We start from the raw sequence: 55,785 nt of genomic DNA on the forward strand, positions 1-55,785 counted from the left end.
CGCCGACCTCTACTTCCAGACCACGCGCAGCGAGGGCTGGAGCCTGGAGGAGGGCATCGTCAAGACCGGCAGCTTCAGCATCGACCAAGGGGTCGGCGTGCGCGCCGTCAGCGGCGAGAAGACCGCTTTCGCCTATTCCGACGACCTGTCCTGGGACTCGCTGCTGGACGCGGCGCACACGGTCCGCTCGATTTCCGGCCAGGGTCAGAGCCGCAAGGTCCGTGTGCCAGCCGCCAAGACTTCGAAGTCGCGTTCGCTTTATCCAGGGCTGGACCCGATCGGAACGCTCGACAGCGCGGCCAAGATCGCCCTGCTGGAGAAGGTGGAGAAGCTGGCCAAGGCGCGCGACCCGCGCGTGGTGCAGGTGATGGCCGGGCTGGCCGCCGAGCACGACGTGGTGCTGATCGCGCGCGCCGACGGCACGGTGGCGGCCGATGTGCGTCCGCTGGTGCGGCTGTCGGTGACGGTGATCGCGGAACAGAAGGGGCGCCGCGAGATGGGCAGCTCGGGCGGCGGTGGCCGCTTCGGTCTGGCCTACTTCGACGACGCTGTGGTGAGCGGCTACGTGGACGAGGCGGTGCAGTCGGCGCTGACCAACCTGGATGCCCGCCCGGCGCCGGCCGGCGAGATGACGGTGGTGCTCGGCCCGGGCTGGCCCGGTGTGCTGCTGCACGAGGCCGTGGGTCACGGGTTGGAGGGCGACTTCAACCGCAAGGGCTCCAGCGCGTTCAGCGGCCGCATCGGCCAGCGCGTGGCAGCCAAGGGCGTGACGGTGCTGGACGACGGCACCATTGCCGACCGCCGCGGCTCGCTCAACGTCGACGATGAGGGCCACACCACACAGAAGAACGTGCTGATTGAGGACGGCATCCTCAAGGGTTACATCCAGGATGCGATGAACGCGCGCCTGATGGGCGTCAAGCCCACCGGCAACGGCCGCCGCGAAAGCTACGCCCATGTGCCCATGCCGCGCATGACCAACACCTACATGCTGGGTGGCGACAAGAGCCCGGACGAGATCGTGGCGTCGATCAAGAAGGGCCTGTACGCCACCAACTTCGGGGGCGGCCAGGTGGACATCACCAGCGGCAAGTTCGTCTTTTCCGCCAGCCAGGCGTACTGGGTCGAGAACGGAAAGATCCAGTACCCGGTCAAGGGGGCGACCCTGGTCGGCAGTGGCCCCGAGTCGCTCAAGAAGATCAGCATGATTGGCAACGACATGCGTCTGGACAGTGGCGTCGGCACCTGCGGCAAGGAAGGCCAGAGCGTGCCGGTGGGGGTTGGCCAACCCACGCTGCGCATCGATGGTCTGACCGTCGGCGGGACCGTCTGACCCGGTTTGTAAGACGCTTGTCAAAACCGCTGTGATACAGTCGTCAGCCATGCAAACCCGCGCCGCCATCTTTTTTGGCTTTTACTTTTGGTTCTCTGTCCCCGGCGGACGAGAGGCAAGGGTGTAAGCGCGCCAAGAAACCCAGAACCTCCGAAACCGCCGGGCCTCCAGCCCGGCGGTTTTTTTTCACCTGTTCACTTTCCAACCCTGCGAGGAGCTTTCGATGAACGCCAAGAACACGACCACCAGCGATGCCTGGTATGCGCGGCCTGCCGACAAGACCAGCCAGACCGACGACCAGCGCATCAAGGACATCACCGTGCTCCCGCCGCCCGAACACCTCATCCGCTTCTTCCCCATCGCCGGCACGCCGGTTGAAACCCTCATCAAGCAGACCCGCAGCCGCATCCACGACATCCTGCACGGCAAGGACGACCGCCTGCTGGTCATCATCGGTCCCTGCTCGATCCACGACCCGGCCGCCGCGCTCGACTACGCCCGCCGCCTCAAGCCGCTGCGCGAGAAGTACGCCGACACGCTGGAAATAGTGATGCGCGTCTACTTCGAGAAGCCGCGCACGACGGTGGGCTGGAAGGGGCTGATCAACGATCCCTACCTCGACGAGAGCTACCGCATCGACGAAGGCCTGCGCATCGCGCGCCAACTGCTCATCGAGATCAACCGCCAGGGCCTACCGGCCGGCAGCGAGTTCCTGGACGTGATCAGCCCGCAGTACATCGGTGACCTGATCGCCTGGGGTGCCATCGGTGCGCGCACCACCGAAAGCCAGGTGCACCGCGAGCTGGCCTCGGGCCTGTCGGCACCGATCGGCTTCAAGAACGGCACCGACGGCAACATCAAGATCGCGACAGATGCCATCCAGGCCGCGGCGCGCGGCCACCACTTCCTTTCGGTGCACAAGAACGGCCAGGTCGCCATCGTGCAGACCAACGGCAACAAGGACTGCCACGTCATTCTGCGCGGAGGCAAGACGCCGAACTACGACGCCGCCAGTGTCGCTGCAGCGGTCAAGGAGCTGGAGGCCGCCAAGCTGACGCCGCGCCTGATGGTCGACTGCAGCCATGCCAACAGCAGCAAGCAGCACGAGAAGCAACTGGAGGTGGCGCGCGACATCGGTCAGCAGATGGCCGCTGGCAGCAAGAGCGTGTTCGGCGTCATGATCGAAAGCCACATCGAGGCCGGTGCCCAGAAGTTCACACCGGGCAAGGACGACGTGAACAAACTGGCCTACGGCCAGAGCATCACCGACGCCTGCCTCGGCTGGGGCGACTCGGTGCAGGCACTGGAAATCCTCTCCCAGGCGGTGGTCCGCCGGCGGACCGTGCGCTGACCGGCCGTTCGTCGCGTAGCTCGCAGATCCTTGTCGCGAACGGGTGCGCCCACCCCTGGGGACAATGGTCTAATGCGAGCAGTTGGTGATGCGCATCGTGGGTGCCGCAGGGGGTGTGTTTGGAGCAGCCGGTTCTGGGTCTGGGATTGTTGGGTTTTTCCGATGCAGCGGGACTGCGCCTGCAGGCTTGGGCGGCCCACACGCCCGCCGGCTGGCCTGAGTGGCGCACCTGCGATCCGCATCTGGCCGACGCCTGGATGATCGCTGGCGATGCCGTCAATGTGCTCGGTCGCGACGAACTGGTGATCCGTCATCCCTACGGCAGCGGTGAGCGCCTGACCCTCAACCGTGCCGAAGTCGACCGACCGCTGGCGTTCGCCATTCCCTTGCCCGAGGGTTTTGCGTCGGCAGAGTTCTTCGAGGCCGACAGTGAAGGCAGCGTGCGCCAGCGCCTGCAGCGTTTCGAGGCCTGGCTGCGTCCCCTGCGCACGCAGTTCGCCCTAGGCGCACGCATATACGACCACATGGACCAGATGCGTTCCGGTGGTGTGGTCCACCTCTCGGCGGGTGACCGGCTGCTGGCGGTCATCGACATTCAACGCTGGCAGGCGTCCCTGCTGATTCCGGCCCGGCCGATCGATCTGGCGATGGCCGAATGGACCTTCGGCGCCAAGCTGTCGCTGGAGGTGCCGCCATCGTTCATCCGCCTTCCGCTGCACCGCGTGATGTGGAACTACGCGGTGCGAACCCGGCGCGATGTGTTGCCCCACCGGTACCGCGAGCAGAGTCTGTACCTGCGCCGGGTGCCGCGCCTGCCGGCGCACTGGTTCGGCGAGTTTCACCTGGTGCTGATGCGCGAACTGATGGACCGGCCGGCCACGTTCGCCCAGCTGCGCGAGCGAACCTCGTCGTCGGATCCGGACCTGGCGCGCCATCTGGCAGCGCTGTACCACGGCGGTGCGCTGACGACCGATGTGGACAGCGCCCGCCGGGCCGAAAGAGACAACCGGCGCTCAATGGTGGCACTGCGGTTTGACCATCTCGACGCTGACCTTTCCTCGCGTCAGCACAATCCAGAGTCGGTGGTGCCGTCCAGCCTCTTGCGGCAGGCGGTTCATTCGCCACTGCGTGTGTCGACGGGCGCACAATGACAATGTAAGAGAGGGGTCCGGTTTGCGGACCGCCGTGTTCATCCCTAGCCGTCAGGAGTATTCCCATGCGCAGCCAAGTCACCGTGACCTGGGGCGAACCCGCCACCTACCGCTTCGACCTTGAAGAGGTGCAACCCATGCCGCACGACCAGGCGCGCGCCTGGCTGGACCAGCAGTTCACGGCGTTCGACTGCGAGCCCATCCGCCTGACCGGCAAGGTGCTGACAGCCGACAAGGTGCTCGGCGTGGCGCAGGCGGCTGGCCAGGAGCGCTTCCGCGATGCGGCGCACCGGGACTGGGCGATGGAGTTTGCGCGCGCCAGCAGCGCTGCCCTGGCCAAGCCGACCGTGACGGTCGACCTGGCCACCATGTCGGTCGGTTACTGAGTCGTCGGACCCAGGGCGGTGAGCAGGCGGGTGTGAACACCGCCAAAGCCGCCGTTGCTCATGCAGACGATGTGGTCGCCGACCCTGGTGGCCGAGACCACCTGCCGCACCAGTTCGTCGACGGTCTCGGCGACCGAGGCGCGTATGCCCATTGGCGCCAGTGCCTCGCGCGCATCCCAGTCCAGCCCGCCCGAGTGGCAGAACGCGAGGTCGGCCTGCTCCAGGCTCCAGGGCAGTTGCGACTTCATCGTGCCCAGCTTCATGGTGTTGCTGCGCGGCTCGAACACCGCCAGGATGCGCCCGCCCGACGGGCCGAGATGCCGGCGCAGTCCGTCCAGCGTGGTGCGGATGGCGGTGGGGTGGTGGGCGAAGTCGTCGTAGACGGTGATGGCGCCGCCTTCACGGGCCACCGTACCGCGGACCTCCATGCGCCGGCGCACGTTCTGGAAGTGGCCCAAGGCCTTCGCCGCATCGGCGGGCGACACCCCCACGTGCTGGGCAGCAGCAATGGCTGCGAGCGCGTTCAGCTGGTTATGTTCGCCAGTGAGTGCCCACTCTACGCGAGCCACTGTCTGGCCACGTTCAAGCACGTCGAACGCGTGGGGTTCGCCTGCCGCACTGAAGTCGCTGACGGCGGCGCCGAAGCTGCGCACCTCGCTCCAGTGCCCCATGTGGAGCACCCGGTCCAGGCTTTCTTCAAGGCCGTTGACCACCAGCCGACCGCTGCCGGGCACCGTGCGCACCAGGTGGTGGAACTGCCGCTCGATCGCGGCCAGGTTGTCGAAGATGTCGGCGTGGTCGAACTCGAGGTTGTTGAGCACGGCGGTGCGCGGGCGGTAGTGGACGAATTTGCTGCGTTTGTCGAAGAAGGCGGTGTCGTATTCGTCTGCCTCAATCACGAAGGTCTTGCCTGCGCCCAGGCGTGCGGACACGCCAAAGTTCATAGGCACGCCTCCCACCAGGAAACCGGGTTGCAGGCCGCTGGCTTCCAGCACCCAGGCCAGCATCGAGGTGGTGGTGGTCTTGCCGTGGGTGCCGGCGACCGCCAGCACATGGCGCCCTTGCAGCACGTGCTCTGCCAGCCACTGGGGGCCGCTGGTGTAGGGGGCTCCCGCTTCCAGGATGGCTTCCATCAGTGGGAATTTCGGGCTGCCGTCGGCCAGTCGGGCGCGGCTGACCACGTTGCCGACCACGTACATGTCCGGGGCCAGGTCCATCTGGTCGGCAGAGAACCCCTCGATCAGGTCGATGCCCAGCGCGCGCAGCTGGTCGCTCATCGGAGGATAGACCCCGGCGTCGCAGCCGGTGACGCGGTGGCCGGCTTCGCGTGCGAGTGCGGCCAGGCCGCCCATGAATGTGCCGCAAATGCCCAGGATATGAATGTGCATCCAGCGATTCTAGGGGGCACCCATGCACAATCCCCGTCCATGGACAGCTTCCGCACCGACACGTCCGCCGAGATCGCCTCGGTGGCAGCGCGCCTGGTGGTCGACGAGGGCCTGGAATACGCGGCAGCCAAGCGGCGTGCGGCCAGGCAGCTCGGCCTTCCACCCTCGCGCACCCCCTGGCCCGACAACCAAGCCGTGGAGGAAGCGGTGCGCGAACACATCGCGATCTTCTGCTCCGACACACAGCCTGTGGAACTGCGGGCGCTGCGGGAGCTGGCACTGGCGTGGATGGAGCGGCTGGCCGCGTTCAGACCCCATCTGTGCGGTGCGGTCTGGCACGGGACCGCCACCCGCCACAGCGACATCTATGTGCAGCTGTACTGCGACGATCAGAAATCTGCCGAGTGGGCGCTGCTGGACCAGCGGGTCGAGTACCACCCGGGGACGGCGGCCAGCGATGCGCAAGGGGATCCGGTCGAGGCCCTCACGCTGAGGCTGCGCTGCGAGGCACTGGGGCAGTGGGTGCTCCTGCACCTGCTGGTGCTGGACCACGACGCCTTGCGCGGCGCGCTCAGGCCGGACGCGCAGGGGCGGCGCCCCAGGGGCGATGCACAGGAGGTGCGCGCCTTGCTGGCCGCCGACGCCGGTTCCCAGAGGGCGCCAGCATGAACCGGCGGACCTTGTTGATGGGGGGGGTGGGCGCGGCGGCTGCGGCGGCCGGTGCGGGCGTGGCCTGGTGGCGGCTGCGCCCGGGGCCGGTGCTCGGTGAGGCAGAAAGCCAGTTCTGGGCGAGCGCGTTTCCTGATGTGTTGGGCGCTCCGGTGTCCATGGCGGGCTTCAGGGGGCGCCCCTTGCTCGTGAATTTCTGGGCCACCTGGTGTCCGCCCTGTGTGGAGGAACTGCCGCTCATCAACACCTTCTACCGGGAGCACTCGGGCCGCGGCTGGCAGGTGCTGGGGCTGGCTGTGGATCAGGCCGCTCCGGTGTCGCGGTTTCTGGCGCGGTTGCCGCTGGACTTTCCCGTGGCGCTGGCTGGCTTCGCCGGTTCCGACATGGCCCGAAGCCTGGGCAACCCCAGCGGGGCCTTGCCTTTCAGCGTGGTGTTTGGCGTGGACGGGGCTGTGCTGCATCGCAAGCTGGGCAAAGTCAGTGCCGAAGAGTTGGCACAGTGGGCTCTTCTGGTCTGAGTCCGCTACCGGACGGGCGGTGCCCGTCACACGTTGCGAACAGAATTAAAAAGCGGTTAAAGTCCCGCCAACTTTGACCAGTTTGCGGGCCTGTCGCGGCCCGCCACCCGCTTCTTCGGGTGTGACGAGCGGCAGCTCCGGTGTGTTCCGCCTCGTGTACACTGCGCACCCCGGCAAGGCGGCAGTGCTTCGTTTGATCGAAAATAAGCGAAGTTTGACCAACTTGACTGCAATTCGTTGGAGAAATCATGGATCTTAGAAAACTGAAGACACTGATCGACCTGGTGTCCGAGTCGAACGTGTCCGAGCTGGAAATTACCGAAGCCGAAGGCAAGGTCAGGATCGTCAAGAGTGCTCCAGCGGCCGCAGTGGCCCAGGTTGTCGCCGCAGCGCCTGTGGCGGCGGTCGCAGCCCCCGTAGTGCAGGCCGTGGCCGATGCCGCGTCTGCAGCTGCCGCTGCGCCGGCTCCGGCCGGGCACACGGTCAAATCGCCCATGGTGGGCACCTTCTACCGAGCGTCCAGCCCGGGTGCCAAGCCGTTTGCCGAGATCGGGCAGGCCATCAAGGAAGGCGAGACCATCTGCATCGTCGAGGCCATGAAGATCCTCAACGAGATCGAGGCCGACAAGAGCGGCACCATCACGCAGATCCTGGTCGAGAACGGCCAGGCGGTGGAATACGGCCAGCCGCTGTTCATCATCGAGTAAGGGGATCCTCGCCCCATGTTCAAGAAAATCCTCATCGCCAACCGCGGCGAAATCGCCCTGCGTGTGCAGCGTGCCTGCCGCGAGATGGGCATCAAGGCCGTGATGGTGTATTCCGAGGCCGATCGAGACGCCAAGTACGTCCGGCTGGCCGACGAGGCGGTCTGCATCGGCCCGGCGCCATCGGGTCAGAGCTACCTCAGCATGCCGGCCATCATCTCGGCCGCCGAGGTCACGGACGCAGAAGCGATCCACCCCGGCTACGGCTTCCTGTCGGAGAACGCCGATTTCGCCGAGCGCGTTGAGCGCAGCGGCTTCACCTTCATCGGCCCGACCCCCGAGTCCATCCGCATCATGGGCGACAAGGTCTCGGCCAAGCAGGCCATGATCCGCGCTGGCGTACCCTGCGTGCCGGGGTCCGAAGGCGCGCTGCCTGACGACCCGGCCGTGATCAAGAAGACCGCCAAGGCGGTGGGCTACCCGGTGATCATCAAGGCCGCGGGCGGCGGTGGTGGTCGCGGCATGCGCGTGGTGCACACCGAGGCGGCGCTGCTGCACGCAGTGCAGACCACCAAGGCGGAAGCCGCGGCGGCCTTCGGCAACCCCGAGGTGTACATGGAGAAGTTCCTCCAGAACCCCCGGCATATCGAGATCCAGGTGCTGGCCGACACGCACCGCAACGCGGTCTACCTGGGCGAGCGCGACTGCTCTATGCAGCGCCGCCACCAGAAAGTGATTGAGGAAGCGCCGGCGCCGGGTATTCCACGCCGCCTGATCGAAAAGATCGGCGACCGCTGCGCGGCGGCCTGCAAGAAGATCGGCTACCGCGGTGCGGGCACCTTCGAGTTCCTGTACGAAAACGGAGAGTTTTATTTCATTGAGATGAACACCCGTGTGCAGGTGGAGCACCCGGTGACCGAGTGGATTTCGGGTGTGGACATCGTGCGCACCCAGATCGCGGTCGCAGCCGGCGAGAAGCTGCCGTTCACGCAGCGCCAGATCCAGCTCAAAGGCCACGCCATCGAGTGCCGCGTCAACGCGGAAGACCCCTACAAGTTCACCCCGTCGCCCGGGCGCATCACCACCTGGCACATGCCTGGCGGGCCGGGTGTGCGCGTGGACTCGCATGCGTACACCAACTACTTCGTGCCGCCCAACTACGACTCGATGATCGGCAAGATCATCGTGCACGGCGATACGCGCGAACAGGCGCTGGCGCGCATGCGCACCGCCTTGTCCGAGTGTGTGGTCGAAGGCATCAAGACCAACATCCCGCTGCACCGCGAGCTGATGGTCGACGCCAGCTTCGTGGCCGGCGGCACCAACATCCACTACCTCGAAGAGTGGCTGTCGCAGCGTGAGCGCTGATCTGTCCGGTGGCTCGCTGCACGAGCTGGTGCTGCTGGTGCCCGAGGCAGGCGTCGAGCCGGTCGGCGATGCGCTGGTGGCGCTGGATGCGCTGAGCGTCTCGGTCGAGGACGCCGATGCGCTGACCCCGGCCGAGCAGGCGCTGTTCGGTGAACCCGGCATGCCGCCACCCAAAGAAGGCTGGAACCGCTCGCGCGTGGTCGCGCTGTTTCCGGACGAGGCGGCGGCGCGCGAGGCGGCGGAGTTGCTGCTGCCGCAAGACTTCTTCGAGGGCTCGCAGGTGATGGGCGTGCGCGCCGTGGTGGAGCAGGACTGGGTGCGCCTGACCCAGTCGCAGTTCGATCCGGTCGAGATCACACCGACCTTCTGGATCGTGCCGACCTGGCACGAACCGCCTGCAGCGGCACAGGAAGTGATCCGGCTCGACCCTGGCCTGGCCTTCGGCACGGGCACCCACCCGACCACCCGCATGTGCCTGCGCTGGATCGCTGCCCATGCGCCGCGGGGTCAGCGCGTGCTCGACTACGGTTGCGGCTCAGGCATCCTGGCCATCGGCGCGGCCAAGTTCGGCGCCGAACCCATCGTGGCGGTGGACATCGATCCGGCCGCCGTCGAGTCCACACGGCTCAACGCCGATGCCAACGGCGTGGTTCTGCGCACCGGCTTGCCCGATGCGGTCGACGGGCACTTCGATGTCGTGCTGGCCAACATCCTGGCCACACCGCTCAAGGTGCTTGCACCCCTGCTGTGCGAACGCGTGAAGGCGGGTGGTCATCTGGTGCTGGCCGGCATTCTGGCCCGGCAGGAGGACGAGTTGCGGGAGGCCTATGCGCCCTGGGTGCAGCTGCGCGTGAGCGACGAGGAAGACGGCTGGATTCTCATGACCGCCCGCAAGGCGTGAAGCGTTCCTGCCGCCGGGCGTGATGCGGGTGCCTGCAATAATTGCCGCATGAGTTTCACCACCCGCTGTCCGGCTTGCGGAACGACCTTCCGGATCGTTCCCGACCAGCTCAAGATATCCGACGGCTGGGTGCGTTGCGGGCATTGTTCCGATGTGTTCGATGCCACGCTGTTCCTGGAGGGAGACCCGGTGGCTGTATCCGCACCGGTGCAAGCCCCTTCCGTCGTCGCCGCCTCGCCGCCTCCAGTCCCTGTGGCGCACGATGACGCGGATGAGGAATGGCTGCTGCACTCGAAGCCATCGACCGACGAGCTGCCGTCAGGGCCGGGCCCGGCAAATGCCGACGACGGGTTTTCCGACGAGTTGCGCCGGTTCGCAGCGCAGGCCAAAGACGATGTCCAGGCTTCGGAAGTCTCCGTCGCACCCCCGGCTCCTGAGCCAACGTCTACCGAAGAGGCGGCGGCGACGGACGTGAGTCCGCCTCCTGCGCGCCCTCCGGTGGCGGCAACACAGCCACCGCCGGTGGCGGCGGAACCGGTGCGGGATGACGATGTGCCCGTGCTGACGGAACCCAGCTTCGTTCGGCAGGCCCGGCGGAAGGCTTTCTGGCAGTCCTCGGGGGTGCGCGTGTCCCTGGTGGCGGTGTGCTTCGTGCTGCTGGCCGGGCTGGTGGCTCAGTGGGCCGTGCACGACCGGGACCGGCTGGCGGCCCGGTATCCGTTCAGCGCGCCCCTGCTGGCGATGCTGTGCCGGCCTCTGGACTGCAGCATCGGTCCGGCCCGCGAGATCGAGGCGGTGCTCATCGACAGCTCCAACCTGGTGCGTCGCCTGGGCAACTTCTATTCATTCGACCTGGTGCTCAAGAACAGTGCCGCGCTGCCGCTGGCGGTGCCCGCGCTCGAACTGAGCCTGACCGATGCTCGGGACAACGTGATCGTCCGGCGGGTGTTTCTTCCGGCCGAGCTGCCGGGAGCACCAGAGGTGTTGCCGGCGCAAGGTGTGGTCTCCATGAGCCTGCGGCTGTCCATCGCTGACAGCGGTGTGTCTTCCATGACGGGCTACCGTGCCCTGGTGTTCTATCCCTGATTCCTTTTTCTTTTCATCATGTCCATCCTCATCTGCGGCTCCCTGGCGTTCGACACCATCATGACCTTCGAGGGGCGTTTCGCCGAGCAGATCCTGCCCAGCCGGCTGCACATCCTCAATGTGTCCTTCCTGGTGCCCGGCATGCGCCGGGAGTTCGGCGGCTGTGCCGGCAACATTGCGTATGGGCTGCGGCAACTGGGGTCCGATGCGGTGCCGCTGGCCATGGTCGGCAACGATGCGCAGGACTACCTGTCGCGGCTGCAGGGCCTGGGTGTGGACACGCGCTTCATCGGCACGACGGCGGACAACTACACCGCGCAGGCGATGATCATGACCGACCGCGACAACAACCAGATCACGGAGTTCCACCCCGGCGCCATGTCGCAGGCCCATGAAAACCGTGTGCCCGTTGACGCCGGCATCCGCCTGGCGATCGTGGCACCGGATGGCAGGGACGCCATGCTGGAGCATGCGCAACAGCTGCACGACGCGGGCATTCCCTTTGTGTTCGACCCCGGTCAGGGCCTCCCGATGTTCAACGGCGACGAACTGCGCCACTTCGTATCGATGGCCAGCTGGGTGGCGGTCAACGACTACGAAGGCAAGATGCTCAGCGATCGCACGGGCCTGAGCCTCTCGGAGATCGCTGGCCAGGTTCAGGGGCTGGTCGTGACGCTGGCCGAGCACGGCTGTGATGTGTATGCAGAGGGGCGCCAGACCCGGGTGGCTGGTGTGTCTGCGAGTGCGGTGGTGGACCCGACCGGTTGCGGTGATGCGTTCCGTGCCGCGCTGCTGCACGGGCTGTCGCAAGGTTGGTCGCTGGAGCGTTGTGCGGAACTGGGCAACCGCCTGGGGGCCACCAAGATCGCCAGCAGGGGTGGCCAGAACTACACGCTCTGACTGGGCGCGGCAATGAAAAAGCCCGGCGTTTTCACGCCGGGCTTGTCAATCATCCCGGAGGATGAATCAGGGCTTGCTGGACGTGGGGAACGGCCAGGCAGCCTGAGGGTTCAGCTTGGTTTGCGCTGCAGGGGCCGCAGGGGCTGCCGGCTTCTTGGCCGGCTCAGCTTTTTTTGCGGGGGCTGCCTTTTTGACAGCGGCCTTCTTGGGGGCAGCGGCTTTCTTGGCCGGAGCAGCGGCCTTCTTCGGCGCAGCAGCCTTCTTGGCCGGAGCGGCGGCCTTCTTCGGCGCAGCAGCCTTCTTGGCCGGAGCGGCCTTCTTCGGCGCAGCAGCCTTCTTGGCCGGAGCGGCCGGAGCGGCCTTCTTCGGTGCAGCAGCCTTCTTGGCCGGAGCAGCGGCCTTCTTCGGTGCAGCAGCCTTCTTGGCCGGAGCGGCCTTCTTCGGTGCAGCAGCCTTCTTGGCCGGAGCGGCGGCCTTCTTCGGTGCAGCAGCCTTCTTGGCCGGAGCGGCCTTCTTCGGTGCAGCGGCCTTCTTGGCCGGAGCAGCGGCCTTCTTCACAGCGGCCTTTTTGGCCGGGGCTTTTTTCGCAGTTGCCATTGTTTTCTCCTTGATCAAGTTGCAAAGAGCACTTCGCGCGGCAAATCTCCGCGGAAGTGATTCAGGGACCTGGCGCCGTGGATGCATCCACGAAAGGCGCCAAGGCCTTGAATCTTGTGACAAAGCCCTGCCCCGGACGCTGGAACGTCTGGGGCAGGGCTTTGTGGTTCGGTGAGCATGGGATGAGGCATCAGTCCCAGGACAGCGCTCCGCCGGACTGGTATTCGATGACGCGGGTCTCGAAGAAATTGCGTTCCTTCTTGAGATCGATCATCTCGCTCATCCAGGGGAACGGGTTCTCTTCGTTCGGGAACAGCGGCTCCAGGCCGATCTGCGTGGCACGGCGGTTGGCGATGTAGCGAAGGTAGCCCTTGAACATGGAGGCGTTGAGCCCGAGCACGCCGCGCGGCATGGTGTCTTCGGCGTACTGGTATTCCAGGTCCACGGCCTTGAGGAACAGCTCCTTGATCTCGGCCTTGAACTGCGGTGTCCACAGCATCGGGTTCTCGAGCTTGATCGCGTTGATCAGGTCGATGCCGAAGTTGCAGTGCATGGACTCGTCGCGCAGGATGTACTGGTACTGCTCGGCGGCACCGGTCATCTTGTTCTGCCGGCCCAGCGCCAGGATCTGGGTGAAGCCGACGTAGAAGAACAGGCCTTCCATCAGGCAGGCGAACACGATCAGGCTCTTGAGCAGGGTCTGGTCGGCCTCGGGCGTGCCGGTCTTGAAGTTCGGGTCCATGATCGCGTCGATGAACGGGATCAGGAACTCGTCCTTGTTGCGGATCGACGGCACCTCGTGATACGCGTTGAAGATCTCGCCTTCGTCCAGGCCCAGGCTCTCCACGATGTACTGGTAGGCGTGGGTGTGGATGGCTTCTTCAAACGCCTGGCGCAGCAGGAACTGGCGGCACTCGGGCGCGGTGATGTGACGGTAGGTGCCCAGCGTGATGTTGTTGGCGGCCAGCGAGTCGGCGGTGACGAAGAAACCGAGGTTGCGCTTGACGATGCGGCGCTCGTCTTCGGTCAGGCCGTTGGGATCTTTCCAGAGCGCGATGTCGCGGCTCATGTTCACTTCCTGCGGCATCCAATGGTTGGCGCAGGTGGCGAGGTATTTTTCCCAGGCCCACTTGTACTTGAACGGCACCAGCTGGTTGACGTCGGTCTGGCCGTTGATGATGCGTTTGTCTGCCACGTTCACGCGGCGTTGCTCGCTGCTGTGTGCGGCGGAGGAAGAAGCGGGGGAGGACACTGCAGCTTGCGCACCCGATGAGGTGGGTGGCAATGTTTGAAGAGCGGGCTTCGAGGAGGGAGTGACTTGTTCGTCCCAGGTCAGCATGGTGGTGTCCAATGCAGCGGATTATCGAAGTGTCGGCATGAAATGCAAAGGACTCATGCGCGCGATGAATGTTTTGTGTTGCGGTGTCGCATCGAAAAAGCACACGGTGCGACACCTTCATCACGCGCATGAGCGCAGGCATCACTGGCAGGCTTCGCAGCCCGGGTCGTCGATCGCGCAGAACTTGATGTCGGTCGCGGGCTCGGAGGCCATTGCTGCCGCAGGTGCCGCGCTCATCGCAGGCTCGCCACCATGGGCCGACACCGCGTTGAGCTGGCCGGTGCGACCGGTGGATTTTTCAGCGTGCGTGGCCGAGGTGGTGCGCAGGTAGTAGGTGGTCTTGAGACCGCGCAGCCAGGCGAGCTTGTAGGTCTCGTCGAGCTTCTTGCCCGAGGCGCCGGCCATGTAGATGTTCAGGCTCTGCGCCTGGTCGATCCACTTCTGGCGGCGTGCGGCGGCTTCCACCAGCCACGTCGGCTCCACCTCGAACGCGGTGGCGTAGAGCGCCTTCACGTCCTGCGGCACACGGTCGATGGGGCGCAGCGAACCGTCGAAGTGCTTGAGGTCCATGACCATCACGTCGTCCCACAGACCGAGGCGCTTGAGGTCCTTGACCAGGTAGCTGTTGATGACGGTGAACTCGCCCGACAGGTTGGACTTGACCGAGAGGTTGCCGAAGCAGGGCTCGATGGATGCGTCTACGCCAATGATGTTGGAGATGGTGGCGGTGGGCGCGATGGCCACGCAGTTGGAGTTGCGCATGCCGTCCTGCGCGATCTTCTTGCGCAGCGCGTCCCAGTCCAGGCTGGCCGAGCGGTCCACGTCCACATAGCCGCCGCGCTCGCGCGCCAGCAGGTCCAGCGTGTCGGGCGGCAGGATGCCCTGGTCCCACAGCGAGCCGCGGTAGCTGCTGTAGCGGCCGCGCTCGCGTGCCAGCTCGGTCGAGGCCCAGTAGGCGTAGTAGCAGATCGCTTCCATCGAGCGGTCGGCGAACTCGACCGCCTCGTTGGAGGCGTAGGGAATGCGCAGTTCGTACAGCGCGTCCTGGAAGCCCATCAGGCCCAGGCCGACCGGGCGGTGGCGCAGGTTGGAGTCGCGCGCCTTCTTGACCGCGTAGTAGTTGATGTCGATCACGTTGTCGAGCATGCGCATCGCCGTGTTGATCGTCTTCTGCAGCTTGGCGTGGTCGAGCTGGCCGTTGCTGAGGTGGCGGTGCAGGTTGACCGAGCCGAGGTTGCAGACGGCGGTCTCGGTGTCGCTGGTGTTGAGCGTGATCTCGGTGCAGAGGTTGGAGCTGTGCACCACGCCGGCGTGCTGCTGCGGGCTGCGCACGTTGCAGGCGTCCTTGTAGGTGATCCAGGGATGGCCGGTCTCGAACAGCATTGACAGCATCTTGCGCCACAGGTCGGTGGCCGAGACCTTCTTGTAGGGCTTGATCTCGCCGCGGGCCGCCTTCTCCTCGTAGGCCAGGTAGGCTTTCTCGAAGTCGGCGCCGAACAGGTCGTGCAGGTCGGGCACGTTGTTGGGCGAGAACAGGCTCCACTCCCCCTTTTCCATCACGCGCTTCATGAACAGGTCGGGAATCCAGTTCGCCGTGTTCATGTCGTGGGTGCGGCGGCGGTCGTCGCCGGTGTTCTTGCGCAGCTCCAGGAATTCTTCGATGTCCAGGTGCCAGGTTTCCAGGTAGGTGCAGACCGCGCCCTTGCGCTTGCCGCCCTGGTTCACCGCGACGGCGGTGTCGTTGACCACCTTCAGGAAGGGCACCACGCCTTGCGATTCACCGTTGGTGCCCTTGATGTGCGCGCCCAGGGCGCGCACGCGGGTCCAGTCGTTGCCCAGTCCGCCGGCGAACTTGGACAGCAGCGCGTTTTCCTTGATCGACTCGTAGATGCCGTCCAGGTCGTCGGGCACGGTGGTGAGGTAGCAGCTGGAGAGCTGCGAACGCAGCGTACCGGCGTTGAACAGCGTGGGCGTGGACGACATGAAGTCGAACGAGGACAGCACCTCGTAGAACTCGATGGCGCGGGCTTCGCGGTCGATCTCGTTGAGCGCCAGGCCCATGGCCACGCGCATGAAGAAGGTCTGCGGCAGCTCGATGCGGGTCTTGCGCACATGCAGGAAGTAGCGGTCGTACAGGGTCTGCAGGCCGAGGTAGTCGAACTGCAGGTCGCGCTCCGGCTTGAGCGCGGCGCCCAGGCGGGCCAGGTCGAACTGCAGCAGCTTCTCGTCCAGCAGCTCGTTCTGCACGCCCTTCTTGATCGCCTGCGGGAAGTAGTCGGCGTAGCGCTCACCCATTTGTGCGGCCGGCACCTCTTCGCCCAGCACCTCCTTGACCACGGTGTGCAGCAGCAGGCGCGCGGTGGCGTAGGTGTAGTCCGGGTCCTTTTCAATCAGGGTGCGCGCAGCCAGGATGGCGGCCTTGTAGACCTCCTCGATCGGCACGCCGTCGTACAGGTTGCGCTTGGTCTCGGCCACGATGGGATCCGCCTTGACGTCCTGGCCCAGGTTGGCGCAGGCGGCCTCAATCAGGCCCTGCAGGCGCGCAATGTCCAGCGGCACACGCTGGCCGCCATCCATCACATGCAGCGTGGCTTCGGCGGGCTTGGCCGCTTCGGCCTGATGGGCGCGTTCCTGTGCCCGGCGCTCGCGGTACAGCACGTAGGCGCGGGCGACCTCGTGGTGGCCACCGCGCATCAGGCCCAGTTCGACATGGTCCTGCACGTCCTCGATGTGGAAGGTGCCGCCGCCGGGGCGCGAGCGCATCAGTGCGCGCACCACCGTCTGGGTCAGCGCGTCCACGGTCTCGCGCACGCTGGCCGACGCCGCGCCCTGGGTGCCGTGCACTGCCAGGAAGGCCTTCATCATGGCCACCGCGATCTTGCTCGGCTCGAATGGCACGACCGCGCCGTTGCGGCGGATGATCTGGTACTGGGTCAGCACGGAGGCGCCAGCGGCCTCGGCGGAGGAGCCGGCGCTGCTGGTGGGCATGTGGGGGGTGTTCGGGGAGGCTGTGGGCGTGGCGGTCAGCATGGTTCCTCTTTCGTTTGTGTTGTGGCGCCGAAGGTTCGGCTGGTGCGGCGCACACTATATCTGGTGTCTGGTGGTGGTTCAAGCCACTACCGGTAGTGTTTTGATAAAAAGTGCATGCTGGTTTTCGTCTGGCAAAAAGCCATCGGAAAGGCGGTGCGTTCAGGCCTGGCGTGGTGCGGCGCCGGTGCGTGGCTTGGACTCAGGAACCGAGCGCCGACGCGCATTTCGTGCGGATTCCGCGCGGAAATCCGCGTGTTTGCTGGCGATGCGCGGAGGGGCGCCGGTCAGGCTGTGGAGGCGTCCGGATCGAATGTGGCGATCACACATTCGGGAAAGCACCGATGATCCCAGGCCAGTCCGCGCTGCAGCCGTGCCCAGTCGAAGCCGGACCCCGGGTCGAGTTTGCGACCGGGGGCGATGTGCTCGTGGCCGGCGATGTGGGTGATCGGGTAGCGGTCGGCCAGCTGCCGGCACAGGTCGGCCAGCGCGCGGTATTGCGCGTCCTCGAAGGTCTGGCCTTCGAGTCCCTCCAGCTCAATGCCGATCGAGTCGTCGTTGCAGCGCTCGCGGCCGCGCCAGCACGACACGCCCGCGTGCCAGGCGCGCCGGTCCGCGTCCACGAACTGCACGACCTGTCCGTCGCGGCGCACGAAAAAGTGGGCCGAGACCTCCAGCCCCCGGATCTGCTCGAAGTAGGGGTGGGCCGACCAGTCGAGCCGGTTGGTGAACAGCTGCTCGACCTCCGGCCCGCCGTATTGCCCGGGCGGCAGGCTGATTGAATGCAGGACGATGAGGTCGACCACGGCGCCCGCGGGGCGGTCGTTGGCGTTGGGCGAGAGCACCTGCTGCGCGGTGCGCAGCCAGCCCCCCGACCAGTCGCCGGTGTCAGGTGGTGCTGTCGTCATCGTCGGACGGCATGGTGATGCCCAGGCGCTGGATGCGGTAGCGGATCTGCCGCAGGTTGAGCCCCAGGCGGTTGGCCGCGGCCGTGCGGTTGTAGTCGCATTCCTTGAGCGCCATGAGCAGGACCTGTCGCTCCTGCTCGTCCAGGTAACTCTGCAGATCGTCGGGGATGGTGTCGGGCTGGGTGGTGGGCGGCTCGGTGGACTCCACCGGCTCGCTGGGCGGCCGGGTGGCCGTGAAGCCGGCGTCCACATCGCCCGGGTCCGCGAAGTCCTGCGCTTGCAGATGGCTGCCGGAGCTCAGCGCGAGCGCGCGCTGCAGCAGGTTCTCCAGCTCGCGGACGTTGCCCGGCAGCTCGCGCGCCTGCAGCCAGGCGAGGGCATCGGCAGTGAGGGTGGGGATCGGCTGGCCGGATTCGCTGCAGATGCGCTGCAGCAGGGCATCGACCAGCCCAGGCAGGTCTTCCCGCCGTTCCCGCAGCGGTGGTGTGCGCAGGCCGATCACGTTGAGCCGGTAGAACAGGTCCTGCCGGAACTCACCGTCCCGGACCAGGGCCGCGAGGTCCTTGTGGGTGGCGCTGACCAGCCGCACGTCGACCGCTTCCTCCTGCACACCGCCCAGCGGACGCACGCGCCGCTCCTGGATCACACGCAGCAGCTTGGCCTGCATGCCCAGCGGCAGGTCGCCGATTTCGTCGAGGAACAGGGTGCCGCCGCGGGCCGCCTGGAAGTAGCCTTCCCGGTCGTGGCTGGCACCGGTGTAGGCGCCTTTGCGCGCGCCGAAGAACTCGGCCTCGATGAGGTTGTCCGGGATCGCCCCGCAGTTGACGGCCACGAACGGTCCGTCGGAGCGGTGGCTGCACTCGTGCACGGCCCGCGCCACCAGTTCCTTGCCGGTGCCCGATTCGCCCAGGATCAGCACCGGGGCCATGCTGGTCGCCACTTTTTCGATGCGCTGACGGATCTGCTGCATGGTCGCCGATGCGCCGACGATGCGCCGCAGCGCCTGCACGCCGGCCGGCGGCGGGGGAGCGCTGCGCGGGGGGTCGTTCACCGTGCCGCGGCGCGGCGCGCCGGCCGCCGGATGGCGCTGGCTATGCAGGGCGGCCTGCACTGCGGCGCGCAGCTGCTTGAGGTCCACCGGCTTGGTCAGGTAGTCGAAAGCCCCGCTCTTGAGCGCCTCGACCGCGTTTTCGACCGACCCGTAGGCCGTGATCACGATGGTCTTTTCGGTGCGCTGCTGCTCGCCCAGTTCGCGCAGCAGCTCCAGGCCCAGGCCGTCGGGCAGGCGCATGTCGGAGATCAGCACATCGAAGCGCCGCTGGCCCAGCCACTCCCGGGCCTGGGCGAGGTCGGGCGCCGACACGACCTCATGGCCTTCGCGCAACAGGGTGAGTTCGTACAGGGTGCGCAGGTCCGGTTCGTCGTCGACGACCAGCACACAGGCGGTGGAGGAGGCGGACATGGGCACTCAGAGCGTGGACAGGGACGGTGGTCCGTTGGTGGACGGGCGCGAGGGTGGGGGCACCGAGTCCCCCGGAGGATAGGTCAGGCTCTGCTGGACCGGGGCCCGCACGCCGCCCTGCAGGGTGGGGACCAGGATGTAGAACTCGTTGCCCTCCTTCTGGTCGAGCCGGCTGCGCTGGTAGGCGATCTGCGCGCCGTAGCGCTCGCACAGCTCCCGGCAGATGTACAGGCCCAGTCCGCTGGACCGGCTCTCGGAAGAAAAGAAGGGTTCGAACAGGTGCTTGAGCACGCCAGGCTCCAGCGGCGCGCTGTCGCTCCACACCGAGATGCGCACCCGGTCCGACCCGCTGGGCTGCGTGATCACCCGCACCGATGAGGGGCGCCGGCTGGCGTGGCGCAGGGCGTTGTCCAGCAGGTTGATCAGCAGGCGCCTCAGGTGTTCGGGGTCGAACGCGATGTGCGCGCCTGGCGCGTGCGGGTGCACACCCAGAACGCCCTGCGCCTGCGCCCCGCGGTTCCATTCATGGGTGATGTAGCGCACCGTCTGGTCCAGGGGCAGGGCCGGCGCCGTCTCGCCCTGGCTGGGCTGCGCACGGGCCACATTGAGGATGTCGTCCACGATCTTGGCCAGGCGCTGCGCGTTCTGGTCGATCATGCGCGTCAGCCGCTTCTGCCCCGCTTCGGTGACTTCTTCGTCCAGCAGCGCATTGGCCTGCGTGATCGCCGACAGCGGGTTGCGGATCTCGTGCGCCACCGCGGCCGACATGCGACCCATGGAGGCCAGCTTCTCGGTGCGCACGCGCGCCTCGACCTCGCGCAGGTCTTCCAGGAACAGCACGCAGAGCTCGATGGGGCGCGCGCTCTGGGCGCTGGTCAGCCGCGTGCGCGCGAACAGGCGGTGGGTGGTGAGTTCGTCCAGGTCCACCCGGACCTCGGATTCGAGCTCCTGGCCCCGCAGGAAGGTCTGGTCCACCAGCCGCGCCAGCTCTTCCCAGCCGGCGCGCGCCGACAGCAGCAGCTTGGCGGCATGGGGGTAGGCCTCGCCCATGAGCATGCCCTGCGCCGCGGGATTGGCATTGCGCACCACGCCATGGCGGTCGACCACCAGCACCCCTTCGCTCAGGCTCTCGATGATCAGTTCGTTGACCTGGGCCTGTGCGCGGGCCGCGGCCTGGCTGCTGCGGGCGCGGGCCTCCTCGCGCGCCAGCCGCTGCGCCAGCTGGCTGGCCAGGATGGCGACCAGGAAAAAGCCGGTGCCCGTCAATCCAGACTGCAGGAAGCGCGAAGTCGACACCTCGCTGAGCAGCGGGGCGCTGATCGCCGCTTCGCCCAGCAGGTACAGCGTCACCACGGCGGCGGTGGCCAGTGCCAGGGTCATGGAGCCCAGGATGGCCGCCATCAGCACGGGCAAGGCGAACAGCGGGGTGTAGTTGATGCCGGCCTGCTCGAAGTACTGCAGCACGCCGAAGGCGGCCAGGTCGACCCCGATGGTCAGCAGCCATTGAACACCCAAGGCCTGTCCCGGGGCCGGAGGGCGGGTCGAAAACAGCACGGCCAGCGCCGCACTCAGGTGCAGCGCGCACACCGCCACCAGCCACGATGGCCCGGCGCCCGGGCTGCTCAGCAGAAACACCTGCAGCGCCAGCAGCACGAAGGCGATGAGCACCCGGGCCCGCATGAAAGCGCGCCACAGGCGCACATAGGCCCGCACCTGGTGGTGGCGGTCCTGCGCGCTGTTGCCGGCTTCCAGCGTGGAAAACCAGGAAGGGGCGAACTGGGAGGACGGTTCCTTGGGCATGTCAGGGCGGTGGCCGCGTGTCGCGCATTACCGCACCGAGGCCTCGTGCTGGCGGCGGTGTTCTGCGCAGCAGTACCGGCCCCGGGTGCCCTGCACGACCTCTGCTTCGGGCACATGGGTGCCGCACTGGGTGCAGGCGATCATGGCCACCGGGCCGCGCGGTGCCCTGGGCTTGGGCGTGTCGTCGCGTTCTGCGGTCTGGCGGTTGTTGCGCCAGATCCAGAAGGCGAACAGCAGCACCAGCAGGACAAGCAGGTATTTCATCGGGTCACCCGGCGCGCTGCAGCACCACTTCGAGCACGAAACGCGAGCCGGCATAACCCAGCAGTAGGAATCCGGCCCCCAGGTAGAGCATGCGGATGGCCACCCGGCCGCGCCAGCCCAGCCGCCAGCGCCCGAGCAGCAGCACGCCCATGGTCAGCCAGGCCAGCGCCGAGAAGGCTGTTTTGTGGTTCCACACCCAGCGCTGGTTGAGCAGCTCGGAGAACCAGGCACCCACCAGCAGGGTCGCGGTGAGCAGCACGAAGCCCGCGGCCACGAAACGGAAGGTCAGCCGTTCCAGCGTCAGCAGCGGCATGGCGGTGTCGCCGGTGTCGCCCATGCGCATCGCCTTGTCGGCCCGCTGCATCAGCCAGGCGTGCACCACCGCGGCGGCGATGAGGCCATAGGACGCGATGCCCAGCGCCCAGTGCAGCGGCATCCAGCTCGAGGGCAGGGCGTGGTATTGAGAGCCGGGGAAAAACAGTGCCAGCAGCACGGCCAGGGTGCCCAGCACGGCCAGCGTCCAGCGGGCCTTGAGCTGGGGGTACATACGGCTCTCGATCAGGTAGACCGTGAGCACCAGCCAGGCCGTCACCGACAGCGCTGGGGCGAACCCGAACCGGGCCGGCGTTTCCATCAGTGCCGTGCCGAGCACGACCAGGTGCAGCACCCACGCTGTGGCGAGCACGTTGCGGGTCTGCCGCTCGCTCAGCCGGGGATGCGCCCAGGCCAGAAAGGCATACGCCAGTGCCGCCACCGCCGACAGCAGCGCCGCAGGCGGGTTCGAGGTGAGGGCTGGCAGGAGGGTCATGTCGGGGAATGGAGGCCGGTGGCCAGTGGGCGGGCGGCTAAAATCGCCACTGGAGTTTAAAGCGTCTTGGCCGTGCGAACCGCCGGTTCCGCCACGCGACCGGGCCCTGGCGTCCCGCCGCCACCACCCCCACTTTCTCACCGCACCATGGCCTCAGCCCTTTCCGACCGCCTGTCACGCATCGTCAAGGAAATGCGGGGCCAGGCCCGCATCACCGAGAGCAACGTCACCGACATGCTGCGCGAGGTGCGCATGGCCCTGCTGGAGGCCGACGTGGCGCTGCCGGTGGTGCGCGATTTCATCGCCCGCGTGAAGGAAAAGGCCCTGGGCCAGGACGTGGTGGGTTCGCTCACTCCCGGGCAGGTGCTGGTCAGCGTGGTCAACCGCGAACTGGCGGCCACCATGGGCGATGGTGTGTCGGACATCAACCTGGCGGCCCAGCCGCCCGCGGTGATCCTCATGGCGGGCCTGCAGGGCGCTGGCAAGACCACGACCACCGCCAAGCTGGCCAAGCACCTGATCGAGAAGCGCAAGAAAAAAGTGCTGACCGTCTCGGGCGACGTCTACCGACCGGCCGCCATCGAACAGCTCAAGACGGTGACGGCGCAGGCCGGGGCCGAGTGGTTCCCGAGTTCACCCGACCAGAAGCCGCTGGACATCGCCCGGGCCGCGCTGGACTACGCGAAAAAGCACTATGTCGACGTGCTGCTGGTCGACACCGCCGGCCGTCTGGCGATTGACGAAGCGCTGATGCGCGAGATCCAGGAATTGCATGGCGCGCTGAACCCCGTCGAAACCCTGTTCGTGGTCGACGCCATGCAGGGCCAGGACGCGGTCAACACCGCCAAGGCCTTCAAGGACGCGCTGCCGCTGACCGGCATCATCCTGACCAAGATGGACGGCGACTCGCGCGGCGGCGCGGCGCTGTCGGTGCGTCAGGTCACGGGTGCGCCGATCAAGTTCGCCGGTGTGAGCGAGAAGATCGACGGCCTGGAGGTGTTCGACGCCGAGCGCCACGCCGGCCGCATCCTGGGCATGGGCGACATCGTGGCCCTGGTCGAGCAGGTCACCGCCGGCGTGGACATGGCGGCAGCGCAGAAGCTGGCAGCCAAGGTCAAGAGCGGTGGCGACTTCGACCTCAACGACTTTCTCGACCAGTTGCGGCAGATGAAGCAGATGGGTGGCCTGTCCAGCCTGATGGACAAGCTGCCCGGCAACCTGGCCGCCAAGGCCAGCGAGGCCGACCTCAGCCGCGCCGAGAAGGACATCAAACGCAAGGAGGGCATCATCTGCAGCATGACGCCCAAGGAGCGCAGCAAGCCCGATCTCATCAAGGCCACGCGCAAGCGCCGCATCGCCGCCGGTGCCGGTGTGCATGTGCAGGAAGTCAACCGCCTGCTCAAGGAATTCGAGCAGATGCAGGGCATGATGAAAAAGATGAAGGGCGGCGGTCTGATGAAGATGATGAAGCGCATGGGCGGCATGAAGGGCATGCCCAAGCTGCCCGGCATGGGTTGACCGAAGTCAAGCGGGTCACGCCCTCCCACGCCCATACTCGCGTCCCATGTGGACGGCTCTGAACCTGTTGATGGCGGTGCTTTGTGTGGCGGTGGCCCTGTGGCTGCGGCCCTGGCGCATGCTGCGCGGTCCGCTGTTCACGCCGGCGCTCGCGTCCCTGGTGCTGCTGCCCTGGTTGTGGCTGTTGCCGCAGAAGATGCCGCAGGGCCTGCAGGTGCAGCTCTCGGGCGCCTGCCTGCTGGTGCTGATGCTCGGCTGGCCGCTGGCGGTGCTGGTGCTGGCGGGCATCGCGGCCGTGGTCTGGGTTGTGGGCCAGGCTGAACCGGCAGCGGTGCTGCAGCAGTGGGTGTGGACCGGACTGGTGCCGGCCACGCTGGCGCTGGGCATCGGCGCTGTGATGCGGCGCTGGCTGCCGCCCAACCTGTTTGTGTACACCCTGGGCCGTGCGTTTCTGGGCACAGCCGCCGCGGTGTTTCTCTCCGGCCTGCTGTTGGAGGGCCTCCAGTGGCTGGCCGGCGAGCCCGCCCGTGACCTGTCCCTGGTCGCGCGCTGGCTGATGGCCTGGGGCGACGCCTTCCTGACCGGCATGTTCGGCGCCATCTTCGTGGCCTTCGTGCCGCAGTGGCTGGCGACCTGGTCGGACCAGCGCTACCTCCAGCCGCCCAAGCCATAAAAAAGCCGCCCGGGTGGGGCGGCTTCGCGGTACTCGCAGGCGTGTGATTTACGCGGCCTTCAGCGCCAGGCGGCTGGCGTGGCGCCAGGCGCGGCGCAGCACGGCGGGTGACCACGACTCTTCGGGGATCAGCAGCGCGCCGCGGTTGCGCACCCAGGTGCCCAGTCCCACGTGGCCGGTCAGCACCGTGACGGGCACCGACAGCAGCAGCGGCAGGGCCACCGGCAGCAGCCAGGGCAGGGCGTCGGGGTTGATCAGGCTGGCCAGCGCCAGCAGCGAGGCGACGGCCAGCGACACCGGTGCCAGACGCGCCAGCGCATCGCCCCAGGCCACGCCCACGGCTTCCCGGGGGGGCGACTTCCACTCCAGCTTGATGCCGGTGATGGCGACCACCACAAAGATGGAGTGGCCCACCATGCGGATGGGGGCCAGCAGCACGGCCATCACGCTTTCCAGCACGGCGCTGCCGAGCAGAAGGCCGGTGCCGCCATAGCTGCGCTGCTCGCCCTTGAGCAGCACCGCCAGCACACCCAGCACGCGCGGCAGGAACAGCAGGCACAGCGTCCAGGCCCAGAGGCCGCCGGCCTTGCCGGGGAGGGCCTGCCAGGCGTCGGGCAGGCTGGGGCCGGAGACCAGCATGGCCATGCCCAGCAGCAGGAAGGCCAGCCACATCGGGGCCGAGAGGTAGGACATGGTGCCGATGGCGAACATGGCGCGGTGCACGCGGTGCAGGCCGGGCTCGGCGATCAGGCGCGCGTTCTGCAGGTTGCCCTGGCACCAGCGGCGGTCGCGCTGCAGTTCGGACAGCAGGTCGGGCGGCTGCTGCTCGTAGCTGCCGGTGAGGTCGGAGACCAGCCAGACGTGGTAGCCGGCGCGGCGCATCAGGGCGGCCTCGACGAAGTCGTGGCTCATGATGCCGCCGGACATGCCGCCCGTGCCCTTGATGGGCGCCAGCGCGCAGTGCTCCATGAAGGGCTCGATGCGGATGATGGCGTTGTGGCCCCAGTAGTGCGACTCGCCGAGCTGCCAGAACTGCATGCCCAGGGTGAACAGGCGGCCAGTCACGCGGCTGGCGAACTGCTGGGCGCGGGCGTGCAGCGTCTGGTGGCCGATGGCCTGGGTGGCGGTCTGGATGATGCCGGCGTCGGGATGGGCTTCCATCAGCTTGACCAGCGAGGCCAGGCAGCTGCCGCTCATCACGCTGTCGGCGTCCAGCACCACCATGTAGCGGTAGTCCTTGCCCCAGCGGCGGCAGAAGTCGGCCACGTTGCCCGCCTTGCGGTGGGTGCGGCGTTTGCGCAGACGGTAGTAGACCTCCACGGCCGGCTGGCCGGGCTGCGACACCAGGGCGGCGCGCAGCTGCTCCCAGGCCTCGCGCTCTGCGGCGATGGTCGTGGCGTCGTTGCTGTCGGAGAGCACGAAGACGTCGAACTGGCGCGCATGGCCGGTGGACGCCAGCGACTCGCAGGTGGCGCGCAAGCCGGCGAACACGGTGGCCACGTCCTCGTTGCAGATCGGCATGATGATGGCGGTGCGCGCCTCGGGGTTCATGGCGTGGTCGCGCACCGAGGCCGCCGAGATCGAGTGCCGGTCGCCGAACAGCATCACCCAGGCGCCCATCAGCGCGGTGACGAAACCGGTCACCACCCAGACGGAGAGCACGACGAACAGCACGGTGTACAGGCTCTGCAGCCAGGGCGAGCTGCCGGAGGGGTGTGCGGCGCTGAACAGCACCGCGGCCAGCACCGTGCTCACCACGGTGAGCAGCAGGAAGGCCAGGCGGCGGCGCTCGGCCGCGCGTTGCCATGCGGCCATGGGCACGACGCTGCGGGGCTCGCGGGGCGGCAGCAGGCGGCTGGCCGTGGCCAGCACGCCGGAACCCAGGCCGTTCCAGAAACCGCGCCAGGGGCGCGGCGCCATGGAGCCGCGGTTGAGCGGTGGCGCGGTCACTGCGTTGGGGTGGCGCTCTTCGCGCAACAGGCTGCGGGCGTGCAGGGGCGCGCTCACTCGGGCAAGACGGCGTGTGTCCATGTTTCGCTCAGGGTGTTGTTCTGGTGTTGGAGGAAGACGCGCAGCTCGACCGGACGGGCCGGGTCGAGCCGCTCGACGCGCAGGGTGACGCGCCAGCCGCGCTGGGTCGGGTTGGGGTAGGCCAGGGCTTCGACGATGCGGCCGTTGGCGTCGGCGCTGGCGACGGCGCGCACGGCGGCATCGGCCGGCAGGGCTTCCAGCGCCGGGCCGGCGAAGTCGAGCACGAACTGGGGCTGGCGCTGCTGCTCGCTGGCGCTCAGCTTGGTGTAGCCGTAGCCGCGGCGCGACTGCACCACCCATGCACCGGGCGGCGTCTGCTGGGCCTCGCCCTGCCAGGACAGCTCGTAGGCGAAATCCAGCGGCTGGCCGGGCGCCGGCAGCGTGGCCGGCACCCAGTAGGCGACGATGTTGTCGTGGGTCTCGTCGGGTGTGCGCAGCTGCACCAGCTCGACCCGGCCGGCGCCCCAGTCGCCCAGCGGGCGCACCCAGGCGCTGGGCCGGCGCTCATAGCGGGCCTCGATGTCCTCGTAGCTGGCGAAGCGCCGGTCGCGCTGCATCAGGCCGAAGCCGCGCGGCTGGCGCATGGTGAAGCTGCTGACCGAGATCTGGGCGGGGTTCTGCAGCGGGCGCCACAGCCACTCGCCGTCGCCGGTGTGCATCATCAGGCCGTCGGAGTCGTGCACCTCGGGGCGGAAATCGTTGTTGTTGGGCTGGTTCTCGCCGTGCAAAAACATGCTGGTCAGCGGCGCCAGGCCCAGGGTGTTCACGGGGCCGGCGCCGGCGCGCAGGAACAGCCGGGACGTGACAGTCATGGTGGTGCTGGCGCCGGGGCGGATCACGAAGCGGTAGGCGCCGCTGGCGCGCGGCGAATCGAGCAGGGCCAGCACGGTGACCTCGGTGGCGCCGGGCGCCGGGCGCTGCAGCCAGAAGTCGGTGAAGCGGGGGAATTCCTCGCCCTGGCCGCCCACGGTGTCGATGGCCAGGCCGCGCGCCGACAGGCCGTACTGCTGGCCGGCACCGAGCGCGCGGAAGTAGCTGGCGCCCAGGAACACCACCAGCTCGTCCTTGTAGGCGGGGTTGTTCAGTGGGTAGTGCAGGCGGAAGCCCGCGTGCCCGAGGTCGCCCCAGGCCTGCGGGTCGACGGTGTTGCGGCCGATGTCGTAGTCCGCGCTGCGGTAGGGCAGGTCGGTCACGCCCTCGGGCGCGAGCTCGTGCAGGCGCACCGCCCGCTTCTGGTAGAGGCCGAGGTGGAAGAACTGGGCCTCGAACGGCAGCGACTGGTCGCGCCAGAGCGAGCGCTCGGTGCGGAAGCGGATGTCCCGCATCTGGTCGTAGTCGAGCGCGGCCAGGTCCTCGGGCAGCTTGTCGCCAACCGGTTGAAACGGCGTCTGGGCGCGCTGGCGGGCGAGTTCGCCCAGGGCGTTCCAGTCCATCGCCTGAACCGCGCTGCAGCCCGCGGCCAGCCATGCAAACAGCAGCGCGCCCAGGCCTCGCCGGAGCGCGCGCGTAGAAGAAATACGGGAAGTGGTGGGCCAAGGCATGCCCTTTAAGGGCAAACCCTATGCCAGGTCGAAAATTCCGAATCGAATCAATGGCTTGCGATGAAAGGCCGGAAAAACCACCGGTTTTGGACGGGAAAAGAGGCGCGCACGGGCTCTTTTTGTCGCCGTTCGGCGACATCGTCCGCCAGAGGCGAAAAAAAACCGTTGTGAATCAACGGTTTTGGCTTGTCACAAAGCAGCGACAGGGTCTGCGCCGTCGCCGCCGTCCGCGTCGCTCTTGAACAGCCCGGGGGTCAGGGCGTGTTTCTGCAGCAGGCGGTAGAACTCGGTGCGGTTGCGCTGCGCCAGCCGGGCCGCATCGGCCACGTTGCCGTCGGTCATCTTCAGCAGGCCGACGAGGTACTCGCGCTCGAAGCGCTGGCGCGCCTCGGCGAAGCTCAGCACCTCGACCGAAGGCGTGCGCAGCGCCCGCTGCACCAGGGCCAGCGAGACCAGCGGCGTGGTGGAGAGCGCGCAGACCTGTTCGACCACGTTGTAGAGCTGGCGCACATTGCCCGGCCAGCTGGCCATGGTCAGCGCCTTGAGGGCTTCTGGCGCAAAGCCCGAGCTGCGCTTGCCGTACTTCGCGGCCAGCTGCGCCAGGAAGTGGTTGGCCAGCAGCGGGATGTCCTCGCGCCGCTCGGCCAGGGTGGGCAGGTGCAGCGTCACCACGTTGAGCCGGTAGTACAGGTCTTCGCGGAACTGGCCCTGGGCCATCGCCGTTTCCAGGTCGCGGTGGGTGGCCGAGATGATGCGCACGTCCACCGGGATCGACTGGCTGGAGCCGAGCGGACGCACCGCCTTCTCCTGCAGCACGCGCAGCAGCTTGACCTGCAGCGCCGGGGGCATGTCACCGATCTCGTCGAGCAGCAGGGTGCCGCCGTCGGCGGCCTGGAACAGGCCCTTGTGGTTGGCGTGGGCGTCGGTGAAGGCGCCCTTCATGTGGCCGAACAGCTCGGATTCGAGCAGGGCCTCGGGAATCGCGCCGCAGTTCACCGCCACGAAGGGCTTGCGCGCGCGCCGGCTGGCGCGGTGGATGGCGCGCGCCATCAGCTCCTTGCCGGTGCCGCTGTCGCCGCGCAGCAGCACGCTGGCATCGCCCTGCGCCACCAGGCGCGCTTCGGCCAGCAGGTCGGCCATGCGGCTGGAGCGGCTGACGATCTCGGCGCGCCAGGTCTCGTCGGCCGGACTGGCCGGCAGCGTGGGCGCGCTCAGGGCCAGGGCCTGCGCGATGCGCTCCAGCAGCTCCTTGGCCTCGTAGGGCTTGGTCAGATAGGTGAACACGCCGCGCCGCGTGGCCTCCACCGCGTCGGGGATGGTGCCGTGGGCGGTCAGCAGGATCACCGGCAGCGAGGGGTGGCGGTTGCGGATCTCGTCGAACAGCGCCAGCCCGTCCTTGCCCGGCAGGCGCACGTCGGACAGCACGAGCTGGGGGCGGTCGATGTCGAGCTGGCTGAGTGCCGCCTCGGCCGAGCCAACGGCGGTGACCTGGTAGCCCGCCGCGCCCAGCCGCATGGACAGCAGCCGCAGCATGTCGGCATCGTCGTCGACGACCAGCAGGCGGGCGCGGGCCGGGCTGGTGGTCATGGCAAAGGGCGTGCACCGGGCGCGGGCGCGCGCGGGGTGAGGCTGCGCTCGATGGCGCGCATGGCTTCGAGCCGGTCGTTGAGCACGTCGATGCGACGCTGCGATTCGCGCAGCTGCTGCGCCAGCCGGTCGGCCTGGTCTTCCAGCCGCCGCGCCTCGTGCAGCCGCCCGGCCAGCAACCGCGCCAGCGGGCGCAGCTCGATGGCCTCGGGCGCGTTGCTGGCCGCGACGCGTTGCAGCAGGCCGAGCGCGCGTGCGGTGTCGACGGGCACATGGGTCTGCGACAGCACCAGGGCCAGCTGCATCTGCCGTTCGGCCGAGGCGCCGGGTTCCCCGATCTGGGCCTGTTCGGCCGACAGTTCGCCGGGGCCCATGGTGCGCAGGCGGTCGGCGTAGAGCAGGGCCGCCGCGAGCGGCGAGGTGGCGGCCGGCGGCGTGGCGGGCGTGGCAGGCGCGGTGCCGCGGGCGGTGGCCGGCGGCTCGGGCGGCGGCGGTGGCGGGATGAGCACTTGCGGACTCTGGTCGGGCCCCGGGGTGCCGGCCAACGGCGGTGGCGGGAGCAGGTCGACCGGTGCCCCGGGCGGGGTGGCGCAGGCGGCGAGCACCAGCGCCAGGCAGAGCACCGGCAAGGTCCGGAGGGATGTGGCGGTGCGGCGCAGGCGCTGGGGCCGGAGGTCAGGATGCATGGGGCAGTTCGATGCGGAAGTGGGCGCCGGGGCCGACGGGCAGGAGCTCGATGCGACCCCCGTGGGCCAGAATGTACTCGTGCACGATGGACAGGCCGATGCCCGTGCCCTTGACCGCGTCGGCGGGCTGTCGCTCGCCGCGGTAGAAGGGTTCGAAGATGCGACCCCGGTCATCGGGCGCCACCCCGGGGCCCTGGTCCTGCACGTCGATCTGCACACGACCGGCCGTTGTGGCCAGCGCCACGCGGATCTGGCCGCCGAAGGGCGAGAAGCGGATGGCGTTGGACAGCAGGTTGCCGATGGCCGAGGCCATCTTGTCGCGGTCGACCGGCAGCACCACGGCGGGTCCTTCGACCTGCACATCAAGCTGGTGCGACTGCCAGCGCAGGCGCTGCGCCTCGACCTGGCTTTCCACCAGCGCGCGCATGTCGGTGGACTCGCGGCGAAGCTGGCGCGCCTCGAAGGCGGCGGCGTTGAAGCGCAACAGCGCCTCGATCTGCTGCTGCAGCGCCTGGGTGTTGCCCTGCAGGATGCGCACCACCTCGGCCTGGTCGGGGTTGAGCGAGCCGGCCACGCCGTCGCCGAGCACGGCCACACCTTCGTGCAGCGAGGCCAGCGGCGTCTTGAGTTCGTGCGAGATGTGGCGCAGGAAGCGCGCCTTGTCGGCGTCCAGCTCGGTCAGGCGCAGTCGCAGCCACTCCAGCTGCTGGCCCACGCTGCGGATGTCGGGCGGGCCCGGCACCTCGATCGGCACGTCCAGCCGGTTCTCGCCCAGGCCGACGATGGCCTTTTCCAGCCGGCGCAGCGGGCGCGCCAGCCAGATGCCGAAGCCGAAGGCCATCGCCACCGCGAGCGCGATCGAGCCGCCCACCTGCACCGCCAGCTGCTGGCGGTTGCGCTCGAAGCGCGTCTGCAGCGCGGCGTTGCGGCCGCCGATGATGGCCTGCACCTGCTGAGCGATGGCGGCGCTGTGGCCGTCCAGTTCGCGGAAGGCGCGGGCCACCTCGCGCTCGCGGTCCAGCGCGGTTTCGGGCTCGCCGTCCAGCAGGGTGGTGACGTCAGCGAGCTGCTGGCGCCAGCTGCGCACCAGGTCGGGCGAGACCTCGTTGTCCTGCAGCCGCACCAGGATGTCGCGCGCCTGGCCGGCGGCCTCCTCGAAGCGCTGGCGCAGCTGCGCGTCGCGCAGCACCAGCGACTGGCGCGCCGAACGCTCCATGGCCACGCTGCGTTCGGACAGCGACTGCGCCGCGGTGCTCAGTTCGATGGCCTGCGTCGCACCGTCGCGGCTCTGCGCCATCAGGCTCTCCAGCGTGAACAGCGCACGCAGGGCGCTGGTCCCCAGCAGGGCGCCGATGAGCAGGAACGCCAGCAGCAGCAGCTGCGGGAACGAGAAGCGCAGCCACTTCATGAGCTCAGGCAGGCTCGCGCAGCAGGACTTTACCGCGCAGGGAGTGCGGCAGCGCCTGCGTGATCTTCACGTCGATCATCTGGCCGATCAGGCGGGCGCTGTTCGGACCGCCGTCGAAGTTGACGATGCGGTTGCACTCGGTGCGGCCCATGAGTTCGGCTGCGTTCTTGCGCGACGGGCCTTCGACCAGGATGCGCTGCACCGTGCCTTCGCGGCTGGCGCTGATGCGGCGCACGTTCTCTTCCAGCACCGCCTGCAGGTGCTGCAGGCGTTTGAGCTTGACCTCGTGCGGCGTGTCGTCCGGGAGGTTGGCCGCCGGCGTGCCGGGGCGCGGGCTGAAGATGAACGAGAAGCTGCTGTCGTAGCCGACGTCGGTGATCAGCTTCATCATTTTCTGGAAGTCTTCTTCCGTCTCACCCGGGAAGCCGACGATGAAGTCGCTGCTCATGGACAGGTCGGGCCGGATCGCGCGCAGCTTGCGGATCGTGCTCTTGTATTCCATGGCGGTGTAGCCACGCTTCATGGCCATGAGGATGCGGTCGCTGCCATGCTGCACCGGCAGGTGCAGGTGGCTCACCAGCTTGGGCACCTTGGCGTAGGTGTCGATCAGGCGCTGGGTGAACTCGTTGGGGTGGCTGGTGGTGTAGCGGATGCGCTCGATGCCCGGGATGTCGGCCACGTACTCGATCAGCATCGCGAAGTCGGCGATCTCGTCCGTGTCGCCCATCCGGCCGCGGTAGGCGTTCACGTTCTGGCCCAGCAGCGTCACTTCCTTGACGCCCTGATCGGCCAGGCCGGCCACCTCGACCAGCACGTCCTCGAACGGGCGGCTGACCTCTTCACCGCGGGTGTAGGGCACCACGCAGTAGCTGCAGTACTTGCTGCAACCTTCCATGATGGAAACGAAGGCCGAGGCGCCTTCCACGCGCGCGGGCGGCAGGTGGTCGAACTTCTCGATCTCGGGGAAGCTGATGTCCACCTGCGGCTGGTTCAGCCGATCGCGTGCCTTGAGCATCTCGGGCAGGCGGTGCAGGGTCTGCGGGCCGAACACCACGTCCACGAAAGGCGCGCGCTTGATGATCTCGGCGCCCTCCTGGCTGGCCACGCAGCCGCCCACGCCGATCAGCACACCCTTCTTCTTGAGGTGCTTGACGCGGCCAAGGTCGCTGAACACCTTCTCCTGCGCCTTCTCGCGCACCGAGCAGGTGTTGAACAGGATCAGGTCCGCCTCTTCGGGGTCCTGGGTTTTTTCGAAGCCCTCGGCGGCGCCGAGCACGTCGGCCATCTTGTCCGAGTCGTACTCGTTCATCTGGCAGCCGAAGGTTTTGATGAAGACTTTTTTAGACATGGGAATCACCCCCTGCGCCGCTGGCGCGGCTTCCCCCTGGAAGGGGGACCACGCCTGTGGCCCGGCGAAGCCGGTTCCATGGCGTGTGCTGGACGGGGGCCCTGCAGTGGTTGGTTGGGGGTTACTGGCCGGCGCGCTTGCGCTTCTCGGCCGCTTCGGCTTCGGTCAGGATCCAGACGTCGTGGACCATGCCGTGGGGCTCGACGGTGTAGTTCACCAGCAGCTCTTTGCCGACGATGGCGCTGGAGAGGACGAGCAGGTTGTCGGGGCCCTTGATGCGGGCGCCCGGCGAGAGCTGGGCGGCCTTGCCGTCCATGCTGATGACCGGCGGCTGGGTCACGACCAGGGTTCCGCGCAGGGCGCTGGCGGGGAAATTGCGCGGGGCGTTCTGTGCCTGCACCAGGGAGGTCAGCGCACACAGGCCGGCGCCGGCCAGGGCCAGGGCGGTGCGTCGTGTGGCGAGGGAAAGGCAGCGGTTCATGGTGTAGATCCAGAGGCTGAGGGGTGCGTGGCGGCGGTCGCCGTCGCTGGCGCCGATTGTCTCACGCAGTGCGGTGGCCGGTCATTTCCAGCGCACGGGCTCGATGTGCACGCTGCCCAGGGTGCTGGAGAGCGTGAGCGCGCCGTCCTGCACCGTGGCTTGCAGCTGCATGCTGCGTTCGGCCATGGCCGCCAGCGCGGGCGCCACCTCGGTGGGCAGGCGCCAGACCTGCAGCCTGTCCAGCCGGGTCAGCTTGTTCTCGATGCCCTTCCACCACACGTCGGCGGCCGAGCTGAAGGCGTAGACGAACACCGCGTCGGCCTGGCTGCAGGCCTTGGACAGGGGTTTGTCCTCGGGCTGGCCGACCTCGATCCAGACCCGCTTGCGGCCGGTGAAGTCGGTCAGCGAGGCGTCCGGATCGTCCGGGTCGGACAGGCCGGCGCCGAAGGCCAGGGTGCCGTCGCCGCCGCAGGTGTCCTGCAGCTCGTGCGCCTGCAGCGCCATCGCCACCAGGCGGACCATCATGCGCTCGTCGGTCTCGCTGGGGTGGCGGGCCAGGGTGAGGGCGTGGTCGGCGTAGTAGCCGTGGTCGATGTCGGCGATCTGCAGATTCGCCTTGAAGATGGTGGACTTGATGGCCATGGGCGCTCCGGTGTCGCAAGAGATGCCGGGCAAGAAAAAACCCCTGAAAACAGCGTCTTCAGGGGTTTCTTGTCTGGTGGCGATAGGTGGACTTGAACCACCGACATCAGCATTATGAATGCTGCGCTCTAACCAACTGAGCTATATCGCCGAAGCCCGGCATTATAAGCCCATTTTTTCGAAGCGCTCAAGCCCCCTTGCGCGACAGCGGGGCCAGTTCCTCGCGGATCAGCCGGCCGATCAGCCGGTCCAGAGTGGCCACCGAGTAGTTCTTCACATCGTGCACCGTCTCGCGGCCCGGTCCGCTGGCCGGGTCGTCGGCGCGGTCGTAGGTCAGGAACACGAAGCGGCCGCCGGTGTACTGGGCGATCTGGCGCTGGACGAACTCGCCCTGCGGGTCCAGGCCGCTGGCGCCGACGCTGAAGACCTTGATGCCCTTGCCCAGCGCCACCTGCATCGCGGCGTCGTAGCGCGGCCGCTCGGGACCGAGCTGGGGCGGCGCGTCGGCCAGCAGCACCACCATGCGGGTGGCGCCCTCGCCGCGCCAGCTCAGGCGGTGCACCGTTTCGTGCAGCGCCTCGCTCATGGCCTCGGGGTAGTCGCCGCCGCCGTCGGCCTGCAGCTGGTTGAGCACCTTCTGGAAGGCGCCGAGGTCGTCGGTGAAGTCGTGGCTGCGCAGCACGAAGGGGTCGGTGGTGTCGCGGTAGGCGACCAGGCCGAAGCACAGGTCTGGCCGGCTGGGCAGGCGCGCGGCGTCGTCGGCGATGCTGCGCAGGCTGCTCTTGAGCTTCTGGATCTCGTCGGCCATCGAGCCGGTGGCGTCGATCAGGAACACCAGATCCAGGCGCGCACGCTGGGGCGCGACGGCGCCGTCCAGCTGCAGCTCCAGCGCGTCCTTCTGGCCCCGGCGCAGCAGGCCCTGGGCGGTCTGACCGCCGCGGGTGGCGGTCACCTCGTACAGCGTCGACTGGCCGGCGTCGAAAGACCGGGGGTGGAGCCAGACGCGGCCGGCGCTGTCGGTGCGCGCGCGCAATTGCGCACCGTTGGGCGAACGCACCTGTACCTGGGCGTCGGGCACGCCGCGGCCGGTGCGGTCCCGCACGGTGAGCAGGTGGCGCTCGCTGATGTCGCGCGCCTGGTGGGGCACCGGGGTGCGTTCACGGAAAGCCAGGTACTCGGCGAAGTCGGCGTTGTCGTCGACCATGCCGGCGGTCACGACAGCAGCACGGTCGGAGCGCGCGCCGCCGGGAGAGGAGGCCGGCGCGACCGCCATCGCCTCGGGCGCCGCCTCCATCGCCATGGTGGCCGGTGACGCAGCCTTGGCCACCGCATCGCGCGAGACGCCCGCAGCTCGGGAGCGGGGCAGGGCCTTGCCGATGGACACCGCTGGCTCAACAACTTCGGGACGACCGGGCACCTCGTGGGTGCGCATCGGGCGCCGGCAGTGGTTGGCGCTGGGGGGCGTGAAGTCGGGCTGGGCGGGCACCGCAGCGGCCGGGGCCACCGCCGGCGTGGGCTGAGCGGTGACGGGCACGCCGGAGAGCAGCAGCTGGCCGCCGAGCAGGGCGGTCAGCAGGCGGGACAGCCGGGGATTCTGGAGAGGCATCGTGAACTCCGTGGGGGTTGGTGATGCCACTGAAACGAACCGGCGGGCCGGACGGGGTTGAACCCCGTGAAAAAAATCAGCCGTGCTTGAACACCGCCTTGCGCTTGTTCACGAACGCGTCCATGCCTTCCTTCTGGTCCTCGGTGGCGAACAGGGCGTGGAACATGCGGCGTTCGAACATCACGCCGTCGGCCAGGCCGCCTTCGAAGGCGCGGTTCACGCATTCCTTGGCCGCCATCACGCTGGGCAATGAGAACTCGCAGATCTGCAGCGCCGCGCCCAGGGCTTCGTCCATCAGTTTGTCCAGCGGCACCACGCGGCTGACCAGACCGGCGCGTTCGGCCTCGCTGGCGTCCATCATGCGGCCGGTGAGCGCCATGTCCATGGCCTTGCTCTTGCCCACCGCGCGCGGCAGACGCTGCGTGCCGCCGGCGCCGGGGATGATGCCCAGCTTGATCTCGGGCTGGCCGAACTTCGCGTTGTCGGCGGCGATGATGAAGTCGCACATCATGGCCAGCTCGCAGCCACCGCCCAGGGCGAAGCCGCTGACGGCCGCGATGACCGGCTTGCGCACGCTGCGGATGGTTTCCCAGTTGCGGGTGATGTAGTCGCCCTTGTAAACGTCGGCGAAACTGTATTTCGCCATCGCGCCGATGTCGGCGCCGGCCGCAAACGCCTTCTCGCTGCCGGTGACGATCATGCAGCCGATGCCCTCGTCGTTGTCGAAGGCCTTGAGCGCGGCGCCCAGCTCGTTCATCAGCTGGTCGTTCAGCGCGTTGAGCTGCTTGGGGCGGTTGAGCGTCACGATGCCGACACGGCCCTCGGTGCGCACGGTGATCAGTTCGGGGGTGGCGTTTTCGCTCATGGTGTGTCCTCGGGTGGTGGGGGATGATTGACGTGAACGTCAACTATAGCCGCCCCGTTTTCGGGTGCAGCACCCAAGGGAAAACATTAACCGACCGATGGGTCGGTTAATGACAGAATGGCCCGTTCAAGAACGACAGGAGACAGCTTTTCATGAGTGCCGCCCCAGAAGACAGCAGCGTTCTCTATATGGAACACGGTGCCGTGGCGCAGGTCACGCTCAACCGGCCCGACGCCCTCAACAGCTTCACGCGCCAGATGCACCGCGACCTGTGGGCCGCGCTGGACCGCGCCGAGGCCAACCCGGCGGTGCGGGCGCTGGTCATCACAGGGGCCGGGCGCGGCTTCTGCGCCGGCGCCGACCTGTCGGAGTTCGACTTCGAGCCCGGGCCGGACCTGGTGCAGCGCGCCGATCCCGGCCCGGTGATCGACCAGGCCTTCAACCCGACGGCGCGGCGCATCCAGTCGCTGCGCATGCCGGTGATCGCGGCGGTCAACGGTGTGGCGGCGGGCGCGGGCGCCTCACTGGCCATGACCTGCGACATCGCCATCGCGGCGCCCGGCGCGAGCTTCATCCAGGCCTTCAGCAAGATCGGCCTGATCCCCGACGCTGGCGGCAGCTGGTTCCTGGTGGAGCGGCTGGGCCTGGCGCGCGCCATGGCGCTGGCGATGACGGGCGACAAACTCCCCGCCGCGCAGGCCAAGGAGTGGGGAATGATCTGGGACGTGCAGGACGACCCACTGGAAGCCGCGCTGGCGCTGGCCGAGCGTCTGGCGGCCATGCCCACCAAGGCCCTGGTCGCGACCCGCGCACTGCTGCGCGACGCGTCCACCCGCACGCTCGATGAGCAGCTGGACGCCGAGCGCGACACGCAGTCGGCCCTGGGCAAGACGCACGATTACATCGAAGGCGTGATGGCGTTCCGTCAGAAGCGCGCGCCTCAGTTCAAGGGGGAATGAGGATGACGCCGCAAGAACGCGCGACCAAGGTGGGCGAAACCATGTTTGCGGTGGATGTCGCGAGCAAGGACACCATGGGCATGGAGTTGCTGACGGTCGAGCCTGGCCGGGCGGTGATCCGCATGGCCGTACAGCCGCTGCACCTCAACGGCCACCAGATCTGCCACGGCGGCTTCATCTTCACCCTGGCCGACTCGACCTTCGCCTTCGCCTGCAACAGCCACAACAAGAACGCGGTGGCCGCCGGCTGCAGCATCGAGTTCCTCAAACCGGCGCACGCCGGCGATGTGCTGACCTGCGAAGGCGTCGAGCAGACCCTGCAGGGCCGGCACGGCATCTACGACATGAAGGTCACCAACCAGAAGGGCGAAGTCGTGGCCATGTTCCGCGGCAAGAGCGCGGTGATTCCCGGCCAGGTGTTTCCGGAGGAGGCAGGCGCATGAACCACTTTCCGCTCGAACCGATCGAGAAGGCCAGTGTCGATGAGCTGCGCGCGCTGCAGCTCAAGCGCCTGCAGGCCACGCTGCGCCACGCCTACCAGAACTCGCCGGTCTACCGCCGCAAGTTCGACGAGGCCGGCGTTCACCCGGACGACTGCAAAAGCCTGAGCGACCTCGCGAAGTTTCCGTTCACCACCAAGAAGGACCTGCGCGACAGCTACCCCTTCGGCATGTTCGCGGTGCCGCGCGAGAAGTGCGCGCGCATCCACGCCAGCAGCGGCACCACCGGCAAGCCGACCGTGGTCGGCTACACGCTCAAGGACATCGACACCTGGGCGACGGTGGTGGCGCGCAGCATCCGCGCCAGCGGCGCACGGCCCGGCGACCTGGTGCACGTGAGCTACGGCTACGGCCTGTTCACCGGCGGCCTGGGCGCGCACTACGGCGCCGAGAAGCTGGGCCTGACCGTGGTGCCCTTCGGCGGCGGCCAGACCGAGCGCCAGGTGCAGCTGATCCAGGACTTCCGGCCCGACATCATCATGGTCACGCCCAGCTACATGCTGGCGATTGCCGACGAGTTCCAGCGCCAGGGCATCGATCCGCGCGAGAGCAGCCTGCGCATCGGCATCTTCGGCGCCGAGCCGTGGACCAACGACATGCGGCTGGCGATCGAACACCGCATGCGCATCGACGCCGTGGACATCTACGGCCTGTCGGAGGTGATGGGGCCGGGCGTGGCCAACGAGTGCGTCGAGACCAAGGACGGTCCGACCATCTGGGAGGACCACTTCTACCCCGAGATCATCAACCCCGAGACCGGCGAGCCGGTGGCCGACGGCGAGATGGGCGAGCTGGTGTTCACCAGCCTGACCAAGGAGGCGCTGCCCATCATCCGCTACCGCACGCGCGACCTCACACGGCTGCTGCCCGGCACCGCGCGCACCATGCGCCGCATGGAAAAAATCACCGGCCGCAGCGACGACATGATGATCGTGCGCGGCGTCAACGTGTTCCCGACCCAGATCGAGGAGCTGATCCTCAAGCGCCCCGAGCTGACCGCGCATTACCAGTGCGTGCTCACGCGCGAGAACCACATGGACTGCCTGACGGTGGCGGTGGAGACGCGGCCGGGGCTGTCACCGGACAGCATCGAGGCGCGCGCGGCGGCCGAGCTGCTGCGGCACGAGATCAAGGTCTACGTCGGCTCCAGCGTCGAGGTGTCGCTCCAGCCCGAAGGCGGTGTGGAGCGCAGCCAGGGCAAGGCCAAGCGGGTGGTGGATTTGCGCAAGCATTGAGTCGAGCCGACACGCTCTGGCGGCGTCCGAGGTCCGTGTTCTGCCGGTCCCGCTCACCCAGAGGGGCTGCGGTGTTGAAGTGTTGGAAGCAACGCGAGGCGCTTCAAGCGCCCGCTTGTGTGTCTGCTTTTACCAGCCAAGGTTGGGGTGCGAGCTTCCGATCGGGCCGTCGTTCGGGTTAATGTCTTTGACCATGAAAGTGCCCGCCGACGTGCCATCGGTGGTCCACAGTTCCACGCCGTGGATGCCATCGTTGGCCGAAAAGAACAGTGCGTCATTGAACGCCCTGAAGCTATAGGGCGAGCTGCTGCCTGACCCTGGAAAGATGTCTTTGACCATCGTAGTGCCCACCGATGTGCCGTCGGACTTCCAAAGTTCATAGCCACTGTTGCCGTCGTTGGCCAAGAAGTAGAGAGCACCGTTGAATACCGTGAACCCCGGCACCTCCCCGCTGTAATACCAGGACGGGGTGCGGTAACTGCCACCCGAACCTGGGTGGATGTCTTTGACCAACACCGTACCGGTTTCGGTGCCATCGGATTTCCACAATTCGTAGCCGTTGCTGCCGTCGTCGGCCATGAAGTAGAGCGCGCCGTTGAAGACCGTCGGTTCGACAGGCGCGTTCCGCGACAGCCCTGGGTTGATGTCCTTGACCATCACCGTACCGGTTTCGGTGCCATCGGTTCTCCATAGCTCGACGTCATCGTCGCTCTGGAAGGCTGTGAAATACAAAGCGTCATCGAATACCGTGAAGTCTGCAGGGTGACTGCCGTTCGCTCCCGGGTGGATGTCTTTGACCAACACCGTACCGGCTTCGGTACCATCGGTTTTCCAAAGCTCATAGCCATTGCTGCCGTTGTGGGCCTTGAAGTAAAGGGCACCGTTGAACACGTTGAGGTCAACTGGAGAGCTGCCCACAGCTCCGGGATTGATGTCCTTGACGAGCACGGTGCCAGCAGCAGTGCCATCGCTTTTCCACAGTTCGAAGCCGTTGGTGTTGTCGTAGGCTTGGTAGTACAGGGCGCCGTTGAATACGGTGAGCTGCGTTGGGTAGTTGCCTGTTGCGACCGCGCCTGCGCCGGTGACCATCTCTGTGCCCGCTTCCGTTCCGTCGGTTTTCCACAACTGCTCGCCGTGGATGCTGTCGCGAGCCCGAAAGTACAAGGCTCCGTCGAACAATGTGAAGTGAATGGGGGCGCTGTACGAGATGCCGGGGTTGATGTCTTTCAGCATGACCGTGCCGGTAGTGGTTCCGTCGGTTTTCCAAAGTTCGGCGCCGTGGGTGCTGTCGGTGCCCGAGAAGATATAGACCCCGTTGAGTTGCGTGAACTCTGAGGGATAGCCGCTTGGGCTTCCGGTAAAGATGTCTTTGACCAACGTCGTGCCTGCTTGTGTGCCATCGGTGGACCAAAGTTCGTAGCCGGTGCTGCCATCGGTTGCAACAAAGATCCGCGACGCAGCAACGCTGAAGCCTTCACTCATTACGTAGTAGCCCACTCCCTCGAAGCGGTAGGTGTCACTCTGCGCGGCCTGCACTTGCTGCCGTTCGGCGTCGCTGGCGGTGTAGAAATGGGTGCCCGAGCCGGACCGGAAGAAGCGGTAAAGCGGCTTGAAGCCTGCGCCCGCCACCTGGCTGGCATAAAAGGCCACGCCCTCCAGCCTGTACTGAGGCAGGCTGGCTTCAATGTGCACCCGCTCGCTTTCGCTGATGGTGTAGAAGTGCACGCCGTTTTGCGTGTTGAGGAAACGGTAGACCGGCTTCAATCCAGCCGAAGCACTGGAGGCGGCAAAAAATGCCATGCCCTCGAAGCTGAAACTGGGCAAGTGGGCGATGACAGAGTCGCGCTCGCTGGGGTCGCTGGTGTAGAAGTGGGTGCCCGTGCCTGCGTTGAAAAAGCGGTAGACCGGCAGCAGCAAGGTGCTGGCTTTTTGTGCGATCAAACCGGACTTGTAGGCTGCTGAGGGGGCCGGCTGCCCAGCTCGGAGTGGTGTGTCGGGCGAGATTGACGCTGCTTCCTGGCGTGCATGTTCAAGGTCCTGTGTGTTCAGTGCAGATCCTTGTTCCAGGCGTTGCAATGACTCTTCAGGGGTGGTCATGGCGCTGTCTTCGGACTTGGCGGTCCCGCCCTCAGCGGCCCCCCCGCATGCGCTGAGCAAAAGTGCAGCGCTGGTGGCCAACGCAAGCAGGCTCAGCCAAGCAGGCCGATGCTGCGCAGGTGTGTGTGACATTTGGCTTCCCTTGATGTAATACAAACAAGTCACTATGGCAGGGAGATTCGCCGGAACCCGCCGCAGCAGCTTGCTGATGATGATGCGCGGCGTGAAGTATGTCCGCCCAGCTTGAAAAACGTGGACCTGAAGATGATCTGGTCGAGTGGAAAATGCTCGGGCAAGGCCAAACAGGTGGTCGACCGGCGGCCCAGGTGATGTCTGCGGCGTGCTTGCGAAATTTGTCAGTCTGCCGTAAGTAATTCTTTGGGCTACAGGTTAAACCCCGCTATTCGATTGGGAGCACGGTGGCTACATTGCTTGCCATCTGTTGGGGTTTCATGGACAAGAACACACTGCTCGTCAAGACCGATAAAGGCCGGGATGCGATGGCGCGCCGGGCGCCGGAGCTCGGGCCCCGCCTGCGGTCCATGCTGATCCTCGTGGATGGCAAGCGCAACGTCGCCGAGCTCGACAAGCTCGGGGCGGGCCTGGGCGGCGGTGCGGCCTTGCTGGAGCAGTTGCTGGAGCACGGCTGGATCGCACCCCATGACCCGAATGGGCAGCCGTTCAGCACTGCCCCGCTGGCCGACAGCCCGCCTGCACCGGTCGCAGCGCCAGCGTTGTCCACTGCCTCGTCTTCCACCGCCGCGGCTGCACCCGCGGCAACGGTGTCGCCAACCCTGCCCTTCCTGGACGCGCGCCGCCTGGTGGTCCGTTTCATCAACGATGTCGCAGGACCCATGGGCGAGCTGACGGCGATCAAGGTCGAGTCCTGCAAGACAGCGGCCGAGCTGCAGGCCCAGCTGCCCCGCGTGCGCGAAGCACTGCAGAACTACCGGGGCGCGGCCACGGTGCAGCGGTTCGACCAGGAGATCGTGCCGCAACTGCCGCGCCACTGAGGCGGCCGGGCGCTGCTCAGCCGGTGGAGCAGCGGGTCAGCCAGTCGCCCAGGCGGGCAGCGTCCTCGACCGTCAGCCGCACGGCGGTGTCGTCGGCGGGCCAGGTCAGCGAGCAGCGCAGCAACCGCCCGTCGCGCGAAACCAGGGCCGTGAGCGCGCTGCGGGTGCCGCGCAGGGCCGCCACTTCGTCGAGCTTGCGCACGCGCCAGGCCTCGGCCGGCAGGCCGCGCCGCGCGGGGGCGAATTCCACGCCCAGCCACTCGTCGCCCGCCGCCAGGCCGGCCGCCTCGCCCGCGCCGCCGCGCAGCACGTTCTTGACCGTCAGGCCACTGCTGTCGGCTGCAACGCGCAGGCCTAGCGATTGCGCCAGCGGCGCCTTGTCGCGGTGCACCTTGGCGCCGGCCGCCGCCAGCAGGTCCAGCACCGGCAGGTCGGCCGTGCCGTGCACCCACTGGGCCAGTTCGGCGGCGAAACTGCGCTTGCCGAGCTGGCGCAGCACCGTGGACAGGTCGGACTCGCGCATCGGCCCACCCTGCGTGCGGTGCCAGAGTGCGCGCATCACCTCGTCCAGCGAACCGCGGCCTTCGGCACGCAGCGTCAGGTCCAGACACATCGCCACCAGCGCACCTTTGGTGTAGTAGCTGATGGTGGCGTTGGGCGTGTTCTCGCCCACGCGGTAGTAGCGGGTCCAGGCGTCGAAGCTGGCCTGGGCCACGCTCTGCACGCGCTGGCCCGGGCTCTGCTGCACCTGGTTGATGGTCTTGGTCACCAGCTGCAGGTAGGTGGCGTCGTCGATCAGGCCGGCGCGGCGCAGGAACAGGTCGTCGTAGTAGCTGGTGAAACCTTCGAAGAACCACAGCAGCTCGGTGTGGTTCTCGCGCGTGTAGTCGTAGCGCTTGAACTCGGCCGGCCGCAGGCGCTTGACGTTCCAGGTGTGGAAGTACTCGTGGCTGATCAGGCCCAGCAACGTGGTGTAGCCGTCGGTGGCCTTGAGGGCGGCGGGCTTGGCGTCCTTGGCGCTGATCTTGGGCAGGTCGGTGCGCTGGGCGATGAGCGCGGTCGAGTTGCGGTGTTCCAGTCCGCCGTAGCCCTCGCCGCTGGCGTGCAGCATGAAGACGTAGCGCTCGTAGGGCGGCTGGCCGTCACCGTGCCAGAAGCGGATCTGCGCCTCGCAGATGCGGCGCGTGTCGTCCAGCAGGCGCTGGCCGTCGAACCAGCCGCCCGCGCCGCTGACCACGAAGCGGTGCGGCACGCCGCAGGCGCTGAACTCGCCGCTCCAGAACGTGCCCATCTCCACCGGGCAGTCGGCGAGTTCGTCGTAGTTCTGGGCCAGGTAGGTGCCGAAGCCCTGCTCGTTGGCCTTCACCGGGCTCAGGCCGGTGGCGACCTGCCAGCCGGCGGGCGCATCACCCGGCTGGATCTCGATGGCGTGCGGCTCGTCCTCGCGGCCGGCCACCATCAGGCACAGGCTGGTGGCGTTGAAGAAGCCGCGCGTGGCGTCCAGGAAGGCGGTGCGCACCGAGGCGTCGAAGGCGTAGACCTCCCAGCGCAGGCTGAGCGTGCGCTGGCCGTCGTTGTCCACCTGCCAGCGGTGCTTGTCGAGCTGTTTCACCGCCAGCGCCTCGCCGCCCTGCGTCGCGCTCAGGTGCTGCAGGTGCTGCGAAAACTCGCGCACCAGGTAGCTGCCCGGAATCCAGACCGGCAGCGTGAGTTTCTGTGATCTGGCCGGACGGGTGATGTCGAGGGTGACCGCGAACAGGTGGGCGCGGTGGTTCAGCGGCTCGACACGGTAGTGCAGGGCAGGGGTCGTGGGTTTGTTGCGGCTCACAGGGCTCCCGCGCCGATGAAGCAGCTCAGCGCTGCGATGGAAGAAAGACGGAAGCGCAGCGTGAGCCAGGCCTCCAGGCCGGCGCGGCGGTAGAGCGTGCGGTCGGCCAGGTAGCAGATGATCAGCACGAAGCCCAGCCAGGCCAGGCCCGCGAAGGCGGGCATCAGCAGCCCGGGCCAGGCCAGCAGCGAGGGCACGATGCCCCAGAGAAAGTGGTTGCGCTGGTGGTGCGGGACGTGCGGCAGCCCACGTTCATGGCGGCCACCGAGCCAGCCGATGCCCCAGTGAATGCCGCCGAGGAACGAGATGATCAGCGCCGCGTAGCCGGTCAGCGCGATGGCCACCCAGGGCTGCAGGGCCACGTCCACCAGCCACAGCAGCGCCGCCAGCATGACGAAGGGAATCAGACCGGCCTGGCCCAGGGTGCGGGCCAGCGCCGCGTCGTCGGGGTCGTGTAAAGGCAGGGTCATCGGCGAGGCGGCGTTTTCTTGAGGGCGTTTTACTTGGCTTCGGCCAGCAGCTTCTCGACACGGTCGGCGCCGATGGCGCCCGGCACGCGGGTGCCGTTGGCGAAGATCAGGGTCGGCGTGCCGGTGATGCGGTTCTTCTTGCCGAACTCCAGGTTGCGGGCCAGGGCGGCGGTGTCGCAGCTGGCGGCCGCCGGCGTCACGTCCTTGACCATCCAGTCGAGGAAGGCCTTGCCCTTGTCCTTGGCGCACCAGATGTTGCGCGACTTGTCGACCGAATCCTGGCTCAGGATCGGGTAGAGGAAGACGTGCACGGTGACGTTGTCGATCTTGGTCAGGTCGCGCTCGAAGCGCTTGCAGTAGCCGCAGTTCGGGTCTTCGAACACGGCCACCTTGCGCTTGCCGTTGCCGCGCACGATGGTGAAGGCGTCCTTGATCGGCAGGTCCTTGAAGTCGATCTCGGTCAGCTTGGCCTGGCGCTTCTCGGTCAGGTCTTCCTGGGCACGCACGTCGATCAGGTTGCCCTGGATCAGGAAGTTGCCCTGCGCGTCGGTGTAGAAGATCTCGCTCTGGTTGACGCGCACCTCGTACAGGCCTTCCATCGGGGTCTTGCTGATCTCGTCGATGGGCGGCAGCTTGGGCAGGCGCTCGGTCAGGTTCTTGCGGATGGTGGCTTCCTGCGCGAAGGCACCCAGGCTGGCGAGGGCCAGGGCGAGCGCAATGGCGGAAGTGTTGAGGAATTTCATGGGTTCGCCTGTGGCGTGAAGGTTGATCGGGGGCCGACAGCGGTTCAGGCCGTCTGGCCCATGGCCTTGCGGGCCAGCCAGTGTTTCAGCGGTCCGAGACGGTCGACGCCGCTCATGCCCCAGTTGCGCAGCGCCTGCACGCGGCTGTCGGTCTGGCCGAACAGCCCGAACAGGCCATCGGTCAGCCAGCCCATGGCGCCCACCTCGGCCTGCCGCGCGCGCTCGTAGCGGCGCAGCAGCTTGAGGTCGCCCAGTTCGCGCCAGAACTCGCGCTCGTGGACCACGCGCGCCAGTTTTGCCGCGTCGGCCAGGCCGACGTTCAGGCCCTGCCCGGCCAGCGGGTGCATGGCGTGGGCCGCGTCACCGGCCAGCGCCACACTGCCCTGCGCCGTCTGCGCGATCCAGCGCCGGGCCCGGGAAAGCTCCAGCGGCCAGGCCTGGGCCGGACCCTGCAACTGCATGCCGCCCAGCGCCGAACCACAACGTTCCTGCACCGCCTGTGCCAGCGCCTGGGGATCGGCGGCCAGCCATTCTTCGGATTGCTGAGCAGGGACAGACCAGACCAGCGCCACGGAGTTCCCCTGCGCACCGTCCAGCGGCAGCAGGGCGAGGATTTCTCCACGGGCGAACCACTGGCGCGCGACGCCGCCGTGGGGCTGTTCGGTGGTCAGGCGGGCGGCCACCGCCTTGTGCGGGTAGGGGCGGACGTCGAATTCCAGGCCCAGTTCCTCGCGGGTGGCGCTGCGCTTGCCCTCGCAGACCACGGTCAGCGCCGCCGGCACGGGTTCGTTCACGCGCTCGATGCCACACTGGAAGCTGATGGCATCGGCCAGGCGCTTTTCCAGCGCCGGCACGTCCACGATCCAGGTCAGCGCCTCCACGCCCTGGTCGGCGGCCGAGAAGTGCAGGTCGCCGCCGTCGTCGCCGTGCACCTCCATGCGGCTGACGGGCGTCACGGCCGCGGGCCCGGCGTCGCCGTCTTCGGGCCAGGCCCGCAGCGACTGCAGCAGGGCGCGGGCGCTGGTGTTGAGGGCATAGGCCCGGACGTCGGGGGCGGCGGCAGGGGGGCGGGGAGAAGCCACCAGCGCCACCTTCAGGCGCTCGCGCGCCAGCAGCAGGGCCAGGGTCTGCCCGACCACGCCGGCGCCACGGATGCACACATCAAAACGCCGCGCGGCGGCCGGAGACGGGGAGGGGAGAGCCATCCGGGGATTTTAGGAGCAGGCCACAATCCGGGCATGAACACCCTCACCGAGTCCCCTGTGGCCGCCGCCGATGTCCAGGCCCGCATCGCCCAGCTCTGGGTCTACCCCGTCAAGTCCTGCGCTGGCGTTCCGCTGGAGCAGGCGGTGCTCACGCCGACCGGCCTCGAATGGGACCGCGCCTGGATGGTGGTGGACGCGCAGGGCGGGTTCGTGACCCAGCGCGAGTTGCCGCGCATGGCGCTGATCCAGCCCGCGTTCAAGCTCGACCAGCTGGTGCTGCGCGCGCCGGGCATGCTGGCGCTGCACCTGTCGCTGGATGGCGTGGAGTCGCCGCGCCGCGTGCGGGTCTGGGACGACGAGGTCGACGCCTGGGACATGGGCGACCTGGCGGCGCAGTGGTTCTCCGACTTCCTCGGGCCGGACGCGCCTCAGGACCTGAAAAAACTGCGCCTGGTGCGCTTCGATCCGGAGGTGCGGCGCCTGTGCAGCCAGAAATGGACCGGCGGCCGCGAATCTGTGACGCAGTTCGCCGACGGCTTCGGCGTGCTGGTGGCCAGCACCGCCTCGCTGGATGGGCTGAACGCGCGGCTGGCGGCCGCGGGCGAGGCGCCGGTGGACCTGCGGCGCTTCCGGCCGAACATCGTGCTGTCCGACGTGGAGCCGCACGACGAGGACCGCATCGCCGGCTGGCGGGTGCAGACGGACGGCGGCGTGGCCGCGCTGGAGAACGTCAAGCCCTGCGCGCGCTGCCCGATCCCGAACATCGACCCGGTGACCGCCACCTCGACCCCCGCGGTCAGCGACGCGCTGCAGGCCTACCGGCAGGACCCGCGCCTGAACGGCGCCATCACCTTCGGCATGAACGCGATCGTGCTGGAGGGCGATGGCCTGGTGCTGAAGGTCGGGCAGGCCGTGGGCGCCGACTGGCAGTTCGACTGAGGGCGGCCCGGCGCCGCTCAGTCGGCGCGGGCGAACTGCGCCCGGTAGCGGGCCGGTGTCATGGCGGTGGATTGCCGGAACTGCCGTGAAAAGTGCGGCTGGTCGGCGAAGCCGCAGTGGTAGCCCACCTCGGCCACCGACAGCCCGCTGGTGGTGAGCAGGTCCGCCGCACACTGCACCCGGGCGGCGGTCAGCAGGCCGGAGAAGCACAGCTGCCGCCGGGCCAGGTGGCGCTGCAGGCTGCGGGCCGACAGCGCACAGACGCGGGCCAGGTCGTCCACCCGCCACGGGCGTCCGGGGTCGGCGCGCAGGGCGGTGTGCAAGGCCTCGAGCCACCGGTCGCCGGACGCCGGGTGAGCCTCGGGCGGGTGCGGGTCCCCGGCCACATCCGCGGCATCCCAGCGCAGTTCCCAGGTGTGCAGGGTCTGCGGCCAGGGGCCGTCGCGCCATTGGCCGTCCCGCCGCAGCCAGTGCCGGCCGCCCACCGGGCGGGCCTGCACCGGCCGCCCCGCCACCCGCTCGCACAGGGCGACCAGCAGGCCGAACACCAGCACGTCCTCGGCCGCGGTGGGTCGCTGGCCGGGCGACAGGGACAGGTGCTGCAGCCGCACGCGACCGGGGCCCAGGGCCTCCACGCGGGTGCGGTGCCGGGCATGGACAAAGCGTTCCAGCCGCTGCCACCGCGCCAGCAGGTCCCAGGGGTCCGTCGCGAGCACCAGCGCCCGCAGCGTGGGTTCTTCGGGCAGCTCCCGGATCGCGTCGCCGATGCGCGCCAGGCCCGCCGGGCCGATCGACGGCCACAGCCCCGCCAGCAGGGCGCGCTTGTCGTCCAGCGCCACAAGCCCATGCCGCGCCGCAACCGGCGGCGGTGGTGCGTGGCCCTGGTGCCGCAGGCCGTGGGCCACCAGCCGGAGCATCGCGGCCGAGGCAAAGTCGTTCATGGGGTGCGCCGGGCCAGCTGCGATGCGTCCACCGGAAAGCGGGTGAGGCGCACGCCGGTGGCGTCCCGGATGGCGTTGGCAATGGCGCCGGCCGCGGCCACGATGGCGGTTTCACCGGCCCCGGCGGGCGGGCCGTCGTCGTCGATCAGCACGATGTCCATGGGTGAAGTGTCGCGCAGGCTCGGCACCGGCGCCTCGCCCAGGCTGCCGGCGGCGATGCGCGAGCCGGCCGCCGTCAGACCGTCGTGCAGCACCATGCCCAGGCCCCAGACCAGGTTGCCTTCGCACTGGGCGCGCACCTGGTCGGGGTTGATCACGGTGCCGCAGTCGTGGGCGCAGCGCAGCCGGGTCACCACCACCGTGCCGTCGGGCGCCACGCGCACCTCCGCGAGCACGGCGGCATGGCTGCTGGCCTTGTAGGTGCCGCAGGCCACGCCGCGGCCAATGCGGTCGTTCCCGGCGGCGGGCGCCGGCGCCGGCACCCCGTCGACCACGGTGCGCAGCACGCGCGCCAGGCGCGGCTCGCCGATGTGGCGCAGGCGGAATGCCACCGGATCGGCGCCCGCCAGGCGGGCGCACTCGTCGATGGCCGACTCGATCGCCAGCGCGTTGGGGCCGGCGCCCAGGCCGCGCCAGGGGCCGGTGAACACCGGCAGCCGCGTCACCGCGAACTCGGTGCGGCGGCGCTGGGCGCGGTAGGGCAGGTCGGCGCCGCGCGCCACGCCGCGGTCGCCCACCAGGTCGGCCAGCCGCTGCATCCAGACCGGCATGCCGGCGTTGGTGAACAGGATGTGGCTGCTGGAGAACGCGTGCCACCAGTCGACCAGCTCGCCGTCGCGCACGCGGGCACGGATGCGGTGGCTCGACGGCGGCCGGTGGAAGCCCTGCCGGTACTCCTGGGCGCGGGTCCACTGCACCTTGACGGGCGCGCCGATGGCGTGGGCCAGCACGGCAGCCTCCAGCTCCACCGTGCACAGGGTGCGCCCACCGAACGCGCCGCCCACCCGGCATGCCTGCACGCGCACGCCGGCCTCGTCCAGCCCGAGGCTGCGGGCGATCACGTCGCGCACATAGAACGCGTCCTGTGTGCCGGCCCAGACCTCCAGCACGCCGTCCGCGCCCTTCGCGGCCACCGCGGCGCGCGGCTCGATGGCGTTGTGCGCCGCCAGCGGCGTGTCGATGCGCAGGTCCAGGTCCCAGGCAGCGCTGCGGTCGATGGCGTCGTCGTGGATCTGGTTCCCCAGCCTGCCGCCGGCCAGGTGGCGGTCGATGTCGATCAGCCGGTCGATGTCGGCCTGCTCGAAGGCGTCGTCGTGCTGCCAGCGGGGTGCCAGCGCGGCCTCGATCCGGTCCAGCGTCCCGGGGGTGCGCGCCACGATGCCCAGCCCCGGACTGAGCCGCTGCATCAGGCGCTCGTCCTGCACGAGGGCCACGAACCCCGGCACGGCGCGCGCCGCGGCCTCGTTCCAGCCCGCCAGCCGCGACGGCCGGTCGGCGGAAACCGGGGCGCGCAGCACCCGGCCAAACACCATGCCGGGCAGGCGCACGTCGGCCGCGTACAGCGGGGCGCCGGTGACGATGGCGCGCCCCTGTTCCAGCGGCACGCGCCGGCCCACGAGGCGGGCGCCGGGCCGGAACGCGCGCAGCTCGTTCATCGGTCGGGGCTCGGCGCTGCGCACGCCCGTGGTGTGGCTGGCCGCGAGTGCGTCGCGCAGCGTGGCGCAGGCCTGCGCGAGCGGCAGCGCGAAGTCCTTGACCGATTCGCTGCCCACGGTGGCGCGCACGCGGGGTATGTCCTGGGTGTGCGGCAGCCGCAGGGTGACGCGGTCCCAGTCCACACCGAGTTCGTCGCAGGCCACCTGCTTGAGCGCGGTGGCGATGTTCTGGCCCATCTCGGCGCGCGGCAGCAGCAGCTCGTAGTGTCCGTTGGCGTGTCGGACCCAGCCCAGTGCATCGTCGTAGGCCGCCGCCGGGCGCTTGGGGATCACAGGGATGGAACAGCCGGCGACAAAGCCCACGGTCAGCACACCCCCGGCCTGCAGGAAGTGCCGCCGCTTCATTGCCCGCTCCCGGTGGCCTGCGCGGCGCGCAGCACCGAGGCCCGGATGCGCTGCTGGGTGCCGCAGCGGCAGAGGTTGCCGGACAGGGCCGCGTCGATGTCCGCCGCCGTCGGGGACGGGTGGGTTCGCAGCAGCGCCACCGTGGCCATGATCTGCCCCGACTGGCAGTAGCCGCACTGCGGCGTGGCCTGGTCCAGCCAGGCCTGCTGCACCGGGTGCAGGCCACCGTCCGGGGCCGCCAGGCCCTCGATGGTCTCCACGCGGGCGGCGCCCAACGCCGCCACCGGCATGAGGCAGGCGCGCCGCGGCTGGCCGTCGATCAGCACCGTGCAGGCCCCGCACTGGCCCGCGCCGCAGCCGAACCGGGTGCCGGTGAGGCCCAGCGCCTCGCGCAGCACCACCAGCAGGCTTTCGTCCCGCCAATCGGGAGGGACCTCCCGGACGCTGTGGTTGACCTGGATCTGCATGAGGGCCTCCGCGTGGTGAACACGCGTGCAATGTGCCGCACACAGGCCGGTGCGGTCTTGAACAATCGCGCCACATGGGGCGCGAGGCCGACCCGCGCGTCAGCAGGTCAGGCAGACCGTCTTAGAGCCCGACCAGTTGCTCAGCGGCCCGCTCAGGTCCATGCCGCGGCGGATGGCCGTCATCTCGGCGACGATGCTCATCGCGATCTCCGGCGGCGTCAGTGCGCCGAGGTTCAGGCCCACCGGGCCGTGCAGGCGCGCGGCCTCCTCCTCGCTCACGTCGAACTCCCGCAGGCGCTCGCGCCGCTTCGCGTTGTTCTGCAGCGAGCCCAGCGCGCCCACATAGAAGGCCGGCGTGCGCAGCGCCTCCATCAGCGCCAGGTCGTCCAGCTTGGGGTCGTGCGTCACCGCCACCACCGCGCTGTGTTCGTCCAGCCGCATGGCCAGCACCAGGTCGTCGGGCATGGTGGTCGACAGCGCCACACCTTCCATGCGTTCCCAGCCCTCGTGGTACTCCTCGCGCGGTTCGCACACCGTCACCTGGTAGTCCAGCATCACCGCCATGGTCGCCAAGTAGCGCGAGAGCTGGCCGCCGCCGATGATCAGCAGGCGCAGCCTAGGGCCGTGCACCGTGGTCAGCATCTGGCCGTCAAAGCGCACGCGGTCACCTTCGTCGGCAGGCGCCAGTTGCGCCAGGCCGGTGGCCATGTCCAGCCGGCGCTGCACCCGCTGGTGGCCTTCGATGGCGGCCAGCAGTTCGCGCAGCTGCGAGGCGGGCGAGAGCGGCTCCAGCACCAGCTGCACCGTGCCGCCGCAGGGCAGGCCGAAGCGCCGCGACTCTTCGGCCGTCTCGCCGTAGGTCGTGGTCTCGGGCTTTCTCAGCGCCAGCTCGCCGCGCGCCACGCGACCGATCAGGTCGTCCTCGATGCAGCCACCCGAGACCGATCCGGCCACCTGGCCGTCGTCGCGGATGACCATGAGCGAACCCGGCGGGCGCGGAGCCGAGCCCCAGGTGCGCACCACCGTGCCCATGACCACGCGCTGGCCGCGCGACTGCCAGTCCAGGGCGGTGCGGATGACATCGATGTCGAGGCTGTTCATGAAGCGTCCTTCCAGGTCAGGGGTGGCGGGGCGAGAGGATCATCCGCCAGGCGTTTGCCGCACGCGGCCCAGAGGGCCAGGACACCCAGCACACCGTAGGCCCATTGAAGCGACTGGGGGCCGAGCGTGGGGCTGCCCAGGCCCACGGCCAGCAGCAGTGCGGGGCCCAGGGCGGCCGGCAGCGGTGAGCGGGCGGAGGTCGGTGCGCCCGCGCCGAGCGACCACGCCATCACCAGCAGCACCATGCCCGCCAGCCGCCCTTCGGTACCGCTGGCGCCGGCCAGCAGCAGCGCGCCGGTGGCCAGCAGCGCGGCCAGCAGGCGCGAGGAGGCGCGCAGGCACACTGGGTCGTACCGACGGGCCGCGGCCACCAGCAGGGGCAGTCCGGTCATCAGCCCGATGTGCAGCGCCACCGCCTGGGCGTCGGTCCAGCCCGGTCCCAGGCACCACTGGCTGGACAGCCACAGGCTGCCCATCATCAGGCCCATGGCCTGGCCGGCCAGGGTGGGGGTGTTGTCGCCGGCGGCGAGCGCGGCGCTCCAGGCGCCCCACAGCGCCGAGCCCAGCAGCAGACACGCCAGCGCCGCGTGGCCGGCGGGGAGCAGCGCCAGCGAGACCAACAGCCCCAGGGCCCCCGCCGCGCAGGCCCGCGGCCAGGTCCGGGGAACCGCGCCGTGTGTGACCAGCGCGGTGCCGCCGCAACGCACCACCCACCAGACCACCACCGGCAGCACGCCGCTGGCCACCGACCAGCCCAGGCGCTGGCCCAGCCAGCCCAGCAGCAGCCAGGCGGCCAGCGCGTCGGCCTGGCGCAGCGTTGCGTGGAGCGCGGGGTGCAGTCGCTCAGACATGGCTGTAGCCGTGCAGCTGGTCGCTGCCCGAGGCGGCGTGCACGCTGGCGTTGAACGAGACGATGACCCGGTCGGTTGCGCCGTCGTAGGGCATGGCCTGGTGCGGCAGCCAGGACGGGAAGACGATGAGCTGGCCCGGCACTGGTGGGATGTCGAGGTGCGCCGACTGCAGGTAGGCGTTGCCGAAATCCATGTGCGCGCCGCCCAGGTGGTTGAAGTGCGGGCCGTAAAAACGGGTCACGCCGTTGGTCGCGCCCAGCAGCGGGTGGGTGGGGCGCTGCGCGTCGTCGTCCACCTGCAGGCAGTACACGCCCGACCACGAACAGTTGCCGTGGGTGTGCACGTCGTGGTGGCTGCCGCGGTTGGCGATCTGAAACCAGACGCCGCGCAGTGCGATCTGCAGGCCGGGCGTGGCCTCGGGCCAGGCGCCCTGGTTGGCCAGCGCCACGGTCTGGCGCAGACCGTCGACGATGAAGCGCAACAGCGCGTCCCACTCGGGCAGGTGCACGCGCTGCAGCAGGTCGTCGCGGCTGGCGTAGAAGGCGGCGGCCGGGTCGGCACCGTCGTCGGTGGCCCGCAGCGTGCGGAACACCCGCACCAGCAGCGGGTTGATCTCATCGGCCTGCGCGCAGCGGTGCACACCCACCGGCGTGGACCAGAGCGGCAGCAGCGGATCGGGTGCCATGACGTACCGTGCGGTTCAGGCTTCGGTCATCAGGTCGGCGGGCCAGCGCAGGCGGTGGCCGGTGCGGGCGGCCAGGGCCTCGATGTCCTCGGGGCTGTCCACATCGGTGCGGTAGCGGGTGTTGGTCGTGGCCCAGGCGTGCACCGCCTCCGGATGCGCCGCCTGCCACTGCTTGCAGCCGACGCGCGCCTCGCCGGCCAGGATCTGCTCGCGCACGCTCTGGCTGAACATCACGGGGTTGCCGGGCAGGCCGTCCACCGTGGGCTGCACGACCTCGGTGCCGGCCGGACGCTTCTTGTAGGCGCCGATCAGATCGTTGATGTCCTGCGAGTTGATCAGGGGCTGGTCGGCCAGCGCCACCAGCACGGTGTCGATCTTGCCGGCCAGCGCCTGCAGGCCGAGCCGAAGCGACGACACCTGGCCGGCGTCCGGGTCGGGATTGCGCACCAGCGTGACCGGGAAGTCGCGCACCACCGGCTCGATGCGGTCGGCGTAGTGCCCCAGCACCACCACCAGCTCGTCCACGCCCGCACCCGAGAGGGCAATCAATTGGCGCCGGATCAGGGGCACGCCGCCCAGCTCCAGCAGGCACTTGGGCTTGTTCCCCATGCGCGTGGCCGAGCCGGCCGCCAGCAGCACCGCACCCACCACCACGCGGCTGTAAAGGCCGCCTCCGCCTTTGAGAATGCAACCCACGTCAGCTTCCTCCACAACAGGACTTGGCGGCCACCACCGGCGGTGCCGCTTCCCCGGTCGATTCTGCGTCGGCGGCCTTCGAGGCGCCACCGCCGCAACAGCTGCCCATTTCCATCGGAGGCAAATCGAGCTTGAACTTCGGCGCTGTTTTCTCGGTCACCGGGGCAGAGGCGCGCACCGGCCGGCCGCGCCGCGCCGCGACCACGGTGGCCAGCACCGCCAGCGCGATCTCTTCTGGCGTCTGCGCGCCGATCGGTTCCCCGGCCGGCGCCACGATGGCGGCCACCCGCGCCGGATCTTCGCCCGCGCCCACCAGGCTCTCGCGCAGCACGCCGGCCTTGCGCTCGCTGGCCACGAACCACAGGGTCTGCGGCTGCAGCGCCAGCGCGGCGCGCAGGGCCTGCAGGTCGCGCCGGCCCTGCGTGGCGACGACCACCAGGCCGCCGGCGGGCAGGGCCTGGGTGACGGTGTCGGTGCGGTCGCTGCCCACCACGCGCGCCGCGTCGGGGAAGTCGGCCGCCTGCGCGCCCTCGGCCACCAGCACCGTCTGCAGGCCGATGCGCGGCGCCAACCCGGTCAGCGCGCGCGCTACCGGCGAGTCACCGAACACCACCAGCTGCGGTGCGGGCAGCACCGGGTCGACGAACAGTTCCAGCGTGCCGCCCGAGTGGCAGGCCATGCCGAACTCCAGCACGTCGCCCAGCGTGCGCTCGGCGGTTTCGTCGGTGGGTGCGATGCGGATGCTCTGCGGCTGGCCGCTGGCCAGGGCCTGGCGCACGGTCTTGACCACCGCCGGCTGTGCGCAGCCGCCGCCGATCCAGCCGTGGATCTGGCCGTCGGCGGTGACCAGGGCCTTGTCGCCGGCCTTGGCCGAGGTGGGCGCCTGCGCGCGCAGCACGGTGACCAGGGCAAAGGGCCGGTCTTCGGCTTGCAGCCGGGCGGCGTCGGCGATCCATTGGTTGCGGTTCATGGTGTGTCTCCTTCAGTGAAGCAGGGGCTTGGCCGCTACCAGGTCGGCCAGGCTGGCCAGCGGCACGAAGCGGTGGATGTGTGTGCGCGCGCCCTGCACCGCAGCAGCGGCGGGCACGCCGCGCGTGGGGTGAAACCAGGTGATGCGCGCGCCGCGGCCGCGCAGCGCCTGCAGCGCCTCGGCCAGCTGTTCGGGCGCGTCGGTGTCGAAGCCGTCGGACATTACCCACACGCGGGCGCCGCGCCGCAGCTGGGCGCGGGCGTGGGTGCGGGCAAAGTCCTGCAGGCTGGCGGCGATGCGGGTGCCGGCACCGAAGCCGGCGGTGACCGCGTTGATCTTTTCCTGCACCGTGGCCGAGTCGCGCTGCATCAGCGGCGTCACTTCGGCCAGCCGGGTGTGGAAGACGAACACGCGGGCTTGCGCTTCCATCGCAAAGGCCCGCGCCACGCGCAGGAACAGCGCGGCGTGCGCCTCCATCGATCGGCTCACGTCGGCCAGGATGAACAGGCGCGGCGGTTCCTCGCGCCGCACCTGCCAGGCGGGGGCCAGCGGCTCGCCGCCCCAGGCCACGCTGCGGCGCAGGGTCTGGCGCAGGTCCAGCCGCTGGCCGCGGTGCACGCCGCGCCAGCGCCGCGTGGGCAGCGGGCGCAGTTGCGCGGTGATCTGGCGCGCCAGACGC

51 protein-coding genes and 1 tRNA gene (2 of these 52 only partly in view) are annotated in these 55,785 nt (G+C 68.6%); 18 read left to right on the forward strand and 34 right to left on the reverse strand.

All coding sequences use genetic code 11. From position 1 onward, the window contains the following. The 4 genes from tldD to HPF_RS04145 form a co-directional block, all read left to right on the forward strand. Positions 1-1,333, forward strand: the 3' portion of a protein-coding gene (tldD, locus tag HPF_RS04130) for a metalloprotease TldD (protein ID WP_133155820.1). The gene continues 128 nt to the left of window position 1, outside the view; the window shows 1,333 of its 1,461 coding nt (coding positions 129-1,461); its start codon lies off the left edge, out of view; it ends in the stop codon at positions 1,331-1,333. Between the two features lie 223 nt (positions 1,334-1,556). Then, entirely contained in the window at positions 1,557-2,684 is a 1,128-nt protein-coding gene (locus tag HPF_RS04135) for a 3-deoxy-7-phosphoheptulonate synthase (protein ID WP_066153470.1), read from the forward strand. Between the two features lie 119 nt (positions 2,685-2,803). Next, the gene (locus tag HPF_RS04140) at positions 2,804-3,835 is read left to right on the forward strand and encodes a hypothetical protein (RefSeq protein WP_133155821.1); all 1,032 of its coding nucleotides are present in this window, start codon (positions 2,804-2,806) and stop codon (positions 3,833-3,835) included. Between the two features lie 65 nt (positions 3,836-3,900). Next, positions 3,901-4,221, forward strand: a complete 321-nt coding sequence (locus HPF_RS04145; protein WP_133155822.1) for a hypothetical protein — start codon at positions 3,901-3,903, stop codon at positions 4,219-4,221. Here HPF_RS04145 and mpl read toward each other — a convergent pair. After that, positions 4,215-5,609 carry a UDP-N-acetylmuramate:L-alanyl-gamma-D-glutamyl-meso-diaminopimelate ligase gene (gene mpl / locus HPF_RS04150; RefSeq protein WP_133155823.1) on the reverse strand — a complete coding sequence of 465 codons (1,395 nt, stop codon included), beginning with the start codon at positions 5,607-5,609 and terminating at the stop codon, positions 4,215-4,217. The two genes, HPF_RS04145 and mpl, sit on opposite strands and share 7 nt — an antisense overlap. Before the next feature lie 39 nt (positions 5,610-5,648). On the opposite strand from mpl, the gene HPF_RS04155 reads away from it, so the two are divergent. From HPF_RS04155 to HPF_RS04185, 7 genes are all read left to right on the forward strand, one after another. Next, a complete protein-coding gene (locus tag HPF_RS04155) occupies positions 5,649-6,278 on the forward strand; it encodes a hypothetical protein (protein ID WP_066153458.1) in 630 nt (209 codons plus the stop codon). Next, positions 6,275-6,796, forward strand: a complete 522-nt coding sequence (locus HPF_RS04160; protein WP_133155824.1) for a TlpA family protein disulfide reductase — start codon at positions 6,275-6,277, stop codon at positions 6,794-6,796. The genes HPF_RS04155 and HPF_RS04160 overlap by 4 nt, the downstream gene beginning before the upstream one ends. 248 nt (positions 6,797-7,044) lie before the next feature. After that, positions 7,045-7,503, forward strand: a complete 459-nt coding sequence (gene accB, locus HPF_RS04165; protein WP_133155825.1) for an acetyl-CoA carboxylase biotin carboxyl carrier protein — start codon at positions 7,045-7,047, stop codon at positions 7,501-7,503. Between the two features lie 15 nt (positions 7,504-7,518). Then, a complete protein-coding gene (gene accC, locus HPF_RS04170) occupies positions 7,519-8,868 on the forward strand; it encodes an acetyl-CoA carboxylase biotin carboxylase subunit (RefSeq protein ID WP_066153451.1) in 1,350 nt (449 codons plus the stop codon). 16 nt (positions 8,869-8,884) lie between these two features. Next, entirely contained in the window at positions 8,885-9,769 is an 885-nt protein-coding gene (gene prmA / locus HPF_RS04175) for a 50S ribosomal protein L11 methyltransferase (RefSeq protein ID WP_133158021.1), read from the forward strand. 48 nt (positions 9,770-9,817) lie between these two features. Further along, positions 9,818-10,855, forward strand: coding sequence for a zinc-ribbon and DUF3426 domain-containing protein (locus HPF_RS23755; protein ID WP_207959303.1), 1,038 nt, complete (start codon positions 9,818-9,820; stop codon positions 10,853-10,855). 18 nt (positions 10,856-10,873) lie between these two features. Beyond that, the gene (locus HPF_RS04185) at positions 10,874-11,755 is read left to right on the forward strand and encodes a carbohydrate kinase family protein (RefSeq protein WP_133155826.1); all 882 of its coding nucleotides are present in this window, start codon (positions 10,874-10,876) and stop codon (positions 11,753-11,755) included. A 66-nt stretch (positions 11,756-11,821) separates the two neighbouring features. On the opposite strand, the gene HPF_RS04190 is transcribed toward HPF_RS04185, so the two are convergent. The 8 genes from HPF_RS04190 to HPF_RS04225 form a co-directional block, all read right to left on the reverse strand. After that, positions 11,822-12,352 (reverse strand): histone, encoded by a 531-nt coding sequence (locus HPF_RS04190; protein WP_133155827.1) that lies wholly within the window; start codon positions 12,350-12,352, stop codon positions 11,822-11,824. A 190-nt stretch (positions 12,353-12,542) separates the two neighbouring features. After that, complete coding sequence (locus HPF_RS04195; protein ID WP_079364460.1) at positions 12,543-13,691, reverse strand: ribonucleotide-diphosphate reductase subunit beta; 1,149 nt, start codon at positions 13,689-13,691, stop codon at positions 12,543-12,545. Positions 13,692-13,832: 141 nt separating this feature from the next. Then, a complete protein-coding gene (locus HPF_RS04200; RefSeq protein WP_133155828.1) occupies positions 13,833-16,721 on the reverse strand; it encodes a ribonucleoside-diphosphate reductase subunit alpha in 2,889 nt (962 codons plus the stop codon). Positions 16,722-17,005: 284 nt separating this feature from the next. Then, the gene (gene ampD / locus HPF_RS04205) at positions 17,006-17,626 is read right to left on the reverse strand and encodes a 1,6-anhydro-N-acetylmuramyl-L-alanine amidase AmpD (RefSeq protein ID WP_133155829.1); all 621 of its coding nucleotides are present in this window, start codon (positions 17,624-17,626) and stop codon (positions 17,006-17,008) included. Then, positions 17,607-19,088: a sigma-54-dependent transcriptional regulator gene (locus HPF_RS04210; RefSeq protein ID WP_133155830.1), complete on the reverse strand. Its 1,482-nt coding sequence runs from the start codon at positions 19,086-19,088 to the stop codon at positions 17,607-17,609. Before HPF_RS04210 ends, ampD begins: the two co-directional genes overlap by 20 nt. Before the next feature lie 6 nt (positions 19,089-19,094). Beyond that, positions 19,095-20,888 (reverse strand): sensor histidine kinase, encoded by a 1,794-nt coding sequence (locus tag HPF_RS04215; protein ID WP_079364464.1) that lies wholly within the window; start codon positions 20,886-20,888, stop codon positions 19,095-19,097. Positions 20,889-20,915: 27 nt separating this feature from the next. Further along, entirely contained in the window at positions 20,916-21,152 is a 237-nt protein-coding gene (locus tag HPF_RS04220; protein ID WP_066158839.1) for a PP0621 family protein, read from the reverse strand. 4 nt (positions 21,153-21,156) lie between these two features. After that, positions 21,157-21,960 carry a cytochrome C assembly family protein gene (locus HPF_RS04225; RefSeq protein ID WP_133155831.1) on the reverse strand — a complete coding sequence of 268 codons (804 nt, stop codon included), beginning with the start codon at positions 21,958-21,960 and terminating at the stop codon, positions 21,157-21,159. A gap of 147 nt (positions 21,961-22,107) precedes the next feature. Between HPF_RS04225 and ffh the strand changes: the two genes are divergently transcribed. Next, complete coding sequence (ffh, locus tag HPF_RS04230) at positions 22,108-23,478, forward strand: signal recognition particle protein (RefSeq protein WP_066158836.1); 1,371 nt, start codon at positions 22,108-22,110, stop codon at positions 23,476-23,478. A 46-nt stretch (positions 23,479-23,524) separates the two neighbouring features. After that, positions 23,525-24,151 (forward strand): hypothetical protein, encoded by a 627-nt coding sequence (locus HPF_RS04235; protein ID WP_133155832.1) that lies wholly within the window; start codon positions 23,525-23,527, stop codon positions 24,149-24,151. A 48-nt stretch (positions 24,152-24,199) separates the two neighbouring features. Here HPF_RS04235 and mdoH read toward each other — a convergent pair whose 3' ends face one another. From mdoH to HPF_RS04290, 11 genes are all read right to left on the reverse strand, one after another. Continuing rightward, on the reverse strand, positions 24,200-26,182 hold the full coding sequence (mdoH, locus tag HPF_RS04240) for a glucans biosynthesis glucosyltransferase MdoH (protein WP_066158832.1): 1,983 nt from the start codon (positions 26,180-26,182) through the stop codon (positions 24,200-24,202). Then, a complete protein-coding gene (locus HPF_RS04245) occupies positions 26,155-27,723 on the reverse strand; it encodes a glucan biosynthesis protein G (protein WP_133155833.1) in 1,569 nt (522 codons plus the stop codon). Before HPF_RS04245 ends, mdoH begins: the two co-directional genes overlap by 28 nt. 189 nt (positions 27,724-27,912) lie before the next feature. Continuing rightward, positions 27,913-29,310: a sigma 54-interacting transcriptional regulator gene (locus tag HPF_RS04250; protein WP_133155834.1), complete on the reverse strand. Its 1,398-nt coding sequence runs from the start codon at positions 29,308-29,310 to the stop codon at positions 27,913-27,915. Next, positions 29,307-29,996 carry a hypothetical protein gene (locus tag HPF_RS04255; RefSeq protein WP_165961646.1) on the reverse strand — a complete coding sequence of 230 codons (690 nt, stop codon included), beginning with the start codon at positions 29,994-29,996 and terminating at the stop codon, positions 29,307-29,309. Before HPF_RS04255 ends, HPF_RS04250 begins: the two co-directional genes overlap by 4 nt. Then, positions 29,986-31,404 carry a HAMP domain-containing sensor histidine kinase gene (locus HPF_RS04260; protein WP_133155835.1) on the reverse strand — a complete coding sequence of 473 codons (1,419 nt, stop codon included), beginning with the start codon at positions 31,402-31,404 and terminating at the stop codon, positions 29,986-29,988. The genes HPF_RS04255 and HPF_RS04260 overlap by 11 nt, the downstream gene beginning before the upstream one ends. A 4-nt stretch (positions 31,405-31,408) precedes the next feature. After that, complete coding sequence (gene miaB, locus HPF_RS04265) at positions 31,409-32,752, reverse strand: tRNA (N6-isopentenyl adenosine(37)-C2)-methylthiotransferase MiaB (RefSeq protein ID WP_127804542.1); 1,344 nt, start codon at positions 32,750-32,752, stop codon at positions 31,409-31,411. A gap of 121 nt (positions 32,753-32,873) precedes the next feature. After that, positions 32,874-33,233 carry a hypothetical protein gene (locus tag HPF_RS04270; RefSeq protein ID WP_243721679.1) on the reverse strand — a complete coding sequence of 120 codons (360 nt, stop codon included), beginning with the start codon at positions 33,231-33,233 and terminating at the stop codon, positions 32,874-32,876. 81 nt (positions 33,234-33,314) lie between these two features. Further along, complete coding sequence (locus HPF_RS04275; RefSeq protein ID WP_133155836.1) at positions 33,315-33,875, reverse strand: YaeQ family protein; 561 nt, start codon at positions 33,873-33,875, stop codon at positions 33,315-33,317. Positions 33,876-33,949: 74 nt separating this feature from the next. Continuing rightward, positions 33,950-34,026 (reverse strand) — tRNA-Met (locus tag HPF_RS04280). Positions 34,027-34,062: 36 nt separating this feature from the next. Next, positions 34,063-35,481 carry a vWA domain-containing protein gene (locus HPF_RS04285; RefSeq protein ID WP_133155837.1) on the reverse strand — a complete coding sequence of 473 codons (1,419 nt, stop codon included), beginning with the start codon at positions 35,479-35,481 and terminating at the stop codon, positions 34,063-34,065. A 76-nt stretch (positions 35,482-35,557) separates the two neighbouring features. Further along, on the reverse strand, positions 35,558-36,346 hold the full coding sequence (locus HPF_RS04290) for an enoyl-CoA hydratase (RefSeq protein WP_133155838.1): 789 nt from the start codon (positions 36,344-36,346) through the stop codon (positions 35,558-35,560). A 152-nt stretch (positions 36,347-36,498) separates the two neighbouring features. On the opposite strand from HPF_RS04290, the gene HPF_RS04295 reads away from it, so the two are divergent. From HPF_RS04295 to paaK, 3 genes are read left to right on the forward strand one after another with little or no spacing between them, the layout of a single operon-like run. Further along, a complete protein-coding gene (locus HPF_RS04295; RefSeq protein ID WP_133155839.1) occupies positions 36,499-37,305 on the forward strand; it encodes an enoyl-CoA hydratase-related protein in 807 nt (268 codons plus the stop codon). 2 nt (positions 37,306-37,307) lie between these two features. After that, on the forward strand, positions 37,308-37,748 hold the full coding sequence (gene paaI / locus HPF_RS04300; protein WP_079364478.1) for a hydroxyphenylacetyl-CoA thioesterase PaaI: 441 nt from the start codon (positions 37,308-37,310) through the stop codon (positions 37,746-37,748). Next, positions 37,745-39,040, forward strand: a complete 1,296-nt coding sequence (paaK, locus tag HPF_RS04305; RefSeq protein ID WP_066158796.1) for a phenylacetate--CoA ligase PaaK — start codon at positions 37,745-37,747, stop codon at positions 39,038-39,040. The genes paaI and paaK overlap by 4 nt, the downstream gene beginning before the upstream one ends. 129 nt (positions 39,041-39,169) lie before the next feature. On the opposite strand, the gene HPF_RS04310 is transcribed toward paaK, so the two are convergent. Further along, positions 39,170-41,137 carry an ELWxxDGT repeat protein gene (locus HPF_RS04310; protein ID WP_165961647.1) on the reverse strand — a complete coding sequence of 656 codons (1,968 nt, stop codon included), beginning with the start codon at positions 41,135-41,137 and terminating at the stop codon, positions 39,170-39,172. Between the two features lie 452 nt (positions 41,138-41,589). Here HPF_RS04310 and HPF_RS04315 point away from each other — a divergent pair, with 452 nt between their 5' ends. Beyond that, positions 41,590-42,150: a hypothetical protein gene (locus HPF_RS04315; protein WP_133155841.1), complete on the forward strand. Its 561-nt coding sequence runs from the start codon at positions 41,590-41,592 to the stop codon at positions 42,148-42,150. A gap of 16 nt (positions 42,151-42,166) precedes the next feature. Here HPF_RS04315 and HPF_RS04320 read toward each other — a convergent pair whose 3' ends face one another. The 4 genes from HPF_RS04320 to HPF_RS04335 are packed head-to-tail and all read right to left on the reverse strand — an operon-like array spanning position 42,167 to position 46,396. After that, the gene (locus HPF_RS04320; protein ID WP_133155842.1) at positions 42,167-43,978 is read right to left on the reverse strand and encodes a M61 family metallopeptidase; all 1,812 of its coding nucleotides are present in this window, start codon (positions 43,976-43,978) and stop codon (positions 42,167-42,169) included. Further along, the gene (locus HPF_RS04325) at positions 43,975-44,448 is read right to left on the reverse strand and encodes a DUF3429 domain-containing protein (protein ID WP_133155843.1); all 474 of its coding nucleotides are present in this window, start codon (positions 44,446-44,448) and stop codon (positions 43,975-43,977) included. The genes HPF_RS04320 and HPF_RS04325 overlap by 4 nt, the downstream gene beginning before the upstream one ends. 29 nt (positions 44,449-44,477) lie before the next feature. After that, positions 44,478-45,191 (reverse strand): DsbC family protein, encoded by a 714-nt coding sequence (locus HPF_RS04330; protein ID WP_133155844.1) that lies wholly within the window; start codon positions 45,189-45,191, stop codon positions 44,478-44,480. 44 nt (positions 45,192-45,235) lie between these two features. Continuing rightward, positions 45,236-46,396, reverse strand: coding sequence for an FAD-dependent monooxygenase (locus tag HPF_RS04335; protein WP_133155845.1), 1,161 nt, complete (start codon positions 46,394-46,396; stop codon positions 45,236-45,238). Positions 46,397-46,429: 33 nt separating this feature from the next. Here HPF_RS04335 and HPF_RS04340 point away from each other — a divergent pair, with 33 nt between their 5' ends. Next, positions 46,430-47,335, forward strand: a complete 906-nt coding sequence (locus HPF_RS04340) for an MOSC domain-containing protein (protein ID WP_133155846.1) — start codon at positions 46,430-46,432, stop codon at positions 47,333-47,335. 17 nt (positions 47,336-47,352) lie between these two features. Here HPF_RS04340 and HPF_RS04345 read toward each other — a convergent pair whose 3' ends face one another. The 9 genes from HPF_RS04345 to HPF_RS04385 form a co-directional block, all read right to left on the reverse strand. After that, positions 47,353-48,276 (reverse strand): helix-turn-helix transcriptional regulator, encoded by a 924-nt coding sequence (locus tag HPF_RS04345; RefSeq protein ID WP_133155847.1) that lies wholly within the window; start codon positions 48,274-48,276, stop codon positions 47,353-47,355. Further along, positions 48,273-50,336 (reverse strand): xanthine dehydrogenase family protein molybdopterin-binding subunit, encoded by a 2,064-nt coding sequence (locus HPF_RS04350; RefSeq protein ID WP_133155848.1) that lies wholly within the window; start codon positions 50,334-50,336, stop codon positions 48,273-48,275. The genes HPF_RS04345 and HPF_RS04350 overlap by 4 nt, the downstream gene beginning before the upstream one ends. Further along, positions 50,333-50,803, reverse strand: a complete 471-nt coding sequence (locus HPF_RS04355) for a (2Fe-2S)-binding protein (RefSeq protein WP_133155849.1) — start codon at positions 50,801-50,803, stop codon at positions 50,333-50,335. The genes HPF_RS04350 and HPF_RS04355 overlap by 4 nt, the downstream gene beginning before the upstream one ends. 99 nt (positions 50,804-50,902) lie before the next feature. Next, positions 50,903-51,904 (reverse strand): XdhC family protein, encoded by a 1,002-nt coding sequence (locus HPF_RS04360; RefSeq protein ID WP_133155850.1) that lies wholly within the window; start codon positions 51,902-51,904, stop codon positions 50,903-50,905. Further along, positions 51,901-52,755, reverse strand: a complete 855-nt coding sequence (locus tag HPF_RS04365) for a hypothetical protein (RefSeq protein WP_133155851.1) — start codon at positions 52,753-52,755, stop codon at positions 51,901-51,903. Before HPF_RS04365 ends, HPF_RS04360 begins: the two co-directional genes overlap by 4 nt. Beyond that, on the reverse strand, positions 52,748-53,440 hold the full coding sequence (locus tag HPF_RS04370) for a TIGR02466 family protein (protein ID WP_133155852.1): 693 nt from the start codon (positions 53,438-53,440) through the stop codon (positions 52,748-52,750). The genes HPF_RS04365 and HPF_RS04370 overlap by 8 nt, the downstream gene beginning before the upstream one ends. A gap of 15 nt (positions 53,441-53,455) precedes the next feature. Further along, complete coding sequence (locus HPF_RS04375; protein ID WP_133155853.1) at positions 53,456-54,136, reverse strand: nucleotidyltransferase family protein; 681 nt, start codon at positions 54,134-54,136, stop codon at positions 53,456-53,458. Position 54,137: 1 nt separating this feature from the next. Next, positions 54,138-55,106, reverse strand: a complete 969-nt coding sequence (locus HPF_RS04380) for an XdhC family protein (RefSeq protein WP_133155854.1) — start codon at positions 55,104-55,106, stop codon at positions 54,138-54,140. 12 nt (positions 55,107-55,118) lie between these two features. Beyond that, positions 55,119-55,785, reverse strand: the 3' portion of a protein-coding gene (locus HPF_RS04385; protein WP_133155855.1) for a VWA domain-containing protein. It continues 521 nt past the right edge of the window; 667 of the gene's 1,188 nt are visible here — the last part of the coding sequence; its start codon lies off the right edge, out of view; its stop codon occupies positions 55,119-55,121.

Source organism: Hydrogenophaga pseudoflava, from assembly GCF_004353865.1.
GTDB classification, from domain to species: domain Bacteria; phylum Pseudomonadota; class Gammaproteobacteria; order Burkholderiales; family Burkholderiaceae_C; genus Hydrogenophaga; species Hydrogenophaga pseudoflava.

Excerpts from the sequence above, each read along its gene's own strand:
- HPF_RS04135 (WP_066153470.1), top strand. The coding sequence starts at position 1,557 with ATGAACGCCAAGAACACGACCACCAGCGATGCCTGGTATGCGCGGCCT.
- HPF_RS04145 (WP_133155822.1), top strand. The coding sequence starts at position 3,901 with ATGCGCAGCCAAGTCACCGTGACCTGGGGCGAACCCGCCACCTACCGC.
- mpl (WP_133155823.1), bottom strand. The coding sequence starts at position 5,609 with ATGCACATTCATATCCTGGGCATTTGCGGCACATTCATGGGCGGCCTG.
- HPF_RS04155 (WP_066153458.1), top strand. The coding sequence starts at position 5,649 with ATGGACAGCTTCCGCACCGACACGTCCGCCGAGATCGCCTCGGTGGCA.
- HPF_RS04160 (WP_133155824.1), top strand. The coding sequence starts at position 6,275 with ATGAACCGGCGGACCTTGTTGATGGGGGGGGTGGGCGCGGCGGCTGCG.
- accB (WP_133155825.1), top strand. The coding sequence starts at position 7,045 with ATGGATCTTAGAAAACTGAAGACACTGATCGACCTGGTGTCCGAGTCG.
- accC (WP_066153451.1), top strand. The coding sequence starts at position 7,519 with ATGTTCAAGAAAATCCTCATCGCCAACCGCGGCGAAATCGCCCTGCGT.
- HPF_RS23755 (WP_207959303.1), top strand. The coding sequence starts at position 9,818 with ATGAGTTTCACCACCCGCTGTCCGGCTTGCGGAACGACCTTCCGGATC.
- HPF_RS04185 (WP_133155826.1), top strand. The coding sequence starts at position 10,874 with ATGTCCATCCTCATCTGCGGCTCCCTGGCGTTCGACACCATCATGACC.
- HPF_RS04190 (WP_133155827.1), bottom strand. The coding sequence starts at position 12,352 with ATGGCAACTGCGAAAAAAGCCCCGGCCAAAAAGGCCGCTGTGAAGAAG.
- HPF_RS04195 (WP_079364460.1), bottom strand. The coding sequence starts at position 13,691 with ATGCTGACCTGGGACGAACAAGTCACTCCCTCCTCGAAGCCCGCTCTT.
- HPF_RS04200 (WP_133155828.1), bottom strand. The coding sequence starts at position 16,721 with ATGCTGACCGCCACGCCCACAGCCTCCCCGAACACCCCCCACATGCCC.
- ampD (WP_133155829.1), bottom strand. The coding sequence starts at position 17,626 with ATGACGACAGCACCACCTGACACCGGCGACTGGTCGGGGGGCTGGCTG.
- HPF_RS04210 (WP_133155830.1), bottom strand. The coding sequence starts at position 19,088 with ATGTCCGCCTCCTCCACCGCCTGTGTGCTGGTCGTCGACGACGAACCG.
- HPF_RS04215 (WP_079364464.1), bottom strand. The coding sequence starts at position 20,888 with ATGCCCAAGGAACCGTCCTCCCAGTTCGCCCCTTCCTGGTTTTCCACG.
- HPF_RS04220 (WP_066158839.1), bottom strand. The coding sequence starts at position 21,152 with ATGAAATACCTGCTTGTCCTGCTGGTGCTGCTGTTCGCCTTCTGGATC.
- HPF_RS04225 (WP_133155831.1), bottom strand. The coding sequence starts at position 21,960 with ATGACCCTCCTGCCAGCCCTCACCTCGAACCCGCCTGCGGCGCTGCTG.
- ffh (WP_066158836.1), top strand. The coding sequence starts at position 22,108 with ATGGCCTCAGCCCTTTCCGACCGCCTGTCACGCATCGTCAAGGAAATG.
- HPF_RS04235 (WP_133155832.1), top strand. The coding sequence starts at position 23,525 with ATGTGGACGGCTCTGAACCTGTTGATGGCGGTGCTTTGTGTGGCGGTG.
- mdoH (WP_066158832.1), bottom strand. The coding sequence starts at position 26,182 with ATGGACACACGCCGTCTTGCCCGAGTGAGCGCGCCCCTGCACGCCCGC.
- HPF_RS04245 (WP_133155833.1), bottom strand. The coding sequence starts at position 27,723 with ATGCCTTGGCCCACCACTTCCCGTATTTCTTCTACGCGCGCGCTCCGG.
- HPF_RS04250 (WP_133155834.1), bottom strand. The coding sequence starts at position 29,310 with ATGACCACCAGCCCGGCCCGCGCCCGCCTGCTGGTCGTCGACGACGAT.
- HPF_RS04255 (WP_165961646.1), bottom strand. The coding sequence starts at position 29,996 with ATGCATCCTGACCTCCGGCCCCAGCGCCTGCGCCGCACCGCCACATCC.
- HPF_RS04260 (WP_133155835.1), bottom strand. The coding sequence starts at position 31,404 with ATGAAGTGGCTGCGCTTCTCGTTCCCGCAGCTGCTGCTGCTGGCGTTC.
- miaB (WP_127804542.1), bottom strand. The coding sequence starts at position 32,752 with ATGTCTAAAAAAGTCTTCATCAAAACCTTCGGCTGCCAGATGAACGAG.
- HPF_RS04270 (WP_243721679.1), bottom strand. The coding sequence starts at position 33,233 with ATGAACCGCTGCCTTTCCCTCGCCACACGACGCACCGCCCTGGCCCTG.
- HPF_RS04275 (WP_133155836.1), bottom strand. The coding sequence starts at position 33,875 with ATGGCCATCAAGTCCACCATCTTCAAGGCGAATCTGCAGATCGCCGAC.
- HPF_RS04285 (WP_133155837.1), bottom strand. The coding sequence starts at position 35,481 with ATGCCTCTCCAGAATCCCCGGCTGTCCCGCCTGCTGACCGCCCTGCTC.
- HPF_RS04290 (WP_133155838.1), bottom strand. The coding sequence starts at position 36,346 with ATGAGCGAAAACGCCACCCCCGAACTGATCACCGTGCGCACCGAGGGC.
- HPF_RS04295 (WP_133155839.1), top strand. The coding sequence starts at position 36,499 with ATGAGTGCCGCCCCAGAAGACAGCAGCGTTCTCTATATGGAACACGGT.
- paaI (WP_079364478.1), top strand. The coding sequence starts at position 37,308 with ATGACGCCGCAAGAACGCGCGACCAAGGTGGGCGAAACCATGTTTGCG.
- paaK (WP_066158796.1), top strand. The coding sequence starts at position 37,745 with ATGAACCACTTTCCGCTCGAACCGATCGAGAAGGCCAGTGTCGATGAG.
- HPF_RS04310 (WP_165961647.1), bottom strand. The coding sequence starts at position 41,137 with ATGACCACCCCTGAAGAGTCATTGCAACGCCTGGAACAAGGATCTGCA.
- HPF_RS04315 (WP_133155841.1), top strand. The coding sequence starts at position 41,590 with ATGGACAAGAACACACTGCTCGTCAAGACCGATAAAGGCCGGGATGCG.
- HPF_RS04325 (WP_133155843.1), bottom strand. The coding sequence starts at position 44,448 with ATGACCCTGCCTTTACACGACCCCGACGACGCGGCGCTGGCCCGCACC.
- HPF_RS04330 (WP_133155844.1), bottom strand. The coding sequence starts at position 45,191 with ATGAAATTCCTCAACACTTCCGCCATTGCGCTCGCCCTGGCCCTCGCC.
- HPF_RS04335 (WP_133155845.1), bottom strand. The coding sequence starts at position 46,396 with ATGGCTCTCCCCTCCCCGTCTCCGGCCGCCGCGCGGCGTTTTGATGTG.
- HPF_RS04340 (WP_133155846.1), top strand. The coding sequence starts at position 46,430 with ATGAACACCCTCACCGAGTCCCCTGTGGCCGCCGCCGATGTCCAGGCC.
- HPF_RS04345 (WP_133155847.1), bottom strand. The coding sequence starts at position 48,276 with ATGAACGACTTTGCCTCGGCCGCGATGCTCCGGCTGGTGGCCCACGGC.
- HPF_RS04350 (WP_133155848.1), bottom strand. The coding sequence starts at position 50,336 with ATGAAGCGGCGGCACTTCCTGCAGGCCGGGGGTGTGCTGACCGTGGGC.
- HPF_RS04355 (WP_133155849.1), bottom strand. The coding sequence starts at position 50,803 with ATGCAGATCCAGGTCAACCACAGCGTCCGGGAGGTCCCTCCCGATTGG.
- HPF_RS04360 (WP_133155850.1), bottom strand. The coding sequence starts at position 51,904 with ATGAACAGCCTCGACATCGATGTCATCCGCACCGCCCTGGACTGGCAG.
- HPF_RS04365 (WP_133155851.1), bottom strand. The coding sequence starts at position 52,755 with ATGTCTGAGCGACTGCACCCCGCGCTCCACGCAACGCTGCGCCAGGCC.
- HPF_RS04370 (WP_133155852.1), bottom strand. The coding sequence starts at position 53,440 with ATGGCACCCGATCCGCTGCTGCCGCTCTGGTCCACGCCGGTGGGTGTG.
- HPF_RS04380 (WP_133155854.1), bottom strand. The coding sequence starts at position 55,106 with ATGAACCGCAACCAATGGATCGCCGACGCCGCCCGGCTGCAAGCCGAA.